Origin of the sequence: Kitasatospora sp. NPDC087314 (assembly GCF_044744365.1) — a bacterium.
In the GTDB taxonomy this organism is placed as follows: Bacteria; Actinomycetota; Actinomycetes; order Streptomycetales; family Streptomycetaceae; genus Kitasatospora.
The window spans coordinates 1-57,120 of record NZ_JBIUYE010000022.1; the positions used below are offsets into that span (position 1 = coordinate 1).

At 69.3% G+C, this 57,120-nt stretch carries 46 protein-coding genes and 10 pseudogenes; 31 read left to right on the forward strand and 25 right to left on the reverse strand.

What is annotated here, in order from left to right; all coding sequences use genetic code 11:
• Window positions 1–3 precede the first annotated feature (3 nt).
• Both ACIO5E_RS35875 and ACIO5E_RS35880 read left to right on the forward strand, forming a co-directional pair.
• Window positions 4–168, forward strand: a pseudogene (locus ACIO5E_RS35875) (IPT/TIG domain-containing protein); the annotation flags it as partial.
• A 30-nt stretch (window positions 169–198) separates the two neighbouring features.
• The gene (locus ACIO5E_RS35880) at window positions 199–1,182 is read left to right on the forward strand and encodes an IPT/TIG domain-containing protein (protein ID WP_400676380.1); all 984 of its coding nucleotides are present in this window, start codon (window positions 199–201) and stop codon (window positions 1,180–1,182) included.
• A gap of 155 nt (window positions 1,183–1,337) precedes the next feature.
• Here the strand turns inward: ACIO5E_RS35880 and ACIO5E_RS35885 are convergent, their stop codons facing one another.
• Window positions 1,338–1,838 (reverse strand): IPT/TIG domain-containing protein, encoded by a 501-nt coding sequence (locus ACIO5E_RS35885; protein ID WP_400676142.1) that lies wholly within the window; start codon window positions 1,836–1,838, stop codon window positions 1,338–1,340.
• Between the two features lie 633 nt (window positions 1,839–2,471).
• Between ACIO5E_RS35885 and ACIO5E_RS35890 the strand changes: the two genes are divergently transcribed.
• The 6 genes from ACIO5E_RS35890 to ACIO5E_RS35915 all read left to right on the forward strand — a co-directional run bounded on the left by ACIO5E_RS35890 (window position 2,472) and on the right by ACIO5E_RS35915 (window position 14,253).
• Complete coding sequence (locus tag ACIO5E_RS35890) at window positions 2,472–2,681, forward strand: DUF5988 family protein (RefSeq protein ID WP_400676382.1); 210 nt, start codon at window positions 2,472–2,474, stop codon at window positions 2,679–2,681.
• Window positions 2,682–2,910: 229 nt separating this feature from the next.
• Complete coding sequence (locus ACIO5E_RS35895; RefSeq protein WP_400676384.1) at window positions 2,911–4,197, forward strand: beta-ketoacyl-[acyl-carrier-protein] synthase family protein; 1,287 nt, start codon at window positions 2,911–2,913, stop codon at window positions 4,195–4,197.
• 80 nt (window positions 4,198–4,277) lie between these two features.
• Window positions 4,278–10,787: an SDR family NAD(P)-dependent oxidoreductase gene (locus tag ACIO5E_RS35900; protein ID WP_400676143.1), complete on the forward strand. Its 6,510-nt coding sequence runs from the start codon at window positions 4,278–4,280 to the stop codon at window positions 10,785–10,787.
• Between the two features lie 88 nt (window positions 10,788–10,875).
• Complete coding sequence (locus tag ACIO5E_RS35905) at window positions 10,876–11,298, forward strand: ATP-binding protein (RefSeq protein WP_400676145.1); 423 nt, start codon at window positions 10,876–10,878, stop codon at window positions 11,296–11,298.
• A gap of 406 nt (window positions 11,299–11,704) precedes the next feature.
• Window positions 11,705–13,081, forward strand: coding sequence for a Mu transposase domain-containing protein (locus ACIO5E_RS35910; protein ID WP_400676147.1), 1,377 nt, complete (start codon window positions 11,705–11,707; stop codon window positions 13,079–13,081).
• A 224-nt stretch (window positions 13,082–13,305) separates the two neighbouring features.
• Window positions 13,306–14,253, forward strand: coding sequence for a hypothetical protein (locus tag ACIO5E_RS35915; RefSeq protein WP_400676149.1), 948 nt, complete (start codon window positions 13,306–13,308; stop codon window positions 14,251–14,253).
• A gap of 208 nt (window positions 14,254–14,461) precedes the next feature.
• On the opposite strand, the gene ACIO5E_RS35920 is transcribed toward ACIO5E_RS35915, so the two are convergent.
• The 7 genes from ACIO5E_RS35920 to ACIO5E_RS35950 all read right to left on the reverse strand — a co-directional run bounded on the left by ACIO5E_RS35920 (window position 14,462) and on the right by ACIO5E_RS35950 (window position 21,314).
• Window positions 14,462–15,261, reverse strand: a protein-coding gene (locus tag ACIO5E_RS35920) for an IS5 family transposase (protein ID WP_400676386.1) whose coding sequence is annotated in 2 segments (ribosomal slippage) — window positions 14,462–14,928 and window positions 14,928–15,261 — 801 coding nt in all. Because the reading frame shifts where the segments join, the coding sequence is not laid out codon by codon here.
• A gap of 171 nt (window positions 15,262–15,432) precedes the next feature.
• On the reverse strand, window positions 15,433–15,912 hold the full coding sequence (locus ACIO5E_RS35925; RefSeq protein ID WP_280685531.1) for a hypothetical protein: 480 nt from the start codon (window positions 15,910–15,912) through the stop codon (window positions 15,433–15,435).
• A gap of 58 nt (window positions 15,913–15,970) precedes the next feature.
• Entirely contained in the window at window positions 15,971–16,585 is a 615-nt protein-coding gene (locus tag ACIO5E_RS35930) for a hypothetical protein (RefSeq protein WP_400676152.1), read from the reverse strand.
• Window positions 16,582–18,351 carry an alpha/beta hydrolase gene (locus tag ACIO5E_RS35935; RefSeq protein WP_400676154.1) on the reverse strand — a complete coding sequence of 590 codons (1,770 nt, stop codon included), beginning with the start codon at window positions 18,349–18,351 and terminating at the stop codon, window positions 16,582–16,584. The genes ACIO5E_RS35930 and ACIO5E_RS35935 overlap by 4 nt, the downstream gene beginning before the upstream one ends.
• The gene (locus tag ACIO5E_RS35940; protein ID WP_400676156.1) at window positions 18,351–18,740 is read right to left on the reverse strand and encodes a hypothetical protein; all 390 of its coding nucleotides are present in this window, start codon (window positions 18,738–18,740) and stop codon (window positions 18,351–18,353) included. The genes ACIO5E_RS35935 and ACIO5E_RS35940 overlap by 1 nt, the downstream gene beginning before the upstream one ends.
• Before the next feature lie 769 nt (window positions 18,741–19,509).
• The gene (locus tag ACIO5E_RS35945; RefSeq protein WP_400676158.1) at window positions 19,510–20,676 is read right to left on the reverse strand and encodes a ParB/RepB/Spo0J family partition protein; all 1,167 of its coding nucleotides are present in this window, start codon (window positions 20,674–20,676) and stop codon (window positions 19,510–19,512) included.
• Window positions 20,676–21,314, reverse strand: coding sequence for a ParA family protein (locus ACIO5E_RS35950; RefSeq protein ID WP_400676160.1), 639 nt, complete (start codon window positions 21,312–21,314; stop codon window positions 20,676–20,678). Before ACIO5E_RS35950 ends, ACIO5E_RS35945 begins: the two co-directional genes overlap by 1 nt.
• Window positions 21,315–22,074: 760 nt before the next feature.
• Between ACIO5E_RS35950 and ACIO5E_RS35955 the strand changes: the two genes are divergently transcribed.
• The 3 genes from ACIO5E_RS35955 (at window position 22,075) to ACIO5E_RS35965 (ending at window position 26,009) form a co-directional block, all read left to right on the forward strand.
• Window positions 22,075–22,419, forward strand: coding sequence for a hypothetical protein (locus tag ACIO5E_RS35955; protein WP_400676162.1), 345 nt, complete (start codon window positions 22,075–22,077; stop codon window positions 22,417–22,419).
• The gene (locus tag ACIO5E_RS35960; protein ID WP_400676164.1) at window positions 22,403–22,849 is read left to right on the forward strand and encodes a nitroreductase family deazaflavin-dependent oxidoreductase; all 447 of its coding nucleotides are present in this window, start codon (window positions 22,403–22,405) and stop codon (window positions 22,847–22,849) included. Before ACIO5E_RS35955 ends, ACIO5E_RS35960 begins: the two co-directional genes overlap by 17 nt.
• Before the next feature lie 382 nt (window positions 22,850–23,231).
• The gene (locus ACIO5E_RS35965; RefSeq protein WP_400676166.1) at window positions 23,232–26,009 is read left to right on the forward strand and encodes a Tn3 family transposase; all 2,778 of its coding nucleotides are present in this window, start codon (window positions 23,232–23,234) and stop codon (window positions 26,007–26,009) included.
• Between the two features lie 31 nt (window positions 26,010–26,040).
• Here ACIO5E_RS35965 and ACIO5E_RS35970 read toward each other — a convergent pair whose 3' ends face one another.
• Complete coding sequence (locus tag ACIO5E_RS35970; protein ID WP_400676168.1) at window positions 26,041–26,697, reverse strand: TetR/AcrR family transcriptional regulator; 657 nt, start codon at window positions 26,695–26,697, stop codon at window positions 26,041–26,043.
• Window positions 26,698–26,875: 178 nt separating this feature from the next.
• On the opposite strand from ACIO5E_RS35970, the gene tgmA reads away from it, so the two are divergent.
• The 3 genes and pseudogenes from tgmA to ACIO5E_RS35985 form a co-directional block, all read left to right on the forward strand.
• Window positions 26,876–27,178 carry a putative ATP-grasp-modified RiPP gene (gene tgmA / locus ACIO5E_RS35975; protein ID WP_400676170.1) on the forward strand — a complete coding sequence of 101 codons (303 nt, stop codon included), beginning with the start codon at window positions 26,876–26,878 and terminating at the stop codon, window positions 27,176–27,178.
• Window positions 27,178–28,143, forward strand: a complete 966-nt coding sequence (gene tgmB / locus ACIO5E_RS35980; RefSeq protein ID WP_400676172.1) for an ATP-grasp ribosomal peptide maturase — start codon at window positions 27,178–27,180, stop codon at window positions 28,141–28,143. Before tgmA ends, tgmB begins: the two co-directional genes overlap by 1 nt.
• Window positions 28,144–28,500: 357 nt before the next feature.
• Window positions 28,501–29,379 (forward strand): annotated as a pseudogene (locus tag ACIO5E_RS35985) (recombinase family protein); the annotation flags it as partial.
• Window positions 29,380–29,524: 145 nt separating this feature from the next.
• Here ACIO5E_RS35985 and ACIO5E_RS35990 read toward each other — a convergent pair.
• Together ACIO5E_RS35990 and ACIO5E_RS35995 are read right to left on the reverse strand one after the other, a co-directional pair.
• A complete protein-coding gene (locus tag ACIO5E_RS35990; protein WP_400676174.1) occupies window positions 29,525–29,989 on the reverse strand; it encodes a hypothetical protein in 465 nt (154 codons plus the stop codon).
• Between the two features lie 268 nt (window positions 29,990–30,257).
• A pseudogene (locus ACIO5E_RS35995) lies at window positions 30,258–30,488 on the reverse strand (WbqC family protein); the annotation flags it as partial.
• An 84-nt stretch (window positions 30,489–30,572) separates the two neighbouring features.
• Between ACIO5E_RS35995 and ACIO5E_RS36000 the strand changes: the two are divergent.
• Entirely contained in the window at window positions 30,573–30,971 is a 399-nt protein-coding gene (locus tag ACIO5E_RS36000) for a restriction endonuclease fold toxin-2 domain-containing protein (protein ID WP_400676176.1), read from the forward strand.
• 54 nt (window positions 30,972–31,025) lie between these two features.
• Entirely contained in the window at window positions 31,026–31,271 is a 246-nt protein-coding gene (locus ACIO5E_RS36005; protein ID WP_400676178.1) for a hypothetical protein, read from the forward strand.
• A 176-nt stretch (window positions 31,272–31,447) separates the two neighbouring features.
• Here ACIO5E_RS36005 and ACIO5E_RS36010 read toward each other — a convergent pair.
• From ACIO5E_RS36010 to ACIO5E_RS36020, 3 genes and pseudogenes are all read right to left on the reverse strand, one after another.
• Window positions 31,448–31,689 (reverse strand): annotated as a pseudogene (locus tag ACIO5E_RS36010) (nitroreductase/quinone reductase family protein); the annotation flags it as partial.
• A 247-nt stretch (window positions 31,690–31,936) separates the two neighbouring features.
• Complete coding sequence (locus ACIO5E_RS36015) at window positions 31,937–32,890, reverse strand: ricin-type beta-trefoil lectin domain protein (RefSeq protein ID WP_400676180.1); 954 nt, start codon at window positions 32,888–32,890, stop codon at window positions 31,937–31,939.
• Between the two features lie 68 nt (window positions 32,891–32,958).
• Window positions 32,959–33,996 (reverse strand): ricin-type beta-trefoil lectin domain protein, encoded by a 1,038-nt coding sequence (locus ACIO5E_RS36020; protein ID WP_400676182.1) that lies wholly within the window; start codon window positions 33,994–33,996, stop codon window positions 32,959–32,961.
• A gap of 750 nt (window positions 33,997–34,746) precedes the next feature.
• Between ACIO5E_RS36020 and ACIO5E_RS36025 the strand changes: the two genes are divergently transcribed.
• The 4 genes and pseudogenes from ACIO5E_RS36025 to ACIO5E_RS36040 all read left to right on the forward strand — a co-directional run bounded on the left by ACIO5E_RS36025 (window position 34,747) and on the right by ACIO5E_RS36040 (window position 36,291).
• Window positions 34,747–34,998: a hypothetical protein gene (locus ACIO5E_RS36025; RefSeq protein WP_400676184.1), complete on the forward strand. Its 252-nt coding sequence runs from the start codon at window positions 34,747–34,749 to the stop codon at window positions 34,996–34,998.
• A 45-nt stretch (window positions 34,999–35,043) separates the two neighbouring features.
• Window positions 35,044–35,427 (forward strand): annotated as a pseudogene (locus ACIO5E_RS36030) (transposase); the annotation flags it as partial.
• A gap of 79 nt (window positions 35,428–35,506) precedes the next feature.
• Window positions 35,507–35,770 carry a helix-turn-helix domain-containing protein gene (locus ACIO5E_RS36035; RefSeq protein WP_400676186.1) on the forward strand — a complete coding sequence of 88 codons (264 nt, stop codon included), beginning with the start codon at window positions 35,507–35,509 and terminating at the stop codon, window positions 35,768–35,770.
• Between the two features lie 149 nt (window positions 35,771–35,919).
• Window positions 35,920–36,291, forward strand: coding sequence for a hypothetical protein (locus ACIO5E_RS36040; RefSeq protein WP_400676188.1), 372 nt, complete (start codon window positions 35,920–35,922; stop codon window positions 36,289–36,291).
• Between the two features lie 6 nt (window positions 36,292–36,297).
• Here ACIO5E_RS36040 and ACIO5E_RS36045 read toward each other — a convergent pair whose 3' ends face one another.
• The gene (locus ACIO5E_RS36045) at window positions 36,298–36,768 is read right to left on the reverse strand and encodes a hypothetical protein (protein ID WP_400676190.1); all 471 of its coding nucleotides are present in this window, start codon (window positions 36,766–36,768) and stop codon (window positions 36,298–36,300) included.
• A gap of 462 nt (window positions 36,769–37,230) precedes the next feature.
• Between ACIO5E_RS36045 and ACIO5E_RS36050 the strand changes: the two genes are divergently transcribed.
• Window positions 37,231–37,956 carry a dienelactone hydrolase family protein gene (locus ACIO5E_RS36050; protein ID WP_400676192.1) on the forward strand — a complete coding sequence of 242 codons (726 nt, stop codon included), beginning with the start codon at window positions 37,231–37,233 and terminating at the stop codon, window positions 37,954–37,956.
• A 19-nt stretch (window positions 37,957–37,975) separates the two neighbouring features.
• Here the strand turns inward: ACIO5E_RS36050 and ACIO5E_RS36055 are convergent.
• Window positions 37,976–40,019, reverse strand: a pseudogene (locus ACIO5E_RS36055) (Tn3 family transposase); the annotation flags it as partial.
• 130 nt (window positions 40,020–40,149) lie between these two features.
• Between ACIO5E_RS36055 and ACIO5E_RS36060 the strand changes: the two are divergent.
• Window positions 40,150–40,527 (forward strand): nuclear transport factor 2 family protein, encoded by a 378-nt coding sequence (locus ACIO5E_RS36060; protein WP_400676194.1) that lies wholly within the window; start codon window positions 40,150–40,152, stop codon window positions 40,525–40,527.
• A 72-nt stretch (window positions 40,528–40,599) separates the two neighbouring features.
• Here the strand turns inward: ACIO5E_RS36060 and ACIO5E_RS36065 are convergent.
• Both ACIO5E_RS36065 and ACIO5E_RS36070 read right to left on the reverse strand, forming a co-directional pair.
• Window positions 40,600–40,890, reverse strand: a pseudogene (locus tag ACIO5E_RS36065) (IS630 family transposase); the annotation flags it as partial.
• 369 nt (window positions 40,891–41,259) lie between these two features.
• Window positions 41,260–41,658, reverse strand: coding sequence for a winged helix-turn-helix transcriptional regulator (locus ACIO5E_RS36070; protein WP_400676196.1), 399 nt, complete (start codon window positions 41,656–41,658; stop codon window positions 41,260–41,262).
• A 90-nt stretch (window positions 41,659–41,748) separates the two neighbouring features.
• Between ACIO5E_RS36070 and ACIO5E_RS36075 the strand changes: the two genes are divergently transcribed.
• Both ACIO5E_RS36075 and ACIO5E_RS36080 read left to right on the forward strand, forming a co-directional pair.
• The gene (locus tag ACIO5E_RS36075) at window positions 41,749–42,498 is read left to right on the forward strand and encodes an SDR family NAD(P)-dependent oxidoreductase (RefSeq protein WP_400676198.1); all 750 of its coding nucleotides are present in this window, start codon (window positions 41,749–41,751) and stop codon (window positions 42,496–42,498) included.
• A gap of 188 nt (window positions 42,499–42,686) precedes the next feature.
• Window positions 42,687–44,168: pseudogene (locus tag ACIO5E_RS36080) on the forward strand (transposase); the annotation flags it as partial.
• 14 nt (window positions 44,169–44,182) lie between these two features.
• Here ACIO5E_RS36080 and ACIO5E_RS36085 read toward each other — a convergent pair.
• Complete coding sequence (locus tag ACIO5E_RS36085) at window positions 44,183–45,433, reverse strand: MFS transporter (protein ID WP_400676200.1); 1,251 nt, start codon at window positions 45,431–45,433, stop codon at window positions 44,183–44,185.
• Between the two features lie 267 nt (window positions 45,434–45,700).
• Between ACIO5E_RS36085 and ACIO5E_RS36090 the strand changes: the two genes are divergently transcribed.
• The 4 genes from ACIO5E_RS36090 to ACIO5E_RS36105 all read left to right on the forward strand — a co-directional run bounded on the left by ACIO5E_RS36090 (window position 45,701) and on the right by ACIO5E_RS36105 (window position 49,817).
• The gene (locus tag ACIO5E_RS36090) at window positions 45,701–46,546 is read left to right on the forward strand and encodes a recombinase family protein (RefSeq protein ID WP_400676202.1); all 846 of its coding nucleotides are present in this window, start codon (window positions 45,701–45,703) and stop codon (window positions 46,544–46,546) included.
• A gap of 278 nt (window positions 46,547–46,824) precedes the next feature.
• Window positions 46,825–47,949: a tyrosine-type recombinase/integrase gene (locus ACIO5E_RS36095; RefSeq protein WP_400676204.1), complete on the forward strand. Its 1,125-nt coding sequence runs from the start codon at window positions 46,825–46,827 to the stop codon at window positions 47,947–47,949.
• The gene (locus ACIO5E_RS36100; RefSeq protein ID WP_102909085.1) at window positions 47,946–48,281 is read left to right on the forward strand and encodes a helix-turn-helix transcriptional regulator; all 336 of its coding nucleotides are present in this window, start codon (window positions 47,946–47,948) and stop codon (window positions 48,279–48,281) included. The genes ACIO5E_RS36095 and ACIO5E_RS36100 overlap by 4 nt, the downstream gene beginning before the upstream one ends.
• A 951-nt stretch (window positions 48,282–49,232) precedes the next feature.
• Window positions 49,233–49,817: a hypothetical protein gene (locus ACIO5E_RS36105; RefSeq protein WP_400676207.1), complete on the forward strand. Its 585-nt coding sequence runs from the start codon at window positions 49,233–49,235 to the stop codon at window positions 49,815–49,817.
• A gap of 3 nt (window positions 49,818–49,820) precedes the next feature.
• Here ACIO5E_RS36105 and ACIO5E_RS36110 read toward each other — a convergent pair whose 3' ends face one another.
• From ACIO5E_RS36110 to ACIO5E_RS36120, 3 genes and pseudogenes are all read right to left on the reverse strand, one after another.
• A complete protein-coding gene (locus tag ACIO5E_RS36110) occupies window positions 49,821–50,501 on the reverse strand; it encodes a hypothetical protein (protein ID WP_400676388.1) in 681 nt (226 codons plus the stop codon).
• Window positions 50,502–50,627: 126 nt separating this feature from the next.
• Window positions 50,628–51,269, reverse strand: a complete 642-nt coding sequence (locus ACIO5E_RS36115) for a nucleotidyltransferase domain-containing protein (RefSeq protein ID WP_400676209.1) — start codon at window positions 51,267–51,269, stop codon at window positions 50,628–50,630.
• Between the two features lie 134 nt (window positions 51,270–51,403).
• Window positions 51,404–52,196: pseudogene (locus ACIO5E_RS36120) on the reverse strand (IS5 family transposase); the annotation flags it as partial.
• Between the two features lie 250 nt (window positions 52,197–52,446).
• Between ACIO5E_RS36120 and ACIO5E_RS36125 the strand changes: the two are divergent.
• Window positions 52,447–53,103, forward strand: coding sequence for a choice-of-anchor C family protein (locus ACIO5E_RS36125; protein WP_400676211.1), 657 nt, complete (start codon window positions 52,447–52,449; stop codon window positions 53,101–53,103).
• 86 nt (window positions 53,104–53,189) lie between these two features.
• Here ACIO5E_RS36125 and ACIO5E_RS36130 read toward each other — a convergent pair whose 3' ends face one another.
• Window positions 53,190–53,399 (reverse strand): hypothetical protein, encoded by a 210-nt coding sequence (locus ACIO5E_RS36130; protein ID WP_400676213.1) that lies wholly within the window; start codon window positions 53,397–53,399, stop codon window positions 53,190–53,192.
• Window positions 53,400–53,440: 41 nt separating this feature from the next.
• Window positions 53,441–53,677, reverse strand: a complete 237-nt coding sequence (locus ACIO5E_RS36135) for a hypothetical protein (protein ID WP_400676215.1) — start codon at window positions 53,675–53,677, stop codon at window positions 53,441–53,443.
• Window positions 53,678–53,798: 121 nt separating this feature from the next.
• Here ACIO5E_RS36135 and ACIO5E_RS36140 point away from each other — a divergent pair, with 121 nt between their 5' ends.
• Together ACIO5E_RS36140 and ACIO5E_RS36145 are read left to right on the forward strand one after the other, a co-directional pair.
• A complete protein-coding gene (locus ACIO5E_RS36140; RefSeq protein WP_400676217.1) occupies window positions 53,799–54,029 on the forward strand; it encodes a hypothetical protein in 231 nt (76 codons plus the stop codon).
• Window positions 54,030–54,327: 298 nt separating this feature from the next.
• A pseudogene (locus ACIO5E_RS36145) lies at window positions 54,328–54,774 on the forward strand (DUF4158 domain-containing protein); the annotation flags it as partial.
• A 1,497-nt stretch (window positions 54,775–56,271) separates the two neighbouring features.
• Here the strand turns inward: ACIO5E_RS36145 and ACIO5E_RS36150 are convergent.
• The gene (locus ACIO5E_RS36150) at window positions 56,272–57,048 is read right to left on the reverse strand and encodes a GNAT family N-acetyltransferase (RefSeq protein ID WP_400676219.1); all 777 of its coding nucleotides are present in this window, start codon (window positions 57,046–57,048) and stop codon (window positions 56,272–56,274) included.
• Between the last annotated feature and the right edge of the window lie 72 nt (window positions 57,049–57,120).

The following is a 57,120-nucleotide window of genomic DNA, read 5'->3' on the forward strand; positions in this document are numbered from 1 at the left end:
ACGCTGACGGGCAGCGGGTTCGTGGGGGTGACGGCGGTGCGGTTCGGTGCTGTCAACGCCTTGTCGTTCACGGTGGTGTCGGCGACGCAGATCACCGCGACGGTGCCGGCGGGCTCGGGCACGGTGCAGGTGACGGTGACCACCCCCGGCGGCACCAGCAACGGTGTCGCGTTCACGTACCTTCCCGTTCCCCAGCTGGTGAGTGTGGTTCCCACGGCGGGGCCGACCTCGGGTGGGACCACGGTCACGCTGACGGGCAGCGGGCTGAGCGCCGCCACCGCGGTCACCTTCGGGTCCGCGCCGGCCGCCTTCACCGTCGTGTCGGACAGTCTCCTGGTCGCCACGGCGCCGGTGGGTTCGGGCACGGTGCAGGTGACGGTGACCACCCCCGGCGGCACCAGCAACAGCCTCGCCTACACCTACACCGCCCCACCGGTGGTGACCACGATCGTCCCGACCCAGGGGCCGGCATCCGGAGGCAACACGGTCACGCTGACGGGCAGCGGGTTCGTGGGGGTGACGGCGGTGCGGTTCGGTGCTGTCAACGCCTTGTCGTTCACGGTGGTGTCGGCGACGCAGATCACCGCGACCGTGCCGACCGGAGGGCCCGGGCCGTCCGGTGTCACCGTCACCACGGCCGGTGGCACCAGCCTCCCCGTGCCCTACTACTACCTGAGCAACCCCCAGCTCACCGCTGTGGTCCCCGGCCAAGGGCCTGTTCTCGGCGGAACCACCGTCACCGTCACAGGAAACAATCTGCTGGGCGCGACGGCGGTGCGGTTCGGTGCTGTCAACGCCTTGTCGTTCACGGTGGTGTCGGCGACGCAGATCACCGCGACCGTGCCGGCGGGCTCGGGCACGGTGCAGGTGACGGTGACCACCCCCGGCGGCACCAGCAACGGTGTCGCGTTCACGTACCTTCCCGTTCCCCAGCTGGTGAGTGTGGTTCCCACGGCGGGGCCGACCTCGGGTGGGACCACGGTCACGCTGACGGGCAGCGGGCTGAGCGCCGCCACCGCGGTCACCTTCGGGTCCGCGCCGGCCGCCTTCACCGTCGTGTCGGACAGTCTCCTGGTCGCCACGGCGCCGGTGGGTTCGGGCACGGTGCAGGTGACGGTGACCACCCCCGGCGGCACCAGCAACAGCCTCGCCTACACCTACACCGCCCCACCGACGATCTAGGGTCGCCACCACGTCCGGGAGCAGGCGCGGACTCGCAATCCCGCCCCCGACCGGGCGTCCGACGAACAGTGAGCTCCGACAGCAGGCGCTGTCGGAGCTCACTGTTCTCATCCCGCCGGACCATGTCGCGCACGGACCGGCGGCCGGCCGGCGTCCTACAGGTAGGTGTAGGAGGCGCCGCCGCTGGTGCCGGCGGGCGTGGTCACCGTGACGGAGACGGTTCCGCTTCCGGCCGGCGAGACGGCCAGGATGGCCCCGTCGCCCAGCACGGTGAAGTTCGAGGCAGGGGTGGAGCCGAACAGGACCGACGTCGCGCCGGACAGGCCGTGGCCCACGATGAGGACGGGCAGGCCACCCATGGCCAGGCCCACCGGCGGCACGAGCGCGAGGATGGTCGGCGGGACCGGCGCCTGGTAGGCGTAGCTGAGGTTGTTGCTGGTGCCGGACGCCGTGACCACCGTGACCTGGACGGTCCCGGTTCCGGGCGGGGCGACGGCCGTGATGGCGCCGTCGAACTGGACGGTGAAGCTGAGCGCGGGGGCGGTGCCGAACAGGACGGCCGTGGCCCCGGTCAGCCCGGTGCCGACCAGGAGCACGGGGTTACCCCCGGTCGCCGGGCCCTGCGAGGGGACGAGTGCGAGGAGAATCGGGGACATAGGATTCCTCTTTTCCGACTCCGAACGCCGGACAAGGTCATTGTGGCCAAGTCGACGAGGCGTTTTCCTCACGGTAGGTTCGGGCGTCATCGAGTGGCAATAGGGCATTCGATAAAAGTGGGGGCATAAGCTGAATCGGGGGCGCACAATTTTTTCGACGCCTCGCCGAGTGGAACCGATCACGACCAAAAGACTTGCCCCTGGGCATTTTAAGTGAGCGCGAACGAGTGCCTTCCCGGATGTCTCTCGAAAAGTTCTCGAGGATCCGGTCGGGAGCCGGGGTGAGAGTGCCCGGAAACTGGGGAGATCGCCTGCGGGAACCGGCCTTGTTAGCTCTCTGACCTGCTGATATGTCCATGGTGTGGCGCGGCCTGGAGAGCATGGCGCAGTCTTCGTATTTATCCTTGCCGGCGATTCTGGATCTGGGCTTTATTCGGATAACATCACGGCTTCCGCGGCGTCTCCGCGATCTGCGGACTGCGATGTTGGTGCGCCCCCTTGAGCACTTCATGTGCTGTTGGGATTCCTGGGTTAATCCGTCTTCCCGGGGGGTATTCAGGGTGTGCGCCGCCAGCTGGCTGCTTGATCCTCTTCGAAGAATTCTTCAGCGTTTTGAATGGGAAGGTGAGTGTCATGCCCCACGGTCTGCTCGTCTTCCTCAAGGGCGGCCCGAGTGACATTCCTGAGATTCAGGAAGTGAAATCCGGGAGCATCGAGAGCCGGTTGAAGATCCCTCGCGGGAACGGCTACGAGCACTTCGAGATCACGCAGGACTTCAAGGACATCGGGGGCGTACTGATGCCCGTCTACCAGTGGTCGTACCGGACCGCCATCGCCGAGTAGGCGCGCCCGTCACTGTCCCCCCGGCATCCGACGCCGGCGCCGGCCCCCGGGGGCCACACACCAACGCGGCGCCGTCCCGTATCACCCCACCCCACACCCCGAGGTGAGCAATGACCAGCGACCTTCCCACACGAGGACGAACAGAGCGTCCGCCCCGGACCCTTGGGTACGCGTCGTGAGCGGGCTCTCCAGCGCGCGCCCACGGGGCGGCAACGGCGAGCGGGACACCATGGTCACCGGCATGGGGTTCTGCCTGCCGGGCGGCGACCAGCCGCTGTTCACCGCGGGCGAGGTCTGGGACGTGGCCTCCAACGGACGCTCGTGCCTGAAGCACCACGGCGTCTACTACGGTTCCGTCGATCTGCCGGACACGGCGTTCGCGGAGCGTCTGCCCGAACTGCCGGGCATCTTCTCCAAGCACTACACCAACGCGCACCGCTACGGGCTGGTGTCCCTCGTGGAAGCCTGCGAGGACGCCCAACTGAGCATCCGAGACGGTGACCTCACCGACGCCGCCGTCCTGGTCGGGCGCGGGGGCATCGACGCCAACGTCTCCAGCTACCTCGAAGTCCTGCACGCCGACGCGCGCACCGTCACCCCGCACCAGGCGATGGAGTTGTTCGTCAGGGCTCAGCAGGGACTCACCCCTTCTGACGTGGCACTGGTCCAAGGGGCGCTGATGCGCACGACCGGCCCCTGCTTCACCGTCTCGTGCGGCTGTGCTTCCTCCGCCGTCCAGATCGGCAACGCCCGCCGCATGATCGCGGACGGTGACACCGACCTCGCCATCGTCACCGGCGTCGACGTGTTCGGTGTGGACGTGATCCAGAACGTCCAGCGTCTGCTGCACGGCGCCCAGCGTGCCTACGATTCCATCCGCGTCGACGGCATGCCCGAACTCCTCCCGGCCTTCGACCGGGTCATGAGGCCCTACGACCGGCGGGCCGACTGCGTGAACCACGGGGAGGGATCGGCGACCCTGGTGCTGGAGAGCCGCGATCACGCCCAGCAACGCGGGGCGCGCACCTACGGCCAGGTCCTGTCACACGGCATGACCCGCGACGGCCTGTCCAATCCGCTCGCAAGCGACGAGAACGGCGCCTCGCTGGTCGCCGCCATCCGCAAGTGCCTCGGCGACCGGTGGGACATCGGCCAGGTCCCCTACATCCACGGCGGAAGCGACGGCGACGTCGTCGTGACCGCGTTCGAGGCGAACGCGGCCAGGCAGCTCTACGGCGACGCTGTCGAAGACCTCCTGATGACCTCCCAGGAAGCCTGCTTCGGCCACAACGGCGCCCCGGCGGGAGCCCTGGGCGTCGCCCTGACCCTCCTGATGCTGGAAAAGGGACAGGTGTGCCCCACCGCGAACTGCGAGGAGCCGGCCGACAACATCTGCTTCGACCCCGTCCCCGGCCTCCACACCCGGCACCTGGAGTTCGACTACGCACTGACCTGCAACTACCAGATCGGAGGGGTCAAGAGCGCGATCCTGCTGGGCAGCTCGAACGTCGACTGACCCCGGCACCCGCCGACCGCGTCGTCGGACGGCGAGCGCCCCCCCACCCCCGTTCGTGCAATCGCGTAGGAGACCATGTGATGGGCCACACAGAGAATCCGAGAGCCGCTGATGCGCACATCGCCATCGTCGGCATGGGATGCCGGCTTCCCCGCGACATCGAGTCGCCCGCCGCGCTGTGGCGGCTGCTCGAAGCCGGCCAGGACGCGGTCGGCGAACCGCCGATAAGCCGCGCGGGGCACGTGGCGGCGGCCCCCGCCCACGCCGCCGGGCCGATGCCGTCGTGGGGGGGCTACCTTCGCGACGTCGCCGGTTTCGACGCCGACTTCTTCGGGGTCTCGGGCAAGGAAGCCGACGTCCTGGACCCCCAGCACCGGCTGCTCCTGGAGGTGACGTGGGAGGCACTCGAACACGCCGGACTCCCTCCGGAGCGACTGGCGGGAACCTCCACGGGACTGTTCGCGGGACTGAGCTACACCGACTACATGGAGTCCCTCGCCGGCCAGCCCCGTGAACTCGAGGGCGCGATCCTGACCAACGGGCACTGCGTCGCGCCTGGGCGCATCTCCTACCTGCTGGGCCTCCAGGGCCCGTGCGTGGCACTGGACACCGCGTGCTCGTCCTCGCTCGTGGCGGTCCACCTGGCCTGTCAGGCCCTGCGCAACGACGAGTGCGATCTCGCGCTGGCCGGCGGCGTCACCCTCACGCTCGGCGCCAGGACGACGATGTCCTTCGCCCGCATGGGGATGCTCTCGCCCACCGGTCGCTGCCGGACCTTCGACGCGTCCGCGGACGGCTTCGTACGCGGCGAAGGCTGCGGCGTCGTCGTCCTCAAGCGCCTCGAGGACGCGCTACGGGACGACGACCGCATCCTGGCCCTGGTCCGCGGCTCGGCCGTCAACCAGGACGGCCGCTCCGACGTCCTGGCCTCGCCCTCCGCCGAGGCCCAGCAGGCCCTTTACCACCAGGCCCTCGCCCGAGCCGGAACCGACCCGCGCGACGTGGGCCTGGTGGAGACGCACGGCACCGGCACACCCGTCGGCGACCCCGTCGAGTTCTCCAGCCTGGCTGCGGTCTACGGCGTGGGACAGGGGCGCTGCGCGCTGGGTTCGGTGAAGACGAACGTGGGCCACCTGGAACCGGCGGCCGGCGTCATCGGCCTGATCAAGGCAGTGCTCTGCCTCCAGCGCGGGCTCGTCCCGCCCAACCTGCACTTCACCCGGTGGAACCCGGCCATCAGCGCCGAAGGCACCCGCCTTTTCGTCCCCACCGACCTGTCCGCCTGGCCCACCCGGACGGCCTCGCGACTGGCCGCGGTGTCCTCCTTCGGCTTCTCCGGGACCAACGCCCACGTGATCCTCGAACAGGCCTCCACCCGCCGCCGCACCGTCATCCTCCCCGGCGGCCCCACCGCAGGCACCGCCACACACGCGGCCGCCGTCCCCGCCGACGCCCCGCCGTCGCAGGCGCAGGCCACCTCACCCCACGTCTTCCTCCTCGCCGCCGGCTCCCCGGACGCGCTGCCCACCGCCGCCGCGCGCCTGGCCCGCTGGCTCGAGAGCGAGGGAGCCGCCACTCCCCTGCACGACATCGCCCACACCCTCGCCCTGCGTCGCTCCCCGGGCCACGGCCGGCTCGGCGTGGTGGCCGACTCCCACCGCGACCTGACGCGCGCCCTGCGTTCCTTCGAAGCCGGTCGAGCCCACCCGGGCGTCGTACGCGGTCACGTGGGCGCCGGCGTCAGCCGCCGTCCCGTCTGGGTGTTCTCCGGTCAGGGCTCGCAGTGGCAGGGCATGGGGCACGACCTGCTCCACCACGAGCCGGCCTTCGCCGAGACCCTGACCGAAGCCGATGCGCTGATCACCGCCGAAACCGGGTTCTCCGTCCTGCGAGCCGTCCGCGACCGCGAACACATCAGCGGCTGCGGCCACGTGCAACCCGCGTTGTTCGCCCTGCAGGTCGCCCTGGCCGCCGTCTGGCGCGACCACGGGGTCGAACCGGCCGCCGTCATCGGCCATTCCATGGGCGAAGTCGCGGCCGCCGTCACCGCCGGCGCACTCACCCTGGCCGACGGCGTCCGCGTCATCTGCCGACGCTCCGCTCTCCTCACCCGCATCGCCGGAGCCGGCGCCATGGCGAGCGTCGGCCTCGACCGCGCGACCGTCGAGAACGACCTCGCCGCCATCGGCGACGACACGGTGTCCGTGGCCGTCGTCGCCGCGCCCGACTCGACCGTCGTCGCCGGCACCGTGGCCGCCATCCGGCACCTGACCACCACCTGGCAGGCCCGCGGAGTCGTGGCACGCATGATCGACGTCGACGTCGCCTCGCACTGCCCCCAGGTCGACCCGCTGCTCGCGGACCTCGCCGCCGCGCTCGCCGAGCTCACCCCCAGCCGACCGACCATCCCCTTCTACACCACCGTCCTGGACGACCCCTGCGACACCCCGATCTTCGACGCCGCCTACTGGTGCGCCAACCTGCGTCGACCCGTACGCTTCGGCGCCGCCGTGGCCGCAGCCGCCGCCGACCGCCACCAGGTGTACCTCGAGATCTCGCCCCACGCCGTCGTCACCCGCCCCCTCGCCCAGAGCCTGGCCGGCCTGCTCCACGAGCCCGTGATCCTGCCGACACTGCGCAAGGGGGAAGACGAACGCACCACCTTTCGTACCCAGCTCGCCGCCCTGCACTGCGCGGGAGTCGGCGTCGACTGGTCGCGCCTCTACGCCGGCGGCCGCCTGACCGACGTACCCGCGCTGACCTTCGACCGCCGACCCCACTGGACCGACATCGCCGCACCCCGAGCGGCCTCCCAGCACGCCGAAAGCGCACCCGCCGCCCTGCCGGGAACACACACGGAAGTGCCCGGCGACCAACCCCGCCACACCTGGCACGCCGACGCCGGCACCGACGTCCTGCCCTGGATGGCCGACCACCGCGTCCACGGCCAACCGGTCCTGCCCGGCGCCGCCTATTGCGCCCTGGCGCTGACCGCGGCCGGCGAGGTCTTCCACGGCGCCGCGCACGACGTCGAAGCGACCGACATCCACTTCCGCGAGTTGCTGCACCTCGACGCCCACACGTCCGTCGGCACGACCGTCACCCTGACCAGCGCCGACCGCGCCGACTGCGAAGTCTTCGGTCAGGACAAGGACGGAACCTGGGTGCGGCAGGCCACCGCGGTCCTGCGTCGCATCGACGCCTCCCCCCGGACACCGGCGCCCTCCGTGGCCGCACTGGCCGCCGACCACCCCGTCGTCCTGGATCCGCACGCCCTCTACGCGAGCCTGCGCGCACGAGGCCTGGAACACGGCCCGGCCTTCAGCGGTATCACCGAGCTGCACACGTCCGCCCAGGGCGACAGCTTCTGGGCCCGCGTGACGCTGCCGGACCCGGCACGCACCGCCCGCCACGGCCTACGGATCCACCCGGTCCTCCTGGACCTGTGTGCCCAGCTCGTCGTCGCCGGCCTGATCCACGAACCGGGCCACGGCCTGGTGCTGCCCGTCCAGATGCGCGCCATGCGAATCCTCTCAGCCTCCGAGGACGCCCGCTACGCGCACGCCCGGCTCACCCACACCGCCGCGGACAGCATCATCGGTGACGTGCGGCTGCTGGACGAGGCGGGAAACCCCCTCGTCGAGATCGACGCACTGCGCTTCGTACGCCACGGCGCGGGGGCCGACGAAACCGTCGACCGGTGGTTCCTCGAAACCCACTGGCAGCCCGTGCCGCGCCGGGAGAGCCTCGAACCGGCCGCCCCGGGCCCCTGGCTCGTCATCGGCGAGGCGGACGGATCCGCCCGGGCACTGGCGGACGCCCTCGAGCTCGCCGGAGCACGCACCGAAGTCCTCGACGTTCCCGTGGACAGCGCCACCCTCCAGCCGCTCAAGCAGACCATCGCCCGACACTGGGACTCCACACCCGCACCGTGCGCCGTGGTCCTCCTGTCCGCGCCGTCCGCGCCCGAGGACGACGCCGCCGCGATCGCCCTGTGCCGTACCCGCCGCCTTCTCGCCGCCGCGCAGGGCACGATCGCGCACAGCACGCCCACACGCCTGTTCGCCGTCACCCGCTCCGCCCACGATCCGGAGCCAGGGCAACCCGCCGACCCCGCCCAGAGCGCCCTGCGCGGACTCGTGCGCGTCCTGACACACGAACACCCGGAGCTGCGGGCGACCCTCATCGACACCGACTCCGCCGACATCGACCTGCACCGACTCGCGGCCGAACTCCTCACCGACCCTCCCGAGGACGAGATCGCCCTGCGCGGTGACACCCGGCACATCGCCCGGCTGTCCTACACCCCCCTGTCCGAAACCGAACGCGCCACCGCCGTCACCCGCACCGTGCGCTACGGCGCCGACCGCTTCCAGCTCCACGCAGGGCGGCTCGGCGACCTCGACGCCCTGCGTCTGACCACCACACCACGACGTACTCCCGGCCCCGGTGAAGTCGAACTGCGCCTGCACGCCGCGGGCGTGAACTTCCGCGACGTGCTCACCGCCATGGGCATGCTGGCGACCGACGACGAAGCGGGCTACCGCATCGGCTTCGAAGCCACCGGCGTGATCACCGCCGTCGGACGGGGCGTCAGGAACGTGTGCGCCGGCGACAACGTCCTCGCCGTCGACGTGCGAGGCGGCCTCTTCACGACCTTCACCACCCTGCCCGCCGCCGCCGTCGCCCCCATCCCGGCGGGCCTGCCCGCCGAGACAGCCGCCGGGCTGCCCGTCGCCTACCTCACCGCCTGGTACGCGCTGCGCCGCCTCGCCAGGCTCACCAGAGGCGAGCGTGTCCTGATCCACAGCGCCACCGGCGGGACCGGACTGGCCGCGGTCGCGGTCGCGCGGCGCCTGGGCGCCGAAGTGCTCGCCACCGCCGGCAGCGAGGACAAGCGCCGATACCTGAGTGCGATGGGCATCCGGCACGTCATGGACTCCCGCTCGCTGGACTTCGCCGAGCAGACCCGCGCCGCCACCGCCGGAGAGGGTGTCGACGTGGTCCTCAACTCCCTCTCTGGGCCTGCCATCAGGGCCGGACTGGAAACGCTGCGCCCCTTCGGCAGGTTCGTCGAGCTGGGTGTACGCGACATCCTCGCCGACACCCCGCTGGGTCTCGCACCGCTACGGCACAACATCACCATGAGCACGGTCGACCTCGTCGAGCTCCAGCACACTCGCCCGGACACCTTCGCCGAGCTGCTGGGCGAGGTCCTGGCCGAATTCAACCGAGGCACCCTCGTGCCGTTGCCGTGCCAGACCTATCCGCTCGCGCAGGCCGCCGACGCCTTCCGCCTCATGGCCGGCGCCGGGCACATCGGCAAACTGGTCCTGACGGTACCCGGCGAAGGCCACACCGCCGCCGTACTGCGGGACCCGCCCTCGCCGGTGCGAGCGGACGGCGCCTACATCATCACCGGAGGCCTGCGCGGCGTAGGCCTCGCCACGGCCCTCTGGCTGGCGGGCCAAGGCGCCGCCCACCTCGTCCTCAACGGACGCACACCGCCCTCGGTCGACACCGAACGGGCCCTCGCCGGACTGTGTGAACAGGGGACCCGCGTCAGCGTCGTGCTCGGGGACATCGCGCAGCCCGGCGTCGCCGAGCAGCTGGTGGCCGAAGCCACCGCGGGCGGCGGGACACTGCGCGGCGTCATCCACGCCGCGATGGTCCTCGACGACGCCGCGGTGTCCAACATCACCGACGACCAGCTCGAACGCGTCTGGCATCCCAAGGTCACCGGTGCCTGGCGGCTCCACGAGGCCACCACCGGACTGCCACTCGACTGGTTGGTCCTGTACTCCTCCATGGCCTCCCTGCTCGGCAACCCGGGCCAGGGTGCCTACTCGGCCGCCAATGCGTGGCTTGACGCGTTCGCCACCTGGCGCACCGCCCTGGACCTGCCCACGTTGGCCGTGAACTGGGGGCCCTGGGGCGAAACAGGGGTCGCCACCGGCTTCGCGACCCGCGGCTACCAGACCATTCCCACCGCCGAAGGACTCGAGGCCCTGGCGGCGCTCCTGATCCACAGCCGCGTACGCACCGGCGTCATCCCCGGCCCGCCGGACACCTGGATCCCCTCGGCCGGCCGAGCGTCCTCGCTGTTCGCCCTCCTCACGTCCGAGACGCCCGACACCCCCGTGGAGGCGGTCGGCCGGGATGCGGCGCGCGACATCCGACGCGAGCTGCGGGCCGCGGCACCCGGCCTCGCCCGCCGCACGGTCCTCGAGGACTACCTGGCCGAACACATCCGCACCGTGCTCCGGCTGGGGGCCAGCACCCTGGATCCGCAGACCCCGCTGAACGCGCTCGGGTTCGATTCCCTGCTCCGCATCGAACTGCGCACCCGCCTGGAGGCTTCGCTCGGCGTCAGGCTCGCCGGCGACTTCGTCGCGGGCCACCCCACTCTGGCGGCTCTCGCCGACGGCCTCGCACAGCACATCGGCATCAGCCTGACCACCGACGCCCCACCGGATTCCCCCGGTGACGCCGTGCGCCGAGCCGTGGACCTCATCGCTCCCCGCTCGCCGCAGTCGGCCCAGTCGCCGGACGCCACAGCCGGCACCGAGCCGCTGAGGAAGAACCCATGAACTCGCTCCGGGCCGCCGGCGCCAAGCCACTGCCGGCCGAGAAGCACGGGATCCCGGCTCTGCCGGGGGAGGGAACCAGGGGACGACCATGACCTCCACAGACTTGCCACTCCTGGACGCGCATGACACGCAGGGACGACGCATCACCATGCTCGTCTTGCCGGAGGCCCATTGCGTGCGGCCTGTGCGCCGTGCCGTGAACTTCATTCTCAGCCGCTGGGAGATAGCACACCTCACCGAGGACGCCGAACTCCTGACCACTGAGCTTCTGACGAACGCGATCCGGCACACCGATAACGAGCAGCCGATCAGGGTGACCATCGCGCTCGACCAGCGGTGGCTGTCGATCGGGATTCGAGACCACTCCGCGAGCGCTCCCCAGACGCACCGGGAAACCGCCTCTCAGGAAGGCGGGCGCGGTCTGCTTCTGGTGGAGAGCATTGCCGGTTCATGGGGGTACCGTTTCCATCTCGACGGAACCAAGACGGTTTCCTGCCGACTGCCGCTGTGAGGCCGGGCGCCGTCTCTCACGCCCGCCGCCGGCCGTTGCACGGCAACCCCGTGCGGCCGGCGGCCGGTGACCCGGGGTTCCGGCGTATCACCGAGCCCGCCGCATGAACGATTCGGCGCCAATCCTCACGTGCGCGTGATTCAAGCGTCCTTCAATATGCAGTTCTCTCACTGCTCGGCAGAATTCCCCAAGGGATTGCGTGGGATTGTGTGCGGAGCCGGGGCCCAATCCTCGTGCGAGGCGGCGCCGTACCCCGCTCTCTGAAATTGCCCACGAAATATCCAAAAAGAAACGTTTCCGCCCCTTGAGGGATTCTGTCGCATGCTATATTTTTTCGACCATGCCTGGCGGCCGCCACTAATTCAAAACGCTTTGCGGCGGCGAAGTCCGATAGCTAGGGGTCTGGATGCTCAGTGCAGAGGAATACCGAGAGATTTGCCACATGCGCCACCAGGGCTGGTCCATCTCGGCGATCGCCCGGTGCATGGGCCGTGACCGCAAGACGGTCAGGGCCTACCTCAACGGAGAGCGGACCGTAGGGGTCCGGTCAGTGACTCGTGACGAGTTCCTGCAGTTCGTCCCGTACTGTCGGCACCGCCTCGACGAAGATCCGCACCTGCAGGCGAACGTTCTCCACAGCGAGATCGTCGAGCTGGGCTACGGCCGCGCCTACTCGACCTTCACCCGCGCCCTGCGCAGGCATCTGATGTGGCCGCGCCGCGGACCGCGCCACCGCGAGAGGGCCGGCCCCGGCTGCGGCCCCTCGGACGACGTGCAGTTCGACTGGGTGCAGCTCCCGGCCCCACCGGCCGAATGGGGCTACGGGCGCGAGATGTACCTGCTCATGGGCTCGCTCACGCAATCCGGCCACTGGCGGGCTGCCTTGGCCGGCACCAACGACCTCCCGCACTGCGTGGAAGCCCTGGACCAGGTGCTGCGTCGCCTCGGAGGCACCGGCGAGCGCTGGTTATTCGACGGGACTCCGCCGGTCTGCTCCACGGCCGGCAAGGTGACCGCCGTCTTCCACGAGATCGCGGTCCACTACGGTGCCTCCATCGCGATCCGCCCACAGGCGGGAGCGCCCAGCCCCGTCATCCGCGCCCACCGCTCCGTCGTCCTTCACTGGTGGGACACCGCGTCCGACGAACTCGGCGTGCAGGCGGCCCAGGACAGCCTCGACCGTCTGACCGAGCGCTCGGACAGTCGGCACCGACGGGCGGGTTGCCACGCCCGAGCCCTGCTGCCCCTGCCCTCAAAGCCGTTCCCGGCTCGCATCTGCGTTGAACGCAGGGTCGATCCTCACGGACGCGTGTCGTTCGAGGGCAACTTCTACCTGCTCCCCGCAGGTCTCGTCGGTAACGAGGTGCGGATCCGCCGACGGCTGGACGAACCCCACCTGTCGATCACCACCACCCGCGGGGCGGTCATCGCCTGCTTCCGCAGGGCACCGGCGGGGGCGGGCCGAACGGTCGCCGAGCACAGTGGCCCGATCACTCTGGAACGGCCCGACCGGACATCCGGCACCGGGACGCGAGCCTGGGCGGCAGGCAGAATCCGTCGCCCGCGGTCGCCGGCCGCCTCGGCCGAGGACCAAGTCCTGCCCCGGCCCGGCGGCGAGCAGCCTACCGAGCCGCCCGCTCACGCGGCAGGACACGAGCCGGCTCCGCCTGCCCCACGCGGAGCCGGTTCCGGTACCACGCACCCGCAGCGGGAAGAGCGGACAGACGGCCGCAGAGCGCACCGGCACCGTCTTGTGGCTGCGGAGGAGATCGGCCGGATATGACGTCGACCGCCGTCCCGCAGCCCACCCCGAGCGGTGCGCCCCGGATGTCCGTCACCGACCGAGCTCCCGAAAGCCCGAACACACCATGGTGAGCCTCGACTCGACCAGCCGCCGTGGCCGGGTGCGCGCCCCCCCCGCACGGGGCCGGCCGGATCCGGGACAGCGCCTGGAGCTGTCCCGGACAGAACTCCTTGTCCATCGACTTCGTCCCCGAGGACTGCTCCGTGAGCATCGGACCGAGCACCAGCGCGCTGCTCAAGACCACCAGCCACGCCCGCAGGCAGGACGTCACAGCGTCCTACTTGGCCCTGACCCAGGCCTGCGCGGATACCGGCGACGACGCCCGGCATGCCGAGTTGGTCAGCGACCACCCCCTCGACGTCTGGTCGCTGCCCGCCTCGCGTGCGATTGCCCTGGTGCACATGGGTCTGGAGGAGGCGTGGGCGCTGGTGCGGGGCGCGGAGCTGCTGGAACAGCACCGGGTGGCCGTCGTCGCCCCGTATTACAGCGGCGTGCGCGCGGCTGCCGGCCGAGCCGTCACTTTCTGGCACGACCCCGGGAAACGGAGTCGGGACGAGTCGCTGAGCGCGTGGGTGACCGCCGCTGTGCACCGGATCCGTCCCGAGGCCGCGCTGTGGCTGGAGGACCACGACCCGTTCGCCGGTCTGCTGGACGGCCTGGACGAGACCCCGCTGAGCGGGTCCGCCCGCTGGTTCTTGTACGAGTGCACCGCCTGGTTACACGCGGAGTGGGCAGGCATCGACTGGCCGACTCCGCCCACCGTCATCCTCGGGGCCCGACAACTGGCTCGCTGCCACGACGGCGGGATGCGCCCGCGGCTGGTGCTGCGCAGACCGCTGTGGCGCGGCCACCGGGAGTGGGACCTGGTCGCCGCGCGCTGGAGCAACGAGCTGCTGCGCGGCCGCCCCGACGACCTGCAGGCCTACCACGACACCTACACCGCGCACGGCTGGGCCGACGTCGCCGCCCCCTACGACCACATAGGCGCGTGGTCGGGCTACCAGGTCGTCCGGGACGTCGTCGTGCTTACCGCCGTGATGGACACTGTGCGCCGCGCCCACCTTGATTCCCGGACCCGCGCGTTGGCGGTCCACCAAGTGGCGTGCCTACGCGGCGCCCGGTCGGCCCCGTGGGACTGGGGGAATCGGTGACGACGGCGCCCAGCCCTTGGGTTCCTTCATGTGGTTCACGTGGAGCGGAGTGATCGTCTGTCGTGGCCCATGGACCTTGAACGAGACAGCGACCATGAGACTCCGGCCATCGGTCAGACGAGGGGCGGGTCTGGTTCGTGCCTGCGGCGGCCAGTGTCCCTCCGCGCGTCCGGCGAAGTCGTCCGCTGACGCACCCTAAGAAGACGTCTCATTTGGAGAGTCGCCGGGTGCAGATGAGGGCTGTTGCGATGCCGGCGAAGGCGGCGAAGTGGTCGGCCTTGCGTTCGTAGCGGCGGTGGAGGCGGCGGAAGCCGCCGAGCCAGGCGACGGTGCACTCGATCACCCAACGGTGCCGGCCGAGGCGCTGGGAGGACTCGATGCCTCGGCGGGCGATCCGGGCCGGTATCTGCCGGCGGCGCCGGTAGATGCGGATGAAGCGGTGGTCGTAGGCTTTGTCGCCGTGCAGCTTGCCGGGTCGGCGCCGCCGCGGGCCGCGCCGCGAGCGGATCGGCGGGATGGCGTCGACGAGCGGGATCAGGGCCTGGCTGTCGTGGACGTTGGCCCCGGAGACCGCGAGCGACAGGGGTAAACCGGTGCGTTCGGTGAGCAGGTGGATCTTCGGCCCGTACTTGCCCCGATCGACAGGATTCGGACCCGTCAACTCCGCTTTTCGAGGGCCCGCATGTTCACCGAGTCGACCGCGCACCTCGACCAGTCCAGCTCGTCCCGCGCGCCGAGCTCGTCCAGGACGACCCGGTGGAGCTTGGCCCAGACCCGGGCCCTGCTCCACTCGGTGAAGCGACGATGGGCGGTAGGCCCGGACGGACCGAAACAGGACGGCAGCTGGGCCCACGTGCACCCCGACGTCGCGACGAACACGATCGCCGCCAACACTTCGCGATCCCCGTAGCGGCGCCGACCGCCGCCCTGGGGACGGGTCGGCGCTGCCGGCACCACCAGCTGGAACAGCTCCCACAACTCGTCCGGCACCAGGCGCTCCACGATCATCACGCCCACAGCCTACTCAGCCATCCAAATGAGATGTCTTCTAAACCCATCGATCGGCTGACTCTCGCAGGTGTGGGAGGAACCGCCGAGTATCCGTCGCCGGTACTCGGACAGCAGCTGACCCCCGCAGGCGGGAGGAGGATCCCTGCCGGCCCGCTGCCGGGCGGCGGTTCAGTGCGACCAGAACGGGTCCTCGTACCTGGGGAGGATGTCGGGGCGTCCGTCGGGCAGGGTCGGCTCGGGGACGTAGGTGCCGAAGGGGTCGCGGTCGCGGATGACGGGAATGGGGCCGACGCCGGCCTGGAAGGTGATGTTGCCCGCGGCGCCGACGAGCAGGCACACGCCGTACCCGGCGGGCGTGGAGGCGAACATGGCGGGCTGGCGGGGGTTGACGGCGGTGATCCGGTATCCCCGGGCCTGCCAGCCGCGTTCGGTGATGCCCAGCAGCGCGCCGTACTTGGACGGGGCGACCTTGGTCATGACGTACCGGTCGCGGGTGGCGGTGGCATAGCCCAGGGAGTGGTCGTCCGGGCCCGCGGTCCGTTCGGTGGAGCACGGCCATCCGTCCCGGTACCGCAGCGGGGGACGGATGGCGGACATTGCCTCGTCGAGGAGCGCGTCGAGTGCCTGGACGGCCTGTTCGGGGGTCATGGGGATGGGGAGGCTTTCGGAACGAGGAGGCGGGAGGCGGTCCGGCGGGGCGCGGCGGTCAGACCGACCAGTACGGGTCGTCGTACTTGGGCAGGACGTCCGGGTTGCCGTTGGCCATGACCGGGTCGGGGGTGGGGGTGCCGAACAGGTCCCGGCCGTCGGGCACCGGGACGGGGCTGACGGTGGCTCCGATGTCGATGTTCCCGGCGGGATGGATGGTGACGCTCACGCCGTAGCCGTCCGCCGTGGTGGCGAACAAGCCCTTCAGGTTGGCGGGCCCCGTGTCGATCCGGTAGCCCTTGGCCTGCCAGGTGCCGCGCACCGCGGCCAGCAGGGCGTCGTACTTGCCGGGGGCCACCTTGGTCATCACGTGGCGCTCGCGGGAGGCCGCGGCGTAGCCGAGGGAGTGCTCGTCGAGGCCTTTGGAGTACCGCACGGTGGCCTGCGGCCAGGCGTCCCAGTACCGCAGCGCCGGCTGGACGCCCGAGGTCGTCTCCGCCAGCAGGGAGTCGAGCTTCTGCAGGGCCTGGGCGGGCGGGATGAGCGGGCCCGGAGTCTTCCCCTGGCTCTGGCCGGGGCCCGCCCCGGCGCCGGCGGTGCAGGCGGTGGCACCGAGGGCGAGGACGGCGAGGGCCGCCGACAGACGCGGGGCGGGGCGGGAACGGTGGTTCATCGGTGGTCCTGCCTCGTGACGTGGTCGTACTGTCCGGCCAGGATCTGGCCGATGTTGTTGACCGACTCCAGGGTCTTCGACTCCGACTCCTTGGGGTCGGTCATGTAGTTCGAATGGGAGTCGAACGACATTTCCGGCCCGTCGGCGACCGCGAAGCGATTGGCACCGAAGTCCCCGCTGGCCGGGTCCTGACCGAACCACAGCTGGTTCTCGGGGCCGAACCAGTCGTACATCTTGTCGGCGACGTAGCCGTTGACGACGCTGCCGATCGGACCCGCGATCATGCCCCCCTGCTGCGCGCCCTGGATGTCGTTGGCCACGCGGCCCTTGGACGGCAGGTGGCTGACCGGGTCGTTCTCCGCGTCGCCCACCCACACGTGGCTGGGGTCGATGTGCAGCTGCGAGGCCCGCTGAGCGCCGGTGCCGGGGGACCCGACGAGGATGATGTCGTCGGCGCCGGTGCCGCCGCTCATCTGCGCGCCCAGGCCCACGGTGGTGGAGCCGTAGCTGTGGGCGAGGGCGACGAGGTGGGCGGGCGGCCCGTCGTGGGTGGCGCGCAACCCGGCCATGAACTTGTCGTAGGCGGCGCCGCCCTTGGCGGCGCGGTCGGTGTCCATCACCTCAAGGGGCCGGGTGTCGCCCTCCTGGAGCTTCTCCAGGCCCGGCGGTGGGTCGTAGCCGAGCCACACCATCGACGCGAACGTGGAGTCGGTATCGGCCTTCTGCGCGGCGTTCAGCACGTTCAGGGCGCGGTCGCCGTCCTTGCCGCCGACGTCGCTGAGCTTGGTGCCCAGCCCCGGCACGTACGCGCTGACGTTCTTCGCGGTGTCCGGGTTCCCGAAGGCCAGGATGCCGCGGCCCTGCCCCTCCTCGCTGATCCCGATCAGGAGCCTCGGGGGCTGCTTGTCCTTGTCCGTCTCCAGGCGCTTGCTGATCGCGAGGAACCCGTTGAGCTTCTGCTTCTCGTCGTCCGTCGGGTTCGGCTTCTGCTGGTACTTGGTGATGAGGTTGGCCAGGTTCAGCCGGTTGGCTTGGTCCCGGGCCACGGCCGGGATGCCGTCACGCATGCCCAGCAGGTCCGGGTGCCCCTCGATGAGCCGCTGCTGCTCGGCCGAGGTCAGGCCCCGCCACCAGGAGTTGACCTCGGTCGGCGAGGCGCCGGCGGGCGGGAAGCCGGCGGCCATCAGGTCGACGCCCTGCTGCGTGACGGCCTTCAGGTCGGCGGCCGCCTTGTCCGTCTCCAGCCCCGTGCCGTTGCGGGCGCGTTCGGTCAGGGAGTTCAGGAGCGCCGAGATCTTCTGGTCGGCGTTGCCCGCCTCGGTGACGGCGCCGGAGATCCGGTTCGCCAGCGCCTTCGCCCGCTCGGGGATGTTGTAGTCCGGGTCGTTCTTCTCGGCCTTGGCCGGCGCCGGCCAGGACACCGTCCCGTCGTCGGCGACCGTCAGCCCCAGATCCTTGGCCTCCTGCAACGCCACCTGCAGCTTGGACTGCGCCAGCAGGAAGCTCTCGGAGGCCTCGCGCAGCAGCCCGGAGACCGCCGACATCTCGGTGTGCGCGGCGTCCAGCCGATTGCTGGTGCGCTGCAGCGAGGCGTTGGCGGCGCCGGCGGCGTTGCCGACCCAGTTCGCGTTGAGGACGTGCTTGAGGACCTCGTGCTGCATGTTCTCGACATGCTTGCCGAAGTTGGTGGCGAGGGTGTCGTAGGCGGTCGCCGCCGGCGCCAGGCCGGACAGGTCGGCGTCGCGAAGCTGGGCGAGACTGACCATCAGCGCGTCCCCTGCGGGAACAGCCCGGAAGGCTTCAGACCCGAGGCGCCGTTCTTGTCCGCGTTGCGGTAGTCGGTCGCGGTCTGGCTCAGCTTCAGGGCGATCCCGTCGACCTCGGAGGCCAGCTTGTTCAGCAGCTCCTCCCACGCCGCGGTGCAGTTGTGCAGCGAGGCGCCGACCTGCCAGCCCGACAGCGCGGCGACCGCCGTGTCGGAGGGCTGATGGATCGCCTTGAGCTCGCCCGGCATCGCCTCACCGCTCTCCTTCGCGGCCTTGGCCGCCAGGTCCAGGTCGGCCGGATTGACCCCGAAGGTCGGCCCGAGCGGCGGCGCTGCCGTCGGAGGGGCGAAGGGCCCTCCCGGTCCGTCCGAGCTTGCGTACGCGTTCATGGATTCCGGTCCCCCCTGTCAGCCGGCCTGCGCCCGCCCACGGATCGGCATGGTCGTGGCTGTGTTGCGGTGTGCATCACCGCACGTCCGAGCGATTCATTCGTGCAGGTGAACGTAGCAGACCGCGATCATGACCCATCCGAGCGGACCGGTCACGCGGACCGCTAGCGATGAGCCGTACCGCGCCGCCGACCGCGTGCGGCGGCTACCAGTGGCGTGCGACAGGGGTCGGCCGGCCACGAGGCGCGAGAGAAGGCGCCTCAAGCCCGCGGCTACGGCTCGTGCCACGCCCGCGGACGGGGAGATCGCGCCGGATCGGCCTCAAGACGAGCCACTGCGCTTTCCGTGACAGACCCTTGGCCGGCCGGAAGCCTATGCGGTGGCCGGCCGAGTCCCATCCGTACGGACACTCGATCACACCGGGGGCAGTTGCCGCTTTCGTGCCACTGATTGGCTGACCCCCGCGGGTGTGGGGAGGACGCTTCCTGACCTGCGGCGCAGCGGAGGCTTTGCCATTTCTTGACTGACGGGATGTCGGCGACGGAAGCTTTCCACTGCTGTTGGCCGGAGGCGTCACTTCGCTGGCACTGCTGGGCTGTTGAGGAGTCAAGGAGCAGTTGACATCGTGCCACGTGCTCCTGACAGTTGCGCCTCGGGTTGATCGTCCGATTTGGGGAGCTTGTTGGACCCCAGTGACCCCGTCATGGGCCCAGCGAAGATCAGTGGTGTCCCGCCCCACCTGGCGGCGGGGCGGGACACCACTGATCTGTCAGTTGCTGGTCGTCAGCAGACGGTTGGCCAGGGCGTCGGCTAGGCGGTAGGCCTCGTCGGCCGAGAGGGTGCGGCAGATGGCGTCTGCCAGTTCCTCGACGTTGTGCCAGTCGACGTCACCGAGCTCTGCCTGAGCAGTGGCGGCTGCCGGCTTCTCGCGCTGCTCCGGCATCGGAAGCGGCTCGGAATTTTCCGCGGAAAATCGGTCGGCGCTCGGCGTGGGTCCAGCGCTCGCGAGCGGAGCCTGCGGGGCAGGCACCGGTCGGGGCGCTGGAGGAACCACCGGCTGCGCCGCTGCCGGCGTCACGTCCGCGACCGGCTGGGCGGCCGGTGCGGGTGTGGCCGCCGCCTGCGGCGCCGGAGCGGCGGGGGCAGATACGGCAGGTGCCGCCGTGACCGCCTCCTTTGCCGCGGCCTTCGCCTCCAGCCTCGCCGCCCGCTTCTCGGCCACCGCGTCGGCGTCGGCCTGGAGCAACTGCTCCAGCTCCGCCATCTGCTCGGCCAGGGACATCTCCTCGATGCCCTTCACCGACCCCAGCCGACGGGCGACGTTGATGGAGACGCCCTCCTCGCCACGCGCCTTGGCCCGCACCTGACGCTGCAGCTCAGGGTGGAGCTTCAGCAGGTTCTTGCGGTGCGAGATCCAGCTCTGGGACCAGCCCTCGGCTTCGGCAGCCTCCTTGGCGGTCGGGTACTGCGCCACGATGAGCAGGACCGCGTTGGCCTCCTCGATCGGGTCGAAGTCCTTGCGCGCCATGTTCTCGTCGAGCGCCGCCCGAAGCAGGGTCGCCTTGGACTCCGCCACCGTGTCATCCACGACGACGAGCAACTGCTCGCGCCCGTACAGCTGCGCTGCAGCGCGGCGGCGGTTGCCGTTGACGACGACGACGTCCTGCGGGCCCGCGCCGAGCGCCTGACGGTCTTCCGGCCACAGCCGCAGGTAGGCCTCCGGGGTGACGGCAAGGCAGCTCTGCAGCTGGCGGTCCTTGATGCTCGCCAGGTCGGAGAGGTCGCCCAGCTCGTCGCGGGGGTTGCGCGGGTTCGGCAGGCAGTTGGCGGTGGGGATCCACCGCGCCGGGGTGTCGTTGGCGCTGCTGTCCACACCCGGGGCGTCGACGACCGGGTCAGCGGCCATCGAGGCGAAGGAGACACGACGGCCTGCCATCAGCGACCCCCGTACCCGAGCTCGAGGGACAGACGGAAGAAGTCCTCACGCGCCCGGTAGGCGGTACCGCTCTCCTTGTACTGGGTGACGACGGTCCCCTCGGCCACCGCCCGCGAGTGGATCTTGTATCGGCGCAGGACGGTCTTGGCACGGGGCCACCCCCTCGCCGTGATGTACGCCTCGGTGTCCTCGAGATCGGCCCGACCGTCCCGCGGGTCCCAGTTGTTGACGACGATCCGGAACGGGATGTCCATCGGCTCGATGACCTTCTGGATGGTCCGGGCCGTCGGGTCGAAGCACAGCGGCTCGGTGATCATCGGAACCAGCACGTCGTCCGCGATCTCCAGCGCGCTGCGCAGGATCTCCTCGTCGGCCAGAGTGCCCGGCGTATCGATGAAGATGTGCTGGTACTCGTCCTTCTCGCCGAGGACGTCGAAGGTGCATGCCGCGAGGTTGACCGTGGTGGTGGTCTTGCCCACGCCGCCCTTCTGGTTGGCGATGACGTGGATCTTCGCGCCGGTCTTCTTCAGGTGGATCAGCTGATCGGCCTGCTCGTGCGCCGCCATGAAGTCGAAGGGCAGGTTGTCTCCCACCCGCTCCGCCCAGACGACGGCGGACCCCTGGGGGTCGGTGGACACGACAAGCACAGATGGCTTCATGATGTTCCGTTCTCTCCGTGGGCTTCCCGGGCGGTGTTGCCCGGTACTTCGGAATGCCCGCCGCTCAAAGCCGTGACGGCGGACTGGGACAGCATTCCAGATGATCAGCTAGGAGTCTGACGCGACCCGCGTGTCATAGAGCACAATGATCGGATCTGATTCCGCGTCGAGAGGTGAACGCTTCTCTTCGAAGTGGTCCTGATTTTGTTCTCTGCAGCTACGACGACGTATGTGTGGCAGAGGGGGGACACGCGTGAAAGGCGAATGTCTGGGCATGTGGATCGAAGCACGGGGTGCTGCGACTCTCCTTTGCTGTGGCTGTTCTGAGCACGGTGGGCTTGGCACACTCGCCGTCGGTACGGTGCTGGCGTGTGGGACGGTGTCCCGATCCTTGTGACGGCCCGGCAGCTTGGATGCCCGCTGGCATCTCCGGGTACCGCACCTGGTCAAGAAGTTGCAAAGGCGCCGCGTCGTCCCAGGCCAGGGAGTCTCCTCCCGGCACCCGCGGGGGGCAGCCAACGGCTCGCGCCGTCCTGATGCCCGTAGCTGGTCTCCTCCCCGGGGGGCTGATACCGGTGGGCTCGCATATTCAACTGTCGCGGGTTCCCCGAGGAGCCTTGTCCGCTGGTGACCGGCTGTGATCGCTTCCGGCGCTGGGCTTCCGCCCAAGATCGCATGAGCTGGTCGGCTGGCGGATACCGTCGGCCGCGCGATTCGGAGGAACTTCGGAACGGAGCCCGTGAGAGCGGTCCTCACGCTGCAGACGCTCGCGCCGCCGGCAGCCCTGGGCATGCGCCGTCCACCTGTCGTGGGCGTCCACCTGTCGTCGGCGGCCACCGGGGTCGGTGTGGTCACGGGGTGTTTCATCGGGGCGACGCGCAAGGCCGTTGGCTGGCGGAAGCAGGCTCTCGCCGACCACCCTGCGGGCTATCTGCCGAGCCTGGAACACGACTTCGGCCCGGCCGACGCCGTCGCGCGGATCCGCTCGGCGATTTCCGCCCGAACCGGTCGGGAGAGTGGGAGCATGGGTCGATCCAGCATCACCGAGAGCGATGGAACGGATACGCATGCCACTCAAAGGTGAGTACGAGCCCAGCCCAGCCGACTGGGTGCGGACCCAGGTCGAGGCCTACGAGTCGTCCGGCGGGACGGAAGGCACGACGCTGCGGGGGATGCCCGTCATCCTGCTGACCTCCGTCGGGGCCAAGTCCGGCAAGCTGCGCAAGACCCCGCTGATGCGGGTCGAGTACGACGGGCGCTACGCCGTGGTCGCCTCGCAGGGCGGCGCGCCGAAGCACCCCGTCTGGTACTGGAACCTGAAGGCCGACCCCCGGGTCGAGCTGCAGGACGGGCCGGTACGACAGGACATGACGGCGCGAGAGGTCACCGGCGCGGAGAAGGCCGAGTGGTGGCAGCGGGCCGTTGCCGCCTACCCGGACTACGCCGAATACCAGGCCAAGACCGACCGTGCGATCCCGCTGTTCGTGCTGGAGCCAGCGCCGACCGGGCACTGACCGGGCGTGTGCAAGTCTTCCTACTTCGACTCTTTACTGGTGTGATCACCTGATCAGCTGTCGCGGGTTCCCCGTGGAGTCCAGCCCGCTGGTGACCGGCTGCGGTCGCCAGCGGCGTATCGGCTCCAGGCCCCGCCGCTTTCTCTGAGGAGGCGGCTGGTGGTCTTGTCGTGGTAGCCGAGGGCGTCCGCGACGACGGGGGCAGGAACTCGTCCTGGACCTCGATCTCGTCCAGCGGGTATTGAGCGGTGTGCCCGTCAACCGCCAGCTTCAGCACGTGCTCGTACAGCCGCAGGCCGTCCGCGAGTGCGGATAGCAGTACACCCTGACCTGGTGTTTGGAGCCGGGTCAGGTGCGCTCTGGCCCGGGCGACCCTGCTGCGGTGAGCGCTCTCGGCAGTTTCGACTCCGGACTTGGCTGCCGCCAGATCGCGGTCCGCCTGAACGTGCCGCCGGCCGAGTTCGAGTCCTACCAGTGGACCGGCAGCACGATCGAGTACCACCGTGCCCAGATCCGCGAGCACCTGGGCTTTCGGGTGTGCTCGGTGCAGGACGCGGAGAAGCTGACGGCCTGGCTGGCCGGCAACGTCGCGCACGCCGAGCGGAACGCGGACCGGGTACGCGAGGAACTGCTGAAACGGTGCCGGGAGGAGTTCATCGAGCCGCCGGCACCGGATCGGATCACGCGGATGGTCCGCTCCGCGCTACACACCGTGGAGGAGACCTGGTTCACCACGGTCTTCGCCCGGCTGCCCGATCCGGTGCGGGAGCGGGTGCTGGCCCTGGTGGCGACCGCGCCGGAAGCGGCCGAGGACGCGGACGGCGCCGAGCCGGGCGACCAGGAGAGCCAGGACGAGGAGTCGGTGCTGGCGCTGGTCAAGGCGATGCCGGGCAACGTCAGCTTGGAGTCGATGCTGCGGGAGATCCGCAAGCTGACAGCGATTCGGGCGATCGGCCTGCCGGCCGGGCTGTTCGCGGACGTGGCGCCCAAGGTGCTGACCGGCTGGCGGCAGCGAGCGGTGGTCGAGTCCCCCTCCCACCTTCGCCGCCGCTCGCCGGAATCCGCGGTCACCCTGCTGGCCGCGCTGCTGGTCGAACGGGAGCGGGAGGTGACGGACTGCCTGGTAGACCTGCTGATCGCCACCGTGCACCGGGTCGGCGCCCGTGCCGAGCAGAAGGTGACCAACGAGCTGATCAACGCCTTCAAGCGGGTCTCGGGCAAGGAGAACCTGCTGTTCCAGATCGCCGAGGCCTCGCTCGCCGAGCCGGGCGGCGAGGTCCGCGAGGTGGTGTTCCCGGCGGTGCGCGGGGGCGAGCAGACACTCAAGGAGCTGGTCCACGAGTACCGGACGAAGGGCCCGGTGTACCGGCGCACGGTGCAGACCACGTTGAAAGCGTCCTACACCAACCACTACCGCAAGGGCCTGATCGAGCTGCTGGCGGTGCTGGAGTTCCGCTCCAACAACTCCGCCCACCGGCCGGTGACGGATGCGCTCGCCCTGGTCGAGCGGTACGCAAAGGCCGGGAACACCACCCACTACCCGCTGGGCGGGACGGCGCCCGAGCACCGGGGCACCAAGGGGCAGTGGGCGGAGCTCGTGTACCGGGCGGACAAGCGCGGCCGGCGGCGGGTGGTGCGGATGGTCTACGAGGTGGCCACCTTCCAGGCCCTGCGCGAGCAGCTGCGTTGCAAGGAGGTGTGGGTGGTCGGCGCCGGCCGGTGGCGCAACCCGGACGAGGACCTGCCCACCGACTTCGAGGCCCGCCGGATCGAGCACTATCGCGAGCTGCGCAAGCCCCTGGACGGCGGCGTGTTCATCGACCAGCTGCGCGGAGAGATGACCGGGGCCCTGTCCGCGCTGGACGCGGTGGCGCCGGGACTGGACTGGCTGGAGATCAAGGAGCGCGCTGCGGGCGCGATCAAGTTCACCGGCCCGGAGGCGCAGGAGGAACCGCGCAACCTGCGCCGGATCAAGGCCGAGGTCGGGCGGCGCTGGAGCACGGTGCCACTGATCGACATGCTCAAGGAGGCGATCGTGCGTACCGGCTGCTTGAAGGCGATCACCTCGGTGGCTGGCTCGCGGACGTTGGAGGAGGAGGTGCTGGCCGAGCGGCTGATGCTGGCGATCCACGCCTACGGCACCAACACCGGAATCAAGTCGGTGGCCGGCGGCGAGCACGGGCACACCGAGGAGGAGATCCGCTACACCAGGCGCCGCTACCTCACCCTGGAGTCGGCCCGCCAGATCGCGGTGGAGATCGCGAACGCCACCTTCGCCGCCCGCGACGGCGGGCTGTGGGGCGCGGGGTCGACGGCGGTGGCCTCGGACTCCTCGCACTTTCGCTCCTGGGACCAGAACCTGTTCACCGAGTGGCACTCGCGCTACGGCGGCCGGGGTGTGCTGGTGTACTGGCACGTCGAGCGCGGCTCGGTGGTGGTGCACTCCCAGACGCTGCGGGCCTCCGCCTCGGAGGTCGCCGCGATGGTCGAGGGCGCGATCCGGCACGGCACCACGATGGACCTCGAAGGCAACTACGTGGACTCGCACGGCCAGTCGGAGATCGGGTTCGGGGTGACGCGGTTGCTGAACGTCGACCTGCTGCCCCGCATCAAGCAGATCAACCGGGTCAAGCTCTACCGGCCGGCGGCCGGGGAGAGCGGGGCCTACCCGAACCTGGCGGCGGCGATGACCCGCCCGATCCGCTGGGAGGTGATCGCCGCCAACTGGGACCAGGTCATCAAGTACGCCACCGCGATCCGCGCCGGGACCGCCTCCACCGAGGCGATCCTGTCCCGCTTCACCCGCGCCGCCTCCCACCCCGCCTACCAGGCGATGCTGGAGATCGGTCGCGCCCAGAAGACCATCTTCGTGGCCCGCTACCTGCGCGACCGCGCCCTGCAGCGCGAGATCGAGGAGGGACTGAACGTGGTGGAGTCCTGGAACCGCGCGAACGCGGTGATCTACTACGGCAAGGGCGGGGAGATATCCAGCAACCGGCGCGAGGACGTCGAGATGACCGTCCAGATCCACGACGACCGCTACGGCCTGCTCGCCGATCGCGAGACGGAGCACACGCGTGCCCGCTCGGTCAGGGCCTGGGACACGTTGGCGATCGCCAAGGTGACCAGCCTGCTGGCGCCAGGGGCCATCGGGCGCTGAGTCGCTGTGGGCCCGTCCGGCCGACTGAGCACTACCTGTGCTCCGGACGAGCGGGGGTCAGATCGTTCCGCAGGCTTCGGCCGTACACCACATGCCGACCGCTCGGGCTCTCTGGATACACCGCATCCAGCAGACTGCGGACAAACTGATCCGGGTCCTCCAGACCGGCGGCAGCGAGCGTGCGGGGGCCGTCCGCCAGCAGGTGAAGGATGGCGCCGTGCAGGGCGAGCGTGACGCTGGCGGCCCGCTGCGGGGTGACGGGAAGCCCGGCAGCCCGCTGGGCCAGTTCGAAGCCCGTGAAGTCGGCGGTGGCGATCTGGTCGAGGATCGCTGACAGCCAGGGCTTGCGGGCGGCCTCAGTCTGCAGCTCCAGATAAGCGAGCATACGGGGTCGGCCCGGCCCGGCGAGGTTCGCGAGCAGCCCACGGAACATGGCTACCAGGCCCTCGCGGTCAGCAGGCCCTGCTTCGGAGGCCGCCACCTGCGCCGTTATCGCGTGGTACTGCTCCACGCACCGCTCGGCCACCGCGCGCAGCAGGGAATCCCGGGTCGGGTAGTAGTTCTTCGCGGTCCCCAGCGGCACCCCCGCGGCTGCGTCCACGGCCCGGTGGGTTAGGCCGCGCCCGCCAGCCTCGGCCAGCACCTCGATGGCCGCGTCGCCCAGCAGGTCCCGGCGATTCTGATTCACAGTCAATTATCCTTGCTCGTTGGCACCTTGTCCGCACTACCCCAAGTGTGGTACCACGTATATGGTAATCGGCAATGTAGTGGCGAGCACCAACAAGTCGCGGTGACCCGCCGATGGCCTCCGCTCAAGCAGAGGGAGAGCCATCCGTACGAACAGTCGGAAGAAAGGGAGTCGAACGATGGAAACGCGAGACCACGGCGCCCCCTGGGGCACCACCCGCATGGCGCCGTACGCCGAGACCGACCTGGTTCCCCTGCTTACCCCGGTGATCGACCCCGAGACCCAGATTGCCGTGATCATCGACGAGTACGGCCGCACGGTCAAGCTCGGCAACCACCTGACCATTAGTAGCCCCTCGAACTCCACGAGCACCAGCAGCAGCACTCAGAACTCCACGAGCACGAGTGGTCCTGACAGCTACGATTCCGATAACAACTCGGACTCGGACTCGGACTCGGATCACGACCCCAGCGGCTGGTGATGACAGACCCGGGTGGGTCGGCGCTGGTACTGACTAACCACCATGACGTGACCGCCGACCTGGTCCTGCGCATCCTCGCGGAACGCCAGGTCCCGGTAGTCCGTCTCGACCCCGGCGTCGACCTGCATGCAGGTGCCGCGTTGACCGCCACGTATCGCACAGGCGATCAGCGCGGCATCTTGCACACGCCAAGCCGAGAGCTCGACCTCACCAAAGTTCGCTCTGTCTGGACACGCCGTCCCTCGCCCTTCCAAGGCCCAAGCGAACTGGATGAACAAGACCGCCGGTTCGTCGGATCACAATCCCTGTGGGGCGTCGGCGGCATCCTGGCGTCGCTCCCCGGAGCCCACTACGTGAACCACCCGTGGAACAACCGGGCAGCGGAGTACAAGCCGGCCCAGCTCGCCACCGCACAGCGCAGCGGCTTCTCGGTCCCCAGTACCTTGATCACAAACGACCCTGACAAAGCGCGGGAGTTCGTCGCCTATCAGACCGGCGGAGTGGTCTACAAGCCGTTATGGAACACCCCGTACAAGGTTGACGGCCAGGCGCAACAGGTGTGGGTGCGGGAGGTGCGCGCGCACGAGATCACCGCTGCGGTGGCCGCCTGCCCCCACCTGTTCCAAGTCAAGGTGGAGAAGGCATTCGACGTACGGGTCACGGCGGTTGGAAACCGGCTGTTCGCGGTCCGGATCGACAGTCCTGATCTCGACTGGCGGCAGCGCCAATCCCTCATGGAGTGCACTCTGATCGACGTCCCCGCCCGGGTCGCGCGCTCAGTTTCCGCCTATCTCACCACCTACCGACTCGCCTTCGGCGCGTTCGATTTCGCCGTCACGGCTGCTGGTGACTGGTACTTCCTTGAGTGCAACCCCAACGGACAGTGGGCATGGCAACCCGACTCGATCACCGACTCGATCGCCCTCGCTATCGCTGACCAACTTCAGAAAGGCCCCGAAGCGTGAACTGGCTTGCCGAACTCTGCGCCGGCATGGTCCCAGCTCGCTGCCGCCGGCGCTAGATGGGCCTGCCGCCTGAAGATCGGCCGCGCCCAGATGAGCCAGCCAGCAGGTGGGTGAGCTGGATTGCTCACTCTGCGGTTGAATGACGCGTGGGGGCAGAAATGGTCGATTTCGCCCCCGGTCGCCGATCCATTGGCAAGAGGTGGACATATCAGGGTATTTCGGGGCAGCGATCCAATCCGCTCCGCTCCGTAATTGCGCCTCCCCATTCCGCCCCCTTAAAGTCGCGTTCCGGCGACCACCGAAACGACTTGGAGGGGACGAAACATGACAGACCGTCTGTAACGGCGGCATTCCACCGACAAGCAGACCAATGCCCGTCAACTCCACGCTCTGGACACTCTGCTCAAGTCCGGCGCCCCGAAGTACGAGGACCCGGCCACGTCGTCCCGGGTCTACGCGATCAACCGCGCCGGGTTCCGCCGGCTGCTCGATGACGCGGCGGTCGGCGACACCATCCGCATCGCCGACGCCGCCAGATTGTTCCGCTCGACCAAGGACGTCATCCAGATCCGGGAGATCCTCCAGCGGCGCGGCCTGCACCTGCAGATCGCGACCGGCGCATGGTCCGGCTTCGACCTGGCGGCCGACGACCCGCAGACCAAGCTGTTCGTCACCATGCTCGCCGGGGTCCTGGAGTTCCAGCGCGACATGATCTCGGAGAACACTAAGGAAGGCGTCGCCGCAGCCGAGGCCGCCGGCAAGACCCTCGGGCGCCCGGCAGCCCTCGGTGAGAAGGCGGTGGCCGAGGTCGTCAAGGCGTACGGGGAAGGCTCCGCGGTCAAGGCCCTGGCACGGCGGTACGGGGTCGCGCCCAAGACGATCCGCCGCGTTCTTGACGCCGTCGGCGCCCGCGAACTGCCCGAGCAACTCGACGCAGCCCCGGCCGACCTCGGCGACCAGCAGCCCACATCAATGCCGAACCCGGCGGTGGTGCTCGACCTGCCCGGCCTGCTCGCCGACCACCTGCGCGCCGTCGGCGACGAGACCGTCCGCCAGGTGCTCGCCACCGGCCGGACCATCCGCCGCGGCCAAGGCCACTCGATCCGCCTCGCCGCCCCGCTCGAACTCCACCGCGCGGCACTGCAGCAGAGCGCTACCCTCGCCGCCGACACAGCCAGCCCGGCTGAGCGCAAGGCCCACCGGGTCTACGCCACCCGCATCACAGCCGCCGAGTAGCCAGGGGCCCGTTTGCGGCTCCTGACACGATCGTTAACGGCACCCCGAGAGCCCCGTGGGTTCAGGGAAACTGAAGGCTCTTCAGCGGGAACCCACGGGTCGAATGCTGTGCTTTGCAGGGATCGACCCGTGAGTTCGCTCCGACTCACGACGAGGCATCCTGGCTCGTGGCCGTCGTCGCCTCATGGAGATGCTCCTCAACCGGACCCAGGTACTGGTCATGAGCCAGGACGATTTCGTCTGCGAGGTTGAGGATGCGGATGGCGCCGTTGGCAAACTGGGCGGTGATACCGACGGCGAAGTCGTAGTTGCCATGCTGGTAGCGGATCTCTCGGACGGAGAGGATCTGCTGACCGATGAACCAGGTCATAGGGAAGCCGGGCAGGTCGTCCTCGACCGTGGTGTGGCCGTATTCGTCCATGTCGTAGGGGCCGTGGGGCTGGTCGATCTCCATGGACAACCCATCGCCCGGCGTGTGGAACCGGACAGGACCGAGGCCGTCCATGTGCAACCACATGTGCAGGAGGGAGGGCTCGGCCTCCTGGTAGTGATGCCAGGATGTCGTCACCTGCAGCAGGCGTTTTCCGACGAGGTCCTCAGCGTTGATCATCCAGCGATGCTTTCACGGAGTTCAACGACTCAGCACTGGTTTCCAGGAAGCGCCGGGCCGAGTCCGCGTAGCGAGTCGCGGTCTTCTCGGCCAGGCCGAAGACCTCAGCGAGGTGGAGCGGGTCGGGTCCGTGGACGAGCGCTTCTTCGAGCTGGCGGTCGACGCGGACGCGTTCCAGCGTGGCGGTCTGGCCGCGGAGCGCAGCGGAGACGGAGACTCCGCTGATGGGGCCGGTCTCCAGCGCGGTCTGCTTGTTGATCAGCAAGTGCGGGTTGGCGAGGAGGGCGTCCCGGATCAGGGTGGCCCGGCCGTCCGGCAGGTGGGTGGGGAGGGACAGCCAGCGGGTGGCGTCGCCGTCCAGGGCCCCGAGGCGGGCGCGGTGCTGGTAGTCGCGGCGGGCGTGCTGCACGTCGTCCAGCACCACCCACACGTCCGCCGCGAGGATCTTCGCCACCGTGGACAGCCGCGGCAGCAGGTTGGGCTGGTGGATCGCGCACACCAGCCCCGCGCCGGTGCGAGCCGGTCGGTCAGGTGTCCCTCCCCCGAAACCGCCGCCCTACCGCTCTACGACGCGGCGAAGCAGATGGCGGCCAAGACCTGGATCGAGGGCCTTCCGGAGCGGGCACCGAACTACGGCACGGATGCGGACAAGGCGTATCAGGTGTTCGCTGCCGGCAAGCCCGAGCGAAAGGAGGTGGGCGCGGACGGCAAGGAGGTCTGGGCGGACGGTTTCCGCCCTGCGGACGGTGCGTTCATCGACGCGAAGAACGTCCGCAAGCAGGGCTGCAGCCCGCGTTCGTTGAAGGGCATCCAGGAGGACGACTTCCGTACGGGATGGATGCTGACCAAAGACGAGGACGAGCTGCAACGCTACAAGGGCGCGATCGACACCCCGCGAACCACGCCCAGTACCTGGAGATCGACACGCCCGACGAGGCGACGGTCGGCTACTGGGAATACCTGCTCGCCAAGCATCATGTGACGAGTAACGTCCGCTACCTCCCGATGCCATCACCAGAGCCCAAGGAAGGCTGAGTTGGACACCATCCATCTCGGGGCCGCCCCAGGAACGACCTGGGCGCTCTCACCGCAAGAGGCGGAGGAGCACCTTCATGCCCGTTTCCCGGACATGCAGCTCTGGCACGAGCACGCGCCCGTCAGCGGGAAGGACTACGTCACCTTCCAAGTCGACCTCGAAGGGATGACTCGGAGCGGCTGCTACTTCGAGGGCGGTCACCGCATGACCGTCAACCTCACCGGTGCCAGACATCCCGTGGCGTAGGGATGTCAAGCCCAGCAAGCGAACAGTTGATGCAGCAGATCAGGGTGGTTGTGTTCGCCCTGCGGCTACAGTGATCATCGGCGCGGGGGCGCCGCTCCGGAGGAATCCGCACCGTGACCGCCCCTCTGCCGTCTCAGCCCGCGGCCGACCCGGCGAACCGGCCGACCACCCCGCCCACGCGGGAAGCCCTCCTTCGAGGCCACCGCCGCGTACTGCCCCTCGTGCTCCACGCGCATCAGCGGAAGCTTGCGGATCCGGCCGCTCCGCGCGCCGCGCATCGTGACGATGACGACCGGCAGCCCCGTGTCCCACAGCGTCGTGTGCCCCAGGTGCCGCCCGAGCTCTCGTACAGCTCGACCTGGTCGCGGATCCACTGCTTCTGCGCCGGATTCGGCTCGTACTCGCCTTCGAGCGGCATCGCCTTCAACCTCACCCTCGTGCACGGACGGTGCCGGAACGGTCCACCGCACGCGCGCGCCGGGGGAGGACCGCCGTCCCCGCTCTGCCGACAACCCCGGGCGGGCCGGAAAGATTCCGGCGTCGCACCCGGCGCCGTGCCCCCCACGGGTCGGCGCCCCCGGCAGCCGCCCGCCCCCGGACGCGCACCGCCGGCCGTACCCGGGGAGGTACGGCCGGCGGCTCGTCGGGCGGTGTCGCGGCAGTGCTCAGTCGCCGGGGGCGCTGAAGCGCTGCGTGTCGCCGCCGTTGCACTGGGACATCTGCAGCTGCCGCTGGTCGGTGGTGTCACCGTTCGGGATGTCCAGGCAGTACGACCACTGCGCGTTCCGCAGCTGGCCGTTCTCGTAGTACCACTGCTGCGGGGGGCTGCCGTTGCAGTCCCACAGCCACACCAGGGCGCCGGTCGAGGCGCCGTTGGCGTCGAGGCACTTGCCGAGGGCCTTCAGGGCGAGCCCGTCCCGGTTCCACCACTGGGCGTTGGTGTTGGTGCAGTGGTAGATCTGGACGGGCGTCCCGTTGCCCGTGCCGCCCCCGCGGACGTCCAGGCACTTGCCGTCCTTGCCGGTCACCGGCCCGCCGGGCAGGCGGTAGAAGTTGACGTTGCCCCCCGAGCTGTTGAAGCGTCCGTAGAAGCCCCAGTTCGTCCATCCGCCGTCGCTGCGCAGCGTGAACGTGCCCTGGTCGAAGATCCAGAGGTTGTAGCGGATGCCGCTGCTGTAGGTGAGGATCGCGGAGGCCCGGACCGTGCTGAAGTTCATGGAGAACTGGGCGTCGGCGCGGACCAGGAGCAGGTTGTAGTGACCGCCGGTCAGGTCGGCGCCGTGTGCCACGAAGCCCTGGACGAGTTGGTCCGGCGGAAAGATGTAGGACGGGTACTGGTCGAACAGGGACTGGATGGCGCCGCCCACCGAGATGTCGTCCTTGGTGATCTGGACGCCGGACGAGGCGAGCTGCGCGCGCGGCGCCGCGTGCGCGGGTGTGGACGGGGACGCGGACGGGTGAGCGGTGGGTGCGGCGAGCGGGATGCTGCCTTGGTCGCTCGCGGCGGCGATCGCGGGCAACGGTGCCCGGTCCGGTGACTGCGCGGCCGCGGCCGGCCCGAGGGCGAGGACGGTTCCCGCGGCGAGCAGCAGGGCGGAGCCCAGGAGGGTTCTCTTCATGGGGGTGCACCTAGGTTCGAAGTCGGTGGTGGGCCCGGCCGGGGCGGCCGGGCCGGTGCGAGCCCTCGTCAGGGGAGGGTGAAGTGCTGCGTGCCGCTGCCGCTGCAGGGGTACATCTGCAGCCGGTTGCCGTTGCCCAGGTTGCTGTTGGGGATGTCGAGGCAGTACTGCCACTTGGCGTTGCGCAGCGAGCCGTTGTCGTAGGACCACTGCTGCGGCGGGCTGCCGTTGCAGTCCCAGAGCTGGACCTTGTCGGTCCAGCCGCCGCCGCCCGCGTCGAGGCACTTGGTGACGCCGCTGATGCTGACCTTGAGCGCCTGCCCGTCGCGGTACCACCACTGCGGGTCGGAGGTGTTGCAGTCGTAGATCTGGATGGGGTTGCCGTTGCCCAGGCCGCCCTGCTGGTCGTCGACGCACTTGGCGTCGTTGGCGGCGCTCCTCATGCTGTCGCCGGGGGACTTGTAAAACGTGAGTTCGCCCGAGCTGGAGCTGCTGTATCGGCCGTAGAAGCCCCAGTTGCTCCACCCGCCGTCGCTGTGCAGGGTGAAGTGTCCCGAGTCGAAGATGAAGAGGCGGAAGAGCTGGCCGTCCTTGTACTTGATACGGCCGTCCCAGACGGTGTGCGCGAGGGAGGCGTCGAAGTGGGCGTCGTCGGCGACCAGCATGATGTTGTAGTGGCCGCCGGTGCGTGCCGCGGTGTCGTTGACGACCGCCTGTACGAAGGATCCCCGGTCCGGCTTCTCCAGCGCCTTCTGGATGATGTCGATGAGCTTCTCGAAGATGTCGATGAGGGACGAGAAGATGTCGGTCACCGGGTTGCCGGCCCGTGGTTGGACGGCCTTCGGGGCCGGGCCCGCCTTGGAGTTCGGCTTCAGGTCCGAGCTCAGCGGCGCCGGCGGCTGGAGCGGGACCTCCTGGTCCCCGGAGGCCAGGCGGGGCGGCGGGAGGTGCAGCGGTGCGGCGGGGGCGGGAGCCCCCTGCGCCGTGATGCGGGCGCCGGTGGTGTGCTCGTCGAGGGCGGGCGCGGCGAACGCCGTGCCGGCCGCCACGAGGAGGGCGCCGGCCGCCAGCAGGGCGGTGGAGCCGAGGCGGTGTACTCGTGTCATGTCGTACCGGTTCTCCTTCCGGGAGGCCGGGCTGGTCCCGACCTCCCGGACACGCTCCGGCAGTCCGATACACACCGCGTAGACGGCGCGTGAACACGCCAGCTGAGCGGCCCCGGATGGAAGTCCGTACGCGCCTGTGGGCCCCGTCCGCACGGACGGGGCCCACAGGCGCGTACCGGCCAGGGCCGGTCAGGTCAGGTCAGCTTCACCGACGCTTCGTCGACCAGGAAGGCGGTCTTCTCGGTCGTCGAGTGCAATGAGGCGGAGTAGGTCAGACTGGGACAAGGCCATCGCGCACCTCTCACTCAACGAGCATGCCTACTCGGAGAGTTGCGCGATGGCTCCTTCATGACCAGGGGTCACGTCAAGATCCCTGCTACACCACTCGGCGGGACGCCATCCCCGCGCCAGCGCGAACCCAGCCAGCACGTCAGTCTCGAACCCGCTCCAGTTCCTCGGCCGAGACCGGATTCCGGTACTCGCGCAGGTCCCGCACCACCGCCAGCGCCGACAACCCGCGCCTCCTCGCCTTCGACCAGACCGCAGATCGGTCGCACGAGCTGAGAACGCTTCAGAAATACCGAAGTTACGTCACGGGTCGGCAGAGCACCCGAAGGAGGAAGAAGCCCCTGGCCACGGCCTCGGTCACTCAGCGGGGCTCAGGAGAACTCGCGGGATGTCGCACAACTGCCCGAGCAGCTCGACGTCCTCCCGGACCCGGCCGCCGAGCAGCAGCCCGAGCCGGACCCGTTGATCACCCTCGATCTGCCCGGCCTGCTCGCCGACCACCTGCTCGCCCGCGGCGACGAAACCATCCGCACCGCGCTCGCCTACGGCCGGACTATCCGCCGCGGCCAGGGCCACTCCCTCCGGATCACCGCACCGCTCGAACTCCACCGCACCGCGCTGCAGCAGGCCGCCGCCCTCGCCACCGACACCGCCAGCTCCGCCGAGCGCAAGGCTCACCGGGTCTACGCCACCCGCATCACGGCCGCGACCTGATCATCAGGGGCTTACCGCTAACCACGTCCTGATTGATCCCCGAAGCCCGGCATGGGGCCGTTGCTCAGCGCCGAGTTCATCGCCATCACCGGCGGTGAAATGAGTGCTTTCGGTACCTGCGACCGCCTTGCCGGCGTCGCCGGGCTTGCCCCCGTACCACGCGACTCGGGACGCATCTCCGGCAACCTGCACCGCCCGCGCCGATACAACCGGCGGCTCCTGCGGGTCTTCTACCTCTCCGCCCAGATCGCAGCGCGCTGCTGCCCCGTCTCCAAGAAGTTCTACGACCGCAAACGTGGCGAGGGCAAGGGGCACAAGCAGGCCGTCCTCGCCCTCGCCAGGCGCCGCCTCAACGTGATGTGGGCCCTCATACGAGACAACCGGACGTTCGAACTCAACCCACCCCGAAGCGATTCCGCAGCGGCCTGACCGCTACGAACGACGGCGAGCGAAGAGGATCGCTCCCGGGGCACTGCCCTCGGGGTCGAGGAGCATCTCGGTCTCGACCGTGAATCCGGCCTCGTGCAGCCAGGCGCTCACCTGGGCCGGCCGGCGCCTCTCCTCCTCCCAGGTCCACCGCCTGGTCTCCGGCACCCCCGAGCGGCTCTCGCTGCCGGTGCTGGCCGCGCTTTGCGACATCCTCGGCTGCACGCCCACCGACCTGATCGCCACCTCGGCTGAGAATCTGACCGCCCGGCGGGCCGTCGGTGAGAACGCGCCGATCGACCTGGCCGCACGCCGTCCCAAGCGGGTCAGGCTGACGGAGGACTGAGCTGTGACGCCGGAGGAGTACGAACGCTGGCACGTCCGCACGTGCTCGCGCTGCGGCCGACGGGCGGCGAAGTCGGCCGAGTGGTCCGACGGGCCGGTCTGCCGCACCTGCTACGAGAAGGCCATGCGCGTCCGAGGCCGCTGCCCGGGTTGCCCGGACGCGACGAGAACGGCGCCCCGATCTGCCGCGAGTGCGCGGGGATCAGCCGCGACTTCTTCTGCGACCGCTGCGGCTTCGAGGGAATGCTGCTCGGCCGCCGGCTCTGCGAACGCTGCACCCTGGCCGACCGGCTCACCGACCCCCTCGACGACGGCACCGGGCAGGTCCACCCGCTGCTGGCGCTCCTCATGGGCCTCCTCCTGGAACTCGGCCGCCCGAAGAGCAGGCTGATCTGGCTTCGCCGCCCCAACGTCCTCCGCCTCCTGCAGGATCTGGCGAGCGGTCGTGTTCCGATCACCCACGAGGGACTGCAGCAGCAGGAGCACGGCCTCGGGGAACATCGGTACAGCGGTTGGCGCTGAGATTGATCATGGTCCGATCGGCGCGAGTGTGCTGACGCGGTTCTCGTACTCGCGGCGGGCCTTGCGCTGGGCCGGAACAGCCGGGACGCCCTGGCCGCCGTCGAGCGGCTGGCAGCGGGCGAGGGCGGCGATGGAGCGGCCTTCCAGATACGCGGTGCGCACGGCGCCGGTTGTTTCGGCCGCCACGGCGGGGCGGCGGCCGCCCTTGCTGCCCTTGGCCTCGGCGGCGCGCAGTCCGTCGTAGGTTAGCTCGCGCTGGAGGTCGCGCTGGAGTTCGCCGGCGGCCGCGAGGGTCTGCACCATGAACTTCACGGTGGACAGCAACTCGCCTGTGCGCGGGTGGCGGGCGGTGAGGTCCATCGCGGAGAACGCTCCGTCGTGGATGCGCAGGGCCAGGCGGTCGCGGTGGAGGACGTCGAGCACGTCGAGGATGTGCTGATTGCCGCGTACGAGGCGGAACATCTCGGAGATGTGCACGGTGTCGCCGGGCCGCGCGTAGGTGAGCAGTTCGCGGAACTTCGGGCGTTGGAGCGGATGGAGGCGGCTGGAGGCGGCTGGAGGTGCCGGGGTCTTCCTCGAAGACGACCGGGTCCTCGATCCCGGCCTCGTCCAGGACGAGGTCCTGGCGGGCGGTGGACTGCTGGTCGGTCGAGACCCGCTTGGAGACGAGGTTCGCCACCCGGAGTGCCCTTTCACGCGGAGGATTGGACCTTACTTGTCGTCAAACCCTGTCAGCAATCACCATCGGATCTGATTGGATTCGGGCCCTACCGATCCTGGAAATCCACGGGTTCATTGGACGTCCGGCCGCCCTGTCTTTAAACAATCGTTTGCCGACAGGAGGGCGACGCGTCCGGGTGTTGTAGCCGGGACAGACTGCTGTCTGCCATCGGCGAACACCACCCCGAGCGGGCGCAACGGTCAGTACCGTCCAGACTCATGACGACGATTACGACGCGTACGGTCGAGTATCCGGCCGACGGTTTGACGATGATCGGGCACCTCGCGCTCCCGGCCGGTGTCGACCGCCGGCCCGCGGTGCTGCTCGGACCAGAGGGCACGGGGCTCAGCGACGTCGAGCGCCGCAGGGCCGATGCTCTCGCCGAGCTGGGATATGTAGCGCTGGCCTTCGACCTTCACGGTGGGCGCTATTTGGGGGACCCCGAGGAGATGCTGGCCCGCTGCATGCCGCTGCTCGCCGACCCCGACCGGATGCGAGGCATCGGCCACGCGGCGCTCGACGTGTTGCGCACCGAACCGCGAACCGACCCCGACCGGATAGCCGCCGTCGGCTACGGCACCGGGGGCGCCATCGCGCTGGAACTCGGGCGCGACGGCGTCAACCTGCGCGCGATCGCGACAGTCAACGGGCTGATCACGGGCCGACCGGGCGAGGCGGCGCGCATCCGCTGCCCGGTATGGGCCGGGGTCGGGTCGGAAGACCCGATCATGGCGCCCGCACAACGGGACGCGTTCACCGCCGAGATGCAGGCTGCGGGCGTCGACTGGCGCCTCGTGGTTTACGGGGGAGCCCTTCACGCCTTCCACCATCCATCGGTCGACCACACCGTGCGTCCCGGCGTCGGCTACCACCCACGGCACGCACAGCGAGCCTGGCGTGACGTCGTCGCTCTGCTCGCCGAGTGCCTGCCCGTCACGGATTGATCCGATCGGCTCCTGATACTCACTCCTGCCCGCCGTCGTCGTCTTCGTCCAGCTCCGGCGCGTCCGGGTCGCGCAGCGGGCGCAGGGCGCCGGCGGACGGGACGCTGGCGGTGAAGCTGTAGCGGCCGAGCAGGTTGAGATTCTTGTGCTTGAGCGGGGAGAGCCGGGCGATGTCCTCGTCGCGGATCTCGTGGTCCTCGGCCTTCAGCTGGGTGACGGCGGCGTCGATGTAGCGGGTCGTCCAGAGCACGATGGCGTTGAGGACCAGGCCGAGCGCGCCGAGCTGATCCTCCATCCCGTTGCGGTACGCCTGGTGGATGGTGCCGCGCTTGCCGTGGCACACGTCACGGGCCAGCTTGTGGCGAGACTCCTGCACGGTGAGCTGCCAGTTCATCTGCCGGCGGTAGGTGTCGTCCACCGGGTCGACCACCCGCAGCAGGTGTTCGGTCTTCGCGATCCGCCCGTACCCGGCGAACGCCGTGCCCAGCGGGGTCGGGCGCCCCTCGCGCCCGAACATGCGCAGCAGGTCAGCGCGGCGTTCGCCGCAGCGATCGTGTCGGCGCGCAGGTAGTACTGGTCGACGTGCACGAGCCGGGCCCGGTCAGCGCCTCGTAGCCGGGGTGGACCACCGGGGCCAGGCCGATGTTGCACGCCTCGGAGACCAGCAGCGCGACCATGGAGGTGGGCAGGTCCTTCATCCGGGTGGTGCCGTCCCCGAGGTGCACGAAGGCGTCGAGGAACCCGGTCCAGGCGTTCACCTCGAACAAAAGGTCCGGCAGGTCGATCTTCGGGAGCATCTTCTCGACCCGTTTGCGCAGCCAGGTCAGGGACTTCGGCTCGCCGAGCGCGCCGAGCTTGTCGACGTTCAGCTTCACCCGCCCGTCGTCCTGCACCTCGATGGAGACCTTCGCCGCCGGCCCCGCCTCCTCCAGCCGTTCGGCGAGCTGCTTCCACCCGGCATCCAGGCTGCGCACCAGCTCCGCCAGGTGCTCGGCGACGGGCATGTCCAGGCTCAACCCGGCCAGCACGTCCTCCTCGACCGCCTCCCAGTCGGGCCCGTCCAGCAGACGGGCGCGCGGGTTGGACCAGCGGTGCGAGGGCGAGGCGAACACGTCGCGGTTGTTCAGGGCCCGGTGCAGCTGCTCCAGCACGCACACCATGTACGCGTCCCGGTCCACCGCGCCCTGCGGCAGGTCGGGGTTGGCGTGCACCGCCTTGCGCCAGGCCGGCGGCACCAACTTGTCGTCCACCTCGCGCGGCAGCAGCGGCTTCACCTCCACCTTCCGCCGCGCCAGCGCCGGAAGACCCCGCACCCCGGCCAGGACCCGCTTCCCGGCGCTCGCCGCGTCCAACGCCTTCGACTCTCCGAGCAGCGCAAGGAACGGGCGCACCGTGGCGTACCGGGTCGCCAGCGCGGCCCGCATCGCGATGTCGGCCGTGTTCTCGTCCTCGGGCACCAGGGTCACCAGGGTGGCCGCGGCGGTCATCACGGCGGCACGCGGGGCGACTTCCTCGACCGCTGCCCACAGAGCGGCCACGTCCAGGTCCGCACCGTGCTCCTCGACCAGCTCCAGCTCCTCGAACAGCACCTTCGCCGCCCGCGCGAGCGTGCGCGACGCCTTCTCCAGCTGCGGCAACGTCGACAGCCGCTCCTTCTCCGTTTTCCGCTTCGCCGTGTTCAGCAGCCGGGTGGCCATGAGGACCTGGAACAGGTCCAGGGCCTCGTCGATCGCCTTCTCCTCCAGGTGCCGCATCACCGCGGTCAGCATCGCCGTGCGCTTCGGTTCCGCCGCCCGCTCCAGCAGTGGCGCCTTCGACCCCAGCGCGTACCGGGCCAGCGCGGCCATCCGGTTCGGCGGGATCTGCGACAGCCTCAGCCTCCCCAGCCGGTACGCGCCGATCTCGTCCACCCGTTCCAGCGCGCGGGCGAACGCCGTCCCGGTCGTTCGCGTCGGCGGCCGGCGCAGCCGCTCCGGCTCCGAGAACTTCCCGTACGCCTCGGCCTGCTCATCAGTCAGAAACTCCACCGGCACGAGGGGACCGTAGCCAGCGCCGCTACCCGCCCGGCGATCTTTCCGCGAACCCCGGCGGAGCCCTCAACCGGTGTGCTAGTGCTGTGACCGGGATGGTTCACCGTGATCGGAAGGCGCCTCGCGGGATGAGCGCACGCGAAGCGGCTGGTATTACTGGGGCATGCAGGAAGAGACCGCACGCTCCGCGATCGACACGTTCATCTCCGCGTTCAACGCCTCGGACGACAGCTATGTGACTGCCCTGCTCTCCCAGGCCCTGACCTCAGACGTGGTCTTCTGGGGGCCGTTGGGCCGCAGCGAAGGAATCGCGGCGGTCGAGCGGTTCGTGCTGGACATCCGGCGCCACCCGGCGGGGACCGGCACGATGGTGCGCTGCTCAGAGGTGGACATGCCTGACGAGTGGGCCCGGTACCAGTGGGTCTTCACCACACCGGATGGAGGCCCCCGCCTGGCGGGAACGGACGTCGTCCATCTGCGGCGGAGCCTCATCGACCAGGTCATCGTCTTTGCGGGGGAGATCGAGCCGTCCGCCTCCTGAGTCGTCCTTCTGTCGCTGTCCTTCTCCTGAACTTGCCCCCTTCGGCGCTCGGGGGCTGCGGTTCGCAGTTGGTCAGGCTGAGGTGTTGAGGGGGCGTCCGCTCCAGCGGATGCCCTTTTCGCTGCGGATGCGGGCACGTTCCTTGCGTGGGGCGGCGAGTACGTCGGGGTGGCGGGCGTTGGTGTTGCGCCAGTGCAGGTAGCGGTGCAGTGCCTGGGTTTGCGCGGGGTGGCTGCGGTGGTGGGAGTTGGCCAGGGTGAACTGCCGCAGCGGGCCGAAGTGGGCCTCGATCGGGTTGGCCCAGGAAGCGTAGGTCGGGGTGAAGCACAGCTCGACCTTGTTCTTCTTCGCCCAGCGGCGGATCGGTTAACGGCACCCCAAGATCCCGGCGAGTTCGCGGAAACTGAAGGTTCTTCAGCGCAAACCCGGGGGTGCACTGCCCTGATTCTGGGGTGTGCACCCCCGGGTTCGCGGCTAAGGGCCTATGTCTGAGCCAGACGCGACAAGCTCGGTTGGTTCCGGCCGTGGTGGTCGTCTAGCGGCGGGCAGCGCCCTGCGCCCACTGCGGGACCCGGACGCGGCCGGGCTCGATGGCGACGGGGACGGCGCGGAGGGCTGACGACGTCAGGCTACCGAACTGGGGCGCCCATCAGCTTGTGGGGCGCCACCCAAAGCAGCGATCCCCATGCCAAGTTCAAGACGACAGGTTAATGATCGGCAGGTCCTAAGCGGTCACGCCTGCTGACTGTCGTAGTGCTTCTGGGCGGCGAGGAGCTCGTCGCCGTGCTGGCCGAACCATCGGATGAGATCGGTCAGCGGTCCAGCCAGGCTGACACCGAGTTCCGTCAGACTGTAAGTGACCTGGGGCGGGTTGGTGGGCGCGACATGGCGGGCGACAAGCCCAGCCCGGGCCAGTGCCTTGAGGTTCTGCGACAGCATCTTCTGGCTGATGCCACCCACTCGTGCGTGCAGCCGCGCGAAGCGGTGCGGGCCGGCGACGAGGGCCGAGATGATCAGTGTCGCCCAGCGGCTTGTCGTCTGATCCATGATCGGCCTGAGTACGCACTTGTTGTCGAAGGTGTCATGGGCCAGGAGCCTGGTGGCCGTCGCGACCTGCTCTGTCTCCATCATGACAGCAGCTTACAAAAAAGTACGTACTTCCCAGCAGTAACTTGCTTTCCTATGGTGACTTCCGCAAGCACTCATTTCCAAGGAGCCACTGTGAGCAGCAACAACGCACGTACGGCGATCGTCACGGGCGCGTCAAAGGGCCTGGGCGCGGGGATCGCCAAGGCCTTGGCCGGGACCGGCGCGGCCGTCGTGGTGAACTACCGGGGGGACGCGGAGGGCGCCGAGCGGGTCGTCGCGGGCATCACCGCCAAGGGCGGCCGGGCGATCGCGGTCCAGGCGGACGTTGCCAACGGCGACGACGTGCGCCGTCTCTTCGACCGAGCCCGCGAGGAGTACGGACCGGTCGACGTGCTCGTGAACAACGCGGCCGTCGCCACGTTCGCGCCGCTGTCGGGCATCACCGAGGACGAGTTCCAGCGCGAGATGACCACGAACCTCCTGGGCACGATCCTGACCACGCAGGCCTTGGCCGCGCAGGACGACATCGACGCCGCGTCGATCATCAACGTCTCGACGGCCGGCACGGTCAGCCATCCTCCCTACGCCTCGCTCTACGTCGCGTCCAAGAGCGCTGTCAACGCCTTCACCATCGTCGCGGCCAAGGAACTGGGCCCGCGCGGCATCCGCGTCAACGCGATCATGCCCGGGCCGTCGGACACCGAGGGCACCAGGGCCATGGGATACACCGGGTCGGATCAGGAGGCACAGGCGATCGCCGCCACCCCCCTGGGCCGTACGGGCACCCCCGAGGACTACGGCCCGCTAGTGGCCTTCCTGGCTTCCGACGACGCGCGCTGGATCACCGGGGATGTCATCCTCGCTTCCGGCGGCATGCGCTGACGCCCCCGGTGCCTTGGTGGAGGGCTTAGATGCACCCCCAATTAAGACTGTTTTAGACAACCGCCAAAGACACCACCCTCTCAGCAGAATCGCGCGCGCCCCTCACCCCGCTTTCCCCACGCACATCAGCCACCCTGCGACTGCGTGGGTGGTCCCGGTTGGCGATTGTCTAAAATCAGCGAAAAGCCACTTCCGCAGAGGTGTTGGACGCAGCGTGGAAGCAGATGGCCGAGGGGCTGGAGGAGGCTGGCGCCGACGCGAAGATCAGCGTCGAGGTGCAGCCCAATGGGCGGGCGAAGCTGAACGTGGAGAAGCTCCACGCGCTGGGTGAGCCGAAGTCGCTGAACTGGCTGCGCAAACGGGTCGAGAGGATGCTCCCGAAGATCGACCTGCCGGACCTGCTGTTCGAGGTGAACGCCTGGACCGGGTTCCTCGACGCCTTCGTGCACCTCGGGGACGGCACCACCCGGATGAAGGACCTGCCCACCTCCATGGTCGCGCTGCTGGTCTCCGAGGCGTGCAACATCGGCCTGGCCCCGGTGGTCCACCCCGGCTACGAGGCGCTGACCCGGGCCCGGCTCGTGCACGTCGACCAGTACTACCTGCGCGCCGACACGATCGCTGCGGCGAACGCCGCCCAGGCCGAGGTGCCCATCGTGAAGTTCTGGGGCGAGGGTCTGCTCGCCTCGGTGGACGGTCTGCGGTTCGTCGTCCCGGTCCGTACGGTCAGCGCGGCGCCGTCGCCGAAGTACTTCGGGTTCAAGCGTGGCATCACCTGGCTCAGCGCCGTCAACGACCAGGTCGCGGGCATCGGGCAGATGGTCGTGCCCGGCACTCCGCACGACTCCCTGCACATCCTGGACGCGCTGCTGAACCTGGACGGCGGCGTGAAGCCGGAGATGGTGGCGACCGACAACGCCTCGTACTCCGACATGGTGTTCGGCCTGTTCAAGATCCTCGGCTACAACTTTTCCCCGCGGTTCCGCGACCTGGACGACCAGCGGTTCTGGCGGGCCACGATGCCCGGCGTCGAGACCGGCCCGTACGGCGTGGTGGAGGACCTGGCCCGCAACCGCGTGAACCTGAACAAAGTGATCACGCACTGGCCGGACATGCTGAAGGTCGCCGGCTCCCTGGTCACCAACCAGGTCCGCGCCTACGACCTGCTGCGCATGTTCGGGCGCGAAGGGCGCCCGACCCCGCTGGGCACGGCGTTCGCCGAGTGCGGGCGGATCGCGAAGACCGAACACCTGCTGCGGGTGGTCGACCCGGTGGACGACACCTACCGCCGGCAGATGAACCGGCAGCTCACCGTGCAGGAGTCTCGCCACAAGCTGGCCCGTGACGTGTGCCACGGCAAGCGCGGCACCATCCACCAGGCGTACCGCAACGGGATGGAGGATCAGCTCGGCGCGCTCGGCCTGGTCCTCAACGCCATCGTGCTCTGGACGACCCGCTACATCGACGCCGCCGTCACCCAGCTGAAGGCCGAGGACCACGAGATCCGCGACGAGGACATCGCCCGGCTCTCCCCGCTCAAGCACAAGAATCTCAACCTGCTCGGCCGCTACAGCTTCACCGCCAGCGTCCCGTCCGCCGGCGCCCCGCGCCCGCTGCGCGACCCGGACGCGCCGGAGCTGGACGAGGACGACGAGGTAGAAGGCTTCTGACACCTAACTCGCGGTCATCCCGTCACTTCCGCAGCAACACCTGGTTGCGGCCGGGTCCGCATGCCCCAGCGGGCAAGAGATGGACCGACAGCGCCCAGTGCCGCGAAGAACACCGCCAGCAGCAGCCAGCCTGTCGTGCCGAGGCCGAGTACCACTGTGGTGAGGATCGCGGGGGCGAGAGCCTGGCCCGCGCTGAAGCCGAGACCGAAGACACCTTGGTACTGGCCCTGTGCGTGGTCGGGAGCAAGACCGAAGCCCAGGGCGAAGGCCGCCGATGACTCCCAAACCTCTCCCAGACTGTGGACGAAGATCGCGGCCAGGACCAGACCCGCCGCCGCCCAGACAGGGGTGTACGCCGCCAGTGCCATCATCGGGCAGCTGACGAGGAAGAGCAGCCCCGCCGTGCGAAACGCCAGGCCGCCATCGTGCGGGGTCTCGATACGCGAGCCGATCCTGGTCTGCATCAGCACACAGAACAGGGAGTTGACGGCGAACAGCGCGGCCACCGTCCAGCGCGGCGCCTCGGTGTGCTCGGAGATCCAGATCGGTAGGAGTAGTGAGACCACCGGGTACTGCAGTCCCATGGCCCCGTAGAGGGCGGTGAACGCGAGGAAGGGACGATCCGCGAGGACGGGCCAGCGCCGCTGTTGCGGTGGTGCTGCCAGTACCGGATAGCGGGGCAACAGGAGCAGAAACACCGCGCACAGGGCGAAGCTCGCCGCGTTGCCGAGGATCAGCGTGACATAGGCGCCGCGGGTGTTCGCGGCCAGCGCCAGCCCCGCACCCACCGTTCCCAGGACAACGCCCAGGTTGACGAACGTGCGCAGCTTGGCACGGAACAGGGCCGGGCGCTCACCCCCGACCCGGACCACCAGCGCGCCCCACGCCGCCCCACCAGCCGCTGCGGCGATCTGGTCGACCGTCGCGATGATCGTGAGCGCGGCCCAGCTCTCGACGAGGACGAGGGCCGCCATCGACACGGCCTGGACCGCGAGGGCCAACATCATGATCGTGCGAGCCCCTCGCCGATCTGCGAGATGCCCGCCTGGTATCCCCGCGCACAGACCGATCACTCCGGCGATGGTGAGCGCGGCACCGACCTGCACCGCAGGCAGGCCCACGACCAAGGTGAAATAGAGCGCTGACGCCGCGTTGAACAGACCATTGCCGACTCGGTTGACGAAACTGGCGGCGACCAGCACGCGCTCCGGCCTACTGTCCCCCGCCATCCGGCCTATTCGACCCGCTAAGTTGCCCTTGATCATGGATGGCACGCTAACAGCGGTCGCTGATCCAGCGGAAGTAGCACCAAGATCACGTGCTCTGGTTCCGCCAGGGGCCCGAACCAGGACCGCGTCACCCCCGAGGAATCTGTCATCAAACGATCGTTTGACGACAGACGCGGCGGGCGTCCAATGAACCCGTGGATTTCCAGGATCGGTAGGGCCCGAATCCAATCAGATCCGATGGTGATTGCTGACAGGGTTTAACGACAAGTAAGGTCCAATCCTCCGCGTGAAAGGGCACTCCGGGTGGCGAACCTCGTCTACAAGCGGGTCTCGACCGACCAGCAGTCCACCGCCCGCCAGGACCTCGTCCTGGACGAGGCCGGGATCGAGGACCCGGTCGTCTTCGAGGAAGACCCCGGCACCTCCAGCCGCCTCCATCCGCTCCAACGCCCGAAGTTCCACGAACTGCTCACCTACGCGCGGCCCGGCGACACCGTGCACATCTCCGAGATGTTCCGCCTCGTACGCGGCAATCAGCACATCCTCGACGTGCTCGACGTCCTCCACCGCGACCGCCTGGCCCTGCGCATCCACGACGGAGCGTTCTCCGCGATGGACCTCACCGCCCGCCACCCGCGCACAGGCGAGTTGCTGTCCACCGTGAAGTTCATGGTGCAGACCCTCGCGGCCGCCGGCGAACTCCAGCGCGACCTCCAGCGCGAGCTAACCTACGACGGACTGCGCGCCGCCGAGGCCAAGGGCAGCAAGGGCGGCCGCCGCCCCGCCGTGGCGGCCGAAACAACCGGCGCCGTGCGCACCGCGTATCTGGAAGGCCGCTCCATCGCCGCCCTCGCCCGCGACCACGGCGTCAGCCGCGGCGCCATCCGCACGGCTGTCGCCGACCTCCTGCCCGAGCACCCGGCCGCCGACCCGGACGCCCCCGCCCCAGAACTACCGGTCACCCTCGACATGCCGGGCAAGGTCGCCGACTTCCTCCGTGCCGTCGACCTGGAGCCCGTAGAGCGGGCCGCGCTCGACCAAGGGACAACCGTTCGGCGCGGCCAGGGCGTCCCGGCTGTTCCGGCCCAGCGCAAGGCCCGCCGCGAGTACGAGAACCGCGTCAGCACACTCGCGCCGATCGGACCATGATCAATCTCAGCGCCAACCGCTGTACCGATGGTCCAAGCGCCGCCAATTGCATCCGATGCGAACGCGCGACGGTTCACGAATCGTCGTGGCCAACGGCGTCCACCGGCGTGTTGACCATGGAAGTTGGCCCAGCCTGCTGGTGGCGACGGTAGCGACGGACGTGAGGGCGACGCCAGCTGGTGTCACTCGTCCGGCTGACTGACCTGCGGTTTGTCCGTCGACTCGCATCAGATGCGGTTTTCTCGCATACGACGCGAGTGACGGAGGGTGGTGGACCGGTGGGGTTCAACGGGTCGATCCCAGGTGCGGCACGGCTGCACCTGGTGGACGGAATCGCGCTGCTGCGGCCGGAGGAACAGGTCTTCACCGCGATGCTGACCGGGTTCGCCAACCAGCAGCTCGCGCGGAATCTGGCCCGGACGACGGTGGAGGGCCGGGAGAACACGGTCAAGGCGTTCGCCGCGTACGTGAACACCTACCCGTGGCACTGGACGCCGGCGATGGTCGACGAGTGGCTCGGTGACCTGCGCTCGCTGCGGGACCTGCGCCGTTCCACGATCAGGTCCTACTCGGAGGCGGTCCGGGCGTTCTGCCACTTCATCACCGACCCGCTCTACGACTGGGCGGCCACGTGCGAGGAACGGTTCGGCACCCACCCGGTCCAGGTCGTTCACGAGTGGAACACCGCGGTGCACGTCCAGGACAACGAGGCCGACGCGAAGAAGCGGGCGTTCACCAAGGCCGAGCTGCACGCGTTCTTCGAGCACTGCGACGACGAGGTCGCCCGGATCAGGGCCTTCGGCCGCAAGGGCTGGCTGCCGGCGTTCCGCGACGCCACCCTGTTCAAGACCGCCTACGCCTACGGGCTGCGGCGCAACGAGACGCGGATGCTCGACACCGCCGACTTCGGCCGCAACCCGCACGGCGCCGAGTACGGCGAGTTCGGCCGCTGCCAGGTCCGGTTCGGCAAGGCCAAGAAGGGCTCACCGCCCAAGCGCCGCGGCGTGCTGACCGTGTTCGGCTGGACCACCGATGTCCTGGACGAGTGGTTCACCGAGGTCCGCCCGCTGCTGGGCACCGACGGCAACCCGGCAGCCTGGCCGTCCGAACGCGGAATGCGGATCGGCTGCCAGCGCATCAACTCCCGCTTCATCACATACCGCAAGGCCCTGGGCCTGGACGACGGGCTGGACTACCACTCCTTCCGAAGGTCCTACGTCACCCACCTCATCGAGGATGGATGGGACCCCCGCTTCGTCCAGGAACAGGTCGGTCACGAGCACGCCAGCACCGCGTCCATCTACACCTGCGTCTCCTCGGACTTTCGCACCCGCACCCTGCGCCGGCACCTGGACGCCACCGTCGCCGCCGCCCTCCAAGCCCAGAACGGGAAGCAGGCATGAAGCGCAAGGTCGGGTACACCTGGCGGTTGCGTGAGGTGATGGCCCAGCACCGCATCTTCACCGCGACCGAGCTGGTGCCGCTGCTGCGCGAGCGCGGCATCGACCTGTCCGCCTCCCAGGTCCACCGCATGGTCTCCGGAACACCGGAGAGGCTGTCGCTGCAGGTCCTGTCCGCGCTCTGCGACATCCTCTCCTGCACCCCGGCCGACCTGGTGGCCACCACCGCCGAGAACGCCGGTGTCCGCAAGACCGCCACCGGCGACCTGCCCACCCCGCCCGCGAACGTCGCGAAGCTCCGGCCCCGCGCGGCCCGCATCCTGCCCGACGCATGAGCCGCCCCTACGCCACCGACGAGCGGTACGAACGCTGGTTCATGGCCGAGTGCTGCCGCTGCGGCCAGCGCAGACACAAGGCCGGCACCTGGCCGGACGGATACGTCTGCCGGACCTGCTCGGACCGCGCGGTGCGAACACGAGGCACCTGCCCGGAATGCGGCCAGGACCGGCCCTCCCCGGACTTCACCCCGTCGACGGCTCCGCGATCTGCACGACCTGCGCCGGCTTCTCCCAGACCTTCGACTGCTCGCGCTGCGGCTTCGAGGGCAAACTCCTGGGCGGCCGGCTCTGCGAACGCTGCACGCTCACCGACCGGCTGACCGCTCTCCTGGACGACGGCACGGGCCGCGTCCGCCAGACGCTCACGCCCTTGCTCGACATGCTGGTGGCGATGGCCGAGCCCAGAAGCGGCCTGGCCTGGCTGGCGATGCGCCGCGACCATCCCGGAAACGCCTCCCAGATGCTGCGACGACTCGGACTCGGACAGCTACCTCTGACCCACGATGCCTTCCACGAACTCCAGCCCTGGCGGGCAGCAGCTCACCTGGAAGAACTCCTGATGGCCAGCGGCGTCCTGCCCCCGTCGACAAGTACATCTGCTCCTTCCAGCGATGGCTGCCCAGCCACCTGGCCGACATCACCGATCCCGAGCACGTCAAGACGATCAAGCTCTTCGCGACCTGGCACGTCCTTCCCCACCTACGGGAACGAGCCGACCGGAGCCACATCACACCAAGCATCCGCCGCTTCGCAGCCGAGCAGATCAAGCACGCGACCACCTTCCTGCAGTGGCTCAGCACCCGGGACAACACCCTCGCATCCTGCGACCAGACCGACATCGACGCCTGGTTCGCGGACAACACCGAACACGGCCGCACCTGCCTGAGGCCCTTCCTCAACTGGGCCAGTCAGAGCCGCCGATGTCCACACTCCCTGTCCATCCCCACCATGAAGATCTCCAGACGACCCGCACTGAGCGAGGACGAGCGCCTGGCAGCACTCGGCCGACTGCTGACCGACACAGACACACCGATGCGCCTCCGTGTCGCCGGCGTCATCGTCCTCCTCTACGCACAACCCCTGACCCGGATCGTCCAGCTGACGGTGGACGACGTGCTCCACGACGGGCAGACCACGCTTCTGCGGCTCTGGGAGCCCGCCTCTCCCGTCCCCGCACCAGCGGCAGCCCTGCTACTGGCATACATCGCGGAGCGCGACAACATGAACACCGCCACCAATCAGGCATCGCGCTGGCTCTTCCCCGGCCGACGGGCCGGCCGACCGGCCCGTCCCGACCACATGTCCTCACGACTGCGCGAGATCGGCATCCCAGTCGCAGCCGCCCGCGGCGCCGCCATCCGGCAGCAACTCCTCGAACTGCCCGCCCCCGTCGTCGCTGATGCCCTCGGCTACCACGACAAGACCACCAACCGCCTCCTCAGAGAGAGCGGCGGGACCTGGAGCCGATATGCCGCAGGCGACCACCTACGGTCACCATCCGGCTGGACTCCCCATCGACTCACCGACGGTTGAACCTCAGATCACGTCCCGGACCGGCCGCGGGTAGCCGATCTCGGCGATGTCCTCGGCCAGGTCTACGAGGGTGACCTCCGAGTTGAGCGATGACACGAGCTTCTGGCTCAGCGGTCGCAAGGCATACACATCGCGCACCGCTTCCAGGTCCACGGGAACCTCGTAGTAGTCCTCGGCGAAGCGCTGGAACGCTTCCGGCGAACGGTCGACCAGGAGCTCGAACAGACCCGTTGCCCCGTCGGGGTCGGAACACCCGGCGGGGAAGTCGATCGCGCCGTGCCGCCACCGATCATCCGTCGCCTCCCGCCACAGGCAGGCCGTCACGACGGGAACGTCGTCCTCGTCGGTGAACGCCGGCTCTTCGACGAAGGGCTTGAAGACCTCCGGAACCTCGTCGATCACTCCCGGCCAGGGCTCGCCATCGTTGCCATATGGGCTCATCGGTGCTTCGTGGTCGAAGCCACGGACATAGGCCCCGGCCGCCGAGAACACGATGGAGTACTCGTCCCCCGACCCGTTGCGCATCGACGCCATCTCCTCGCCGTCGGCCCAGCCGACATTGAAGGAGTAGTACCGGCCTTCCCAGTCCGGGCTCAAGATCGCATCGAGCATCGCCAGTGAGCGGCACAGGTTCCGCAGGTCAGCGGTGGAAGGGAGCTGGCGAGCTACGTCATAGACAGTCACGTGCTCATCCAACCGGATGCCCCTGACATGCAGAATCTCCCTCACGGCTGTCACGCTCAGTAGCAGGGTCGGAGTGAGGTGGGTCAACTCGCGACGGTTGAATACGCGAGCCCACCAGTAAAGCGGCTACAGGTCCGCAATCCAGGGGTGTCCGGGGTGGACGCGGGCGAGTAGCTCGGCCAGGGTCGCGCGCTGAGCCGAGGTCATGTGCGGGACGGTCGCCTCGAAGTCTGTTTGATCCTTTCGGCGGGCGTGCTTGGCTTTGAACAGCAGGACCAGTTCGGGCGCCAGATACGGAATGCCGTCCTGGGTGTGATGGACGATGTCGCTGTAGGGAAGCCGGATCCTCTCATCGCGTCGGCAGATCCAGGTGTCGCCGTCGTGCGGTTCGCGGAACACGTCGAGAAGGTAGTTGCCGGTGGCCGGATCGCGGAGCCATGTCTGATATACGGCGGCCAGCGCCTCCGGTGCGGCGTCCTCCCAGATCCGGCCGCTGCCTGCCGCGTCGAAGACGTATCCGGGGAAGCAGTTGCGGACCTCGCGAAAGCTCGCGGCCGGAATCGCGATCTCGATGTCCCCGTGCGCGCGCGTCTGCCTGCCGCGGAACAAGTCCAGTGCCCAGCCCGCAGCCACGTACCAAGGCGTGCTGACCCCGGCCATCTGCTGCGCGACCTCACTCGGAGTCCAGCAGGACGACCACCTGGCGTGGAGGGCTTCGATCTCGTCGGGTGACAGCTCGATGCCCCCGCTGGGTCGTTGCTCGCTCACTGCAGGAATCTATCAGCCGAGCCGAAGGTCCCTGGAGCCGTATGCCGCTGGCGATCACACACTGTCACCAGTTGGTTGGACTCCTCGGCGAACTCGCGACAGTTGAATACGCGAGCCCACCAGTATCAAGCCCCGATCATGGCGACTTTGATCATCGCTTCGGCGTGCGCGGTCTTGCGCTCGTAGTCCCGTGCCAACCGTCTGCACCGTCCCAGCCAGGAGAATGTCCGCTCGACCACCCACCTGCGGGGCAGCACGTGGAGGCCTTTCACATCCGCATTGCGCGGCACCGCGACGATCTCCAGGTTCTCGTGCTCGGCCGCCCAGCCGACCATGCCGGCATCGACCACGTTGACGTAGCCGCCGTCGACCCAGAGCAGTCCGACCTGCGGAAACAGGTCCCGGATGCCGGTGAGGACCAACTTCGCGCCCGCCCGATCCTGCACCGAGGCCGAGTGCACGACCGCCCGCAGCACGAGCCCGCAGGTGTCCACCAGCAGGTGCCGCTTTCGGCCCCGCACCCGCTTGCCCGCGTCGTAGCCGATCGCCTGGCCGCCCTGGTGGCTGCGGACGGACTGCGAGTCCAGCACTGCCGCCGAGGGCTGCGGGTCCCGGCCGCCCGCCTCCCGGACCTGCTCGCGCAGCGTGTCGTCGACCCGGTCCCAGGTACCGTCCGCCGCCCATGCGCGGAACCAACGGTAGGCCACGTCCCACGGAGCAAGGTCGTGCGGTACCAGCCGCCACGCGCAGCCGCTGACCAGCACGTACAGCACCGTGTCCACGACCAGCCTGCGCGGGAACTTCAACGGCCGGCCGTGCCCGGCGCGGATCCCGCACCGGTAGCAGCGGCTCGATCACCGCCCACTGAGCATCCGTCAACGACGAGTCATAGGACGGCCTGCACACACAGACACACACGACGGCGATCTTCGCGGATGCCTCGACCGTGAAGACAACCGCGAATGCATCACGCCAAGCAGTTGATCAATGACCAACACTTTCTGAGCCGGCCGTGCGACCAGGGAGTCGGCAGCCGGCCGTGGGGAGAGCGGGCGGGGCGCCCGGGGAGGGAAGCTGACACGCGATCGGCCGCACCGGCGGGCGGCCACGACGGCTTCAGGTTTACATGGAGCCGACAGTGCCCGGACACGGCACGCACCTCGTGGAAGGTTCCAGGATGACGCTCCACCCCCGACGCACGGCGGTGCTCGGCGCCGCTCTCGCCGCGGCGTTCGCACTCCAGCCGATCGCGCACGCCGACGGCGCCCCCGGCCAGCAGGCTTCCCCCGTGGCGCCCGACGTGCGGCACGGGCTGGTGAAGGACGGCGGCTTCGAAACGCCCGTGGTGGCTCCTCCCGGGGCCGACCACCAGACCTTCACGGACGGCCAGAACCTCGGTCCGTGGCTGGTCTCCACGCCTGTCGGGCAGACCCCGGGCTCGGGCGAGGTCGACCTGACGAACAATCTGGACTTCCAGCCCTACGAGGGAAAGCAGAGCCTGGACCTCAACGGCCTTGCCCCGGGAGCGGTCTCGCAGACGTTCGAGACGACCCGGAACACCGCGTACACCGTGACCTACGCGCTTGCCGGAAACGTCGACGGCCCTCCCGCCATCAAGACGGGTGACGTCCGCATCGACGGCCAGCTCTTCCAGAAGTTCTCCTTCGACACCACCGGCAAGACGAAGACGAACATGGGCTGGGTCAAGCACGCACTGACCTTCGTGGCCACCGGTCCGTCCACCACGCTGACCTTCGAGAGCACGACGCCCGCCGACTTCGGACCGGTGATCGACGACGTCAACGTCACGCGTTCGCCGCGTGAGGAGCACTGACCGGCCGCGACGCGGACCATCGGGCCGTACCCGCCGCCGGCGGGTACGGCCCGATTCGCGAGCGCCCGCCGCTCGGCGGGTCAGGATCAGTGGAGTCTTCGCCCGACCAGGGCGGGGTCCTCGGCGAGGTCCGCGAGGAGCGCGTCGAGCTTCGCCCGGTCCACCGAGGGCATCAGGAACACGTGGACGTAGGAGCGGCGGGTGGACTCGTCGCCTGGGACCATGACCACGTCCTGCGAGGAGAGCGACCACTTCGCCACCAGCTGGGCGCTGGGGAGTACACGGGCAGGAATCATCGGTATGGCGTTCAGTTTCCTGAACGCTTCGGCGTCTCCGGTCAGTGCAGGCCCTGACGGAACGGGTTGTAGGCCTCGAAGGGGTCCTCGTCGGTCTCCCCGCGCCGCCTGCGCTCGGCCTGGTACGCGGTCCAGGCGAGGTCGCCTTGCTGGGTGGAGCGCCAGGGCGTGCCGGTACGGTCGCAGAACTCGGCGTAGCGCAGGTCCGGTTCGGCCAGCCGTCGGCGCCGCTCGGCACGCGGGTCGTCGGCAACGCTGGCTGTCTGGAGATCCTCCACGCGGCGGGCGCGGGTCCGCGCTGAACACCGTCTGCGCCGAGAGATGGCGGGTTAGCAGGCGGGGCCTCGCCACCGGGGTGGCGACGGAGATCCGCACGAATGTGCGATTTACGATGTGCCGGTGTCCGAGACCAACGATTTCCCTCCTGACCTGCTCACACTTCAGCGGAGCTGGTACGCAGCCGAGGCGGCCTGGGCCTCCGATCCCAGCGAGGAGAACCGTGCGGCGTTCAGCTCCGTCGCCGCCGAGCTGTACGCCCACCCCTACTGGGCGGGCGTGAAGAACCGGCACGAGGCGGAGATGAAGCTCAAGCAGGCCTCCCGCCCGGCCGGGGAGTCACCTGCTCCCTGATGGCGGCGGTGCCCCTCGCCGCGTCGTTGGTGGACTCGCCGTGTCGACGCGGAGAGGGGCACCGGGGTCGCATGGTCAGTGACACTTGGTCTCGGAAGACCTTCGTGCCCAGTAGGCCTCCACCTTCGCGCGCCGCACCTCCTCCGGGTCGAGCCCGTCGGCGCGTGGCGGGTAGGCCCTGGAGTCCTAGCTCAGACACCAGCCGCAAAGTAGGTCGCGGGTAGCCGGACGAGCCCCGTTTCCCCGTCCTGGATGTCGTCGTTGGTCTGATCGAGTGATCGAGGCCAAAGGGGCGGGCGTGCGGCAAGAGTGGTCGCCAGAAGAGCTGTTGGCGAATTGGACGCTGGTAGACGGCGACTGGGACCTGGTGGCGAACAAGAGCGGGACGACCCGGCTCGGCTTCAGCCTGTTGCTGAAGTTCTTCGAGCTGGAAGGCCGGTTCCCCGATGTGCTGGAAGAGGTCCCGCCGGCCGCGGTGGAGTACGTCGCCGATCTGGTGAAGGTCCCGGCCACCGACTTCGCGAAGTACACGCTGGTTGGCCGGACCGTCGAGTACCACCGCAAGCAGATCCGTGAGGCCCTGGGGTTCCGGCCGTCGACGGTCGCGGACGAGAAGGCGCTAGCGGAGTGGCTGGCCGTGGAGGTCTGTCCGGTCGAGCTGGTGGAGGACCGGCAGCTCGAGGCCCTTCTGGTCGAGTGCCGGGCCCGGAAGATCGAGCCGCCGGGCCGGACCCGGGTCGAGAAGGTCCTCGTCGCGGCGCGCGGTAAGTGGGAGAAGACGTTCTGCGCTCGCACGATCGGCCGCCTCGGCGAGGCGGGCACGGCCCGGCTGCTGTCCTTGGTGGCCGAGGGCAACGAGGCGGGTACCGCGCTGCTGGCCGCGCTCAAGCGTGACCCGGGCGCGGTCGGCCTGGACTCCCTACTGACGGAGATCACCAAACTCAACGACGTGCGCAAGCTCGGGCTGCCCGACGGTCTGTTCACGGGCTGCTCGGAGAAGCTGGTGGCCGCCTGGCGGGCACGGGCGATCAAGATGTACCCCTCAGACTTCCGCGACACGGCGGAGGACGTACGGATCACCCTGCTCGCGGCGCTGTGCTCGTCCCGGCAAGCGGAGATCACCGATGCCCTGGTCGACCTGTTGGTCGCTCTGGTCCACAAGATCAACGCACGGGCCGAGCGGCGGGTGGAGAAGCAGCTCACCGCCGAACTGAAGAAGGTGCGCGGCAAGGAAGGCATCCTCTTCAAGCTGGCGACGGCCGCCGTCGACAAGCCCGACGAGGTCGTACGCCGGGCCCTGTTCCCGGTGGTCGGGGAGAAGACGCTGCGCGAGCTGGTGGCCGAGGCGAAGGCGAACGAGAAGGTCTTCAAGGCCAAGGTCCGCACCACGCTCCGGTCGTCGTACAGCTCGTACTACCGGCAGATGCTGCCGCCGCTGCTGAACACCCTGGGCTTCAAGTGCAACAACACGGCGTACCGGCCGGTGATGGACGCGATGAAGCTGCTGAAGAAGTACGCCGACGTCGACGGCAAGGCCCGCTTCTACGACGCCGGCGACGCGGTGCCGATGGACGGCGTGGTGCGCAAGGACTGGCGTGAGGCGGTCGTCGACGACAAGGGCAAGGTCGAGCGCATCCCGTATGAGCTGTGCGTCCTGGTAGCGCTGCGGGACGCGGTACGGCGCCGGGAGATTTACGTCGAGGGCGCCGCGCGCTGGCGCAACCCGGAGGACGATCTGCCCGGCGACTTCGAGGCCACCCGCGCCGTGCACTACGCCGCGATCCGGCAGCCGCTGAACCCGCGGGCGTTCATCGCGGATCTGAAGAAGCGCATGACCGCGGGCCTGGACCAGCTGTCCGGCGCGCTCGCGGACGGCAGCGCGGGCGGGGTGAAGGTCACCACCCGCAAGGGCGAGCCGTGGATCACCGTTCCGAAGCTGGAGCCGCTGGCCGAGCCCACCGGCCTGGCGGCCCTCAAGGACGAGGTCGCGCGTCGCTGGGGCGTCCTCGACCTCCTGGACGTGCTGAAGAACGCCGACTTCCTCACCGGTTTCACTGAGGAGTTCTCCTCGGTGGCCGCCTACGAGCGAATCGAGCGTGACGTCCTCCAGCGCCGCCTGCTGCTGGACCTCTTCGCACTCGGTACGAACATGGGCATCCGCGCGATCGTGGCGACCGGCGAGCACGGAGACACGATGAAGGACTTCGCTGACCTCACCGACCCCCGAATAAAGGGGTGCCGGCTACGGCTTGTACACGTACGGGGTCGTGGTGCTCAGAGCGGCAAAGCCGAGCCGCTGCAGGATCGGGCGGCTGTCGTCGGAGGCGTCCACCTGCAGGTAGCGGTAGCCGTGCTTGGCGGCGATCTTGGCGCGGTGTGCAACCAGCGCCCGGTAGATCCCCCGGCCGCGCCAGGCGGGTACGGTGCCGCCGCCCCAGAGGCTGGCGAACTCAGTGCCCGGGTGTAGTTCCATCCGCGCCCCGCAGACCGGCATGTCGTCGGCCATCGCGACGACCATGCTGACTGTCCCCGGGCTCTCGGCCAGCATGTCGAGCAGGCTCGGCCGCAGCCAGTCCGCAGTCGTCTCGAACGCTCCCTCGTGCGCGGACAGCATGAGCTCCACGTCGTCCGGGGTGGTCACCGGGTGCAGCCGGACACCCTCGGGCAGTCCGCCGCCATCGGGCAAGTCGGCGATCCGGGCGATCATCAGGGCCTCGTCGGGCTCAGCCTCGAACCCGGCCGCCAGCAGCAGTTCGCCGAGATTCTCCGGCTGGTCGTGCGAGTAATGCTTCCACTCGAACTCGCGGCCCAGCTCGGTGAAGTACTGCACCTGCTCGGCGATCGCCGACCGCGCCGCGGCCTGGTCCAGGCCGGACCAGACGACCGCGCTCCAGCCGCCCTCGGCGCCGACCTGCCGCACCACCTGGCCGACCCGCTCGATCCGGGTGCTGGGCGCGTCGGCGAGGGTATCCCGCCGCATCTGACGGTCGAAGAGAGCGAGTACTTCAGAAGTATCCATCCGCGCATTTCAGCATGGGCGAGAGGGCTCACCAAGCGGATTTCCGCCCACCTGGAGGGGGAGCCGCCGTCC

Coding starts and splice junctions, on each gene's coding strand:
- ACIO5E_RS35990 (WP_400676174.1), bottom strand. CDS start 29,989: ATGATCAACGCTGAGGACCTCGTCGGAAAACGCCTGCTGCAGGTGACG.
- ACIO5E_RS36015 (WP_400676180.1), bottom strand. CDS start 32,890: ATGAAGAGAACCCTCCTGGGCTCCGCCCTGCTGCTCGCCGCGGGAACC.
- ACIO5E_RS36070 (WP_400676196.1), bottom strand. CDS start 41,658: ATGATGGAGACAGAGCAGGTCGCGACGGCCACCAGGCTCCTGGCCCAT.
- ACIO5E_RS36105 (WP_400676207.1), top strand. CDS start 49,233: ATGAAGATCTCCAGACGACCCGCACTGAGCGAGGACGAGCGCCTGGCA.
- ACIO5E_RS35895 (WP_400676384.1), top strand. CDS start 2,911: ATGGTCACCGGCATGGGGTTCTGCCTGCCGGGCGGCGACCAGCCGCTG.
- ACIO5E_RS35940 (WP_400676156.1), bottom strand. CDS start 18,740: ATGAACGCGTACGCAAGCTCGGACGGACCGGGAGGGCCCTTCGCCCCT.
- tgmB (WP_400676172.1), top strand. CDS start 27,178: ATGACAGACCCGGGTGGGTCGGCGCTGGTACTGACTAACCACCATGAC.
- ACIO5E_RS36100 (WP_102909085.1), top strand. CDS start 47,946: ATGAAGCGCAAGGTCGGGTACACCTGGCGGTTGCGTGAGGTGATGGCC.
- ACIO5E_RS35925 (WP_280685531.1), bottom strand. CDS start 15,912: ATGACCCCCGAACAGGCCGTCCAGGCACTCGACGCGCTCCTCGACGAG.
- ACIO5E_RS35945 (WP_400676158.1), bottom strand. CDS start 20,676: ATGGCAGGCCGTCGTGTCTCCTTCGCCTCGATGGCCGCTGACCCGGTC.
- ACIO5E_RS36085 (WP_400676200.1), bottom strand. CDS start 45,433: ATGATCAAGGGCAACTTAGCGGGTCGAATAGGCCGGATGGCGGGGGAC.
- ACIO5E_RS35935 (WP_400676154.1), bottom strand. CDS start 18,351: ATGGTCAGTCTCGCCCAGCTTCGCGACGCCGACCTGTCCGGCCTGGCG.
- ACIO5E_RS35885 (WP_400676142.1), bottom strand. CDS start 1,838: ATGTCCCCGATTCTCCTCGCACTCGTCCCCTCGCAGGGCCCGGCGACC.
- ACIO5E_RS36150 (WP_400676219.1), bottom strand. CDS start 57,048: ATGGATACTTCTGAAGTACTCGCTCTCTTCGACCGTCAGATGCGGCGG.
- ACIO5E_RS35930 (WP_400676152.1), bottom strand. CDS start 16,585: ATGAACCACCGTTCCCGCCCCGCCCCGCGTCTGTCGGCGGCCCTCGCC.
- ACIO5E_RS36050 (WP_400676192.1), top strand. CDS start 37,231: ATGACGACGATTACGACGCGTACGGTCGAGTATCCGGCCGACGGTTTG.
- ACIO5E_RS35890 (WP_400676382.1), top strand. CDS start 2,472: ATGCCCCACGGTCTGCTCGTCTTCCTCAAGGGCGGCCCGAGTGACATT.
- ACIO5E_RS36130 (WP_400676213.1), bottom strand. CDS start 53,399: ATGATTCCTGCCCGTGTACTCCCCAGCGCCCAGCTGGTGGCGAAGTGG.
- ACIO5E_RS36125 (WP_400676211.1), top strand. CDS start 52,447: ATGACGCTCCACCCCCGACGCACGGCGGTGCTCGGCGCCGCTCTCGCC.
- ACIO5E_RS35905 (WP_400676145.1), top strand. CDS start 10,876: ATGACCTCCACAGACTTGCCACTCCTGGACGCGCATGACACGCAGGGA.
- tgmA (WP_400676170.1), top strand. CDS start 26,876: ATGGAAACGCGAGACCACGGCGCCCCCTGGGGCACCACCCGCATGGCG.
- ACIO5E_RS35910 (WP_400676147.1), top strand. CDS start 11,705: ATGCTCAGTGCAGAGGAATACCGAGAGATTTGCCACATGCGCCACCAG.
- ACIO5E_RS36060 (WP_400676194.1), top strand. CDS start 40,150: ATGCAGGAAGAGACCGCACGCTCCGCGATCGACACGTTCATCTCCGCG.
- ACIO5E_RS36000 (WP_400676176.1), top strand. CDS start 30,573: ATGGCGGCCAAGACCTGGATCGAGGGCCTTCCGGAGCGGGCACCGAAC.
- ACIO5E_RS35960 (WP_400676164.1), top strand. CDS start 22,403: ATGCCACTCAAAGGTGAGTACGAGCCCAGCCCAGCCGACTGGGTGCGG.
- ACIO5E_RS36020 (WP_400676182.1), bottom strand. CDS start 33,996: ATGACACGAGTACACCGCCTCGGCTCCACCGCCCTGCTGGCGGCCGGC.
- ACIO5E_RS35900 (WP_400676143.1), top strand. CDS start 4,278: ATGGGCCACACAGAGAATCCGAGAGCCGCTGATGCGCACATCGCCATC.